This window comes from Streptomyces sp. NPDC093149 (assembly GCF_044754145.1).
Classification (GTDB): Bacteria; Actinomycetota; Actinomycetes; order Streptomycetales; family Streptomycetaceae; genus Streptomyces.
This window is the reverse complement of sequence record NZ_JBIVON010000002.1, coordinates 461,374-518,813: the sequence shown is the minus strand read 5'-3', so window position 1 is coordinate 518,813 and position 57,440 is coordinate 461,374. Positions and strand designations below refer to the sequence as shown.

At 71.0% G+C, this 57,440-nt stretch carries 49 protein-coding genes (2 of these 49 only partly in view); 30 read left to right on the top strand and 19 right to left on the bottom strand.

What is annotated here, in order from left to right; genetic code table 11:
• The 8 genes in view from ACIQCZ_RS08845 to ACIQCZ_RS08810 are tightly spaced (at most 14 nt apart) and all read left to right on the top strand, a layout consistent with a single transcriptional unit that may run on beyond the window.
• On the top strand, positions 1-1,182 hold the 3' portion of the coding sequence (locus tag ACIQCZ_RS08845) for an ABC transporter substrate-binding protein (protein WP_402280828.1). Its footprint begins 246 nt before the window's first position; only the last 1,182 of its 1,428 coding nucleotides appear in the window; its start codon lies beyond the left edge, outside the window; it ends in the stop codon at positions 1,180-1,182.
• Positions 1,183-1,185: 3 nt separating this feature from the next.
• Positions 1,186-2,157: a carbohydrate ABC transporter permease gene (locus ACIQCZ_RS08840; RefSeq protein WP_402280826.1), complete on the top strand. Its 972-nt coding sequence runs from the start codon at positions 1,186-1,188 to the stop codon at positions 2,155-2,157.
• Entirely contained in the window at positions 2,154-3,068 is a 915-nt protein-coding gene (locus tag ACIQCZ_RS08835) for a carbohydrate ABC transporter permease (RefSeq protein ID WP_402280824.1), read from the top strand. The genes ACIQCZ_RS08840 and ACIQCZ_RS08835 overlap by 4 nt, the downstream gene beginning before the upstream one ends.
• Positions 3,065-4,201: an ABC transporter ATP-binding protein gene (locus tag ACIQCZ_RS08830; protein ID WP_402280822.1), complete on the top strand. Its 1,137-nt coding sequence runs from the start codon at positions 3,065-3,067 to the stop codon at positions 4,199-4,201. Before ACIQCZ_RS08835 ends, ACIQCZ_RS08830 begins: the two co-directional genes overlap by 4 nt.
• Positions 4,198-5,016, top strand: coding sequence for a DeoR/GlpR family DNA-binding transcription regulator (locus ACIQCZ_RS08825; protein ID WP_402280820.1), 819 nt, complete (start codon positions 4,198-4,200; stop codon positions 5,014-5,016). Before ACIQCZ_RS08830 ends, ACIQCZ_RS08825 begins: the two co-directional genes overlap by 4 nt.
• Entirely contained in the window at positions 5,013-6,089 is a 1,077-nt protein-coding gene (locus ACIQCZ_RS08820; RefSeq protein WP_402280818.1) for an ABC transporter ATP-binding protein, read from the top strand. Before ACIQCZ_RS08825 ends, ACIQCZ_RS08820 begins: the two co-directional genes overlap by 4 nt.
• Positions 6,086-7,147, top strand: a complete 1,062-nt coding sequence (locus ACIQCZ_RS08815) for an NAD(P)-dependent oxidoreductase (RefSeq protein WP_402280817.1) — start codon at positions 6,086-6,088, stop codon at positions 7,145-7,147. Before ACIQCZ_RS08820 ends, ACIQCZ_RS08815 begins: the two co-directional genes overlap by 4 nt.
• A gap of 14 nt (positions 7,148-7,161) precedes the next feature.
• Complete coding sequence (locus ACIQCZ_RS08810; RefSeq protein WP_402280815.1) at positions 7,162-8,565, top strand: FGGY family carbohydrate kinase; 1,404 nt, start codon at positions 7,162-7,164, stop codon at positions 8,563-8,565.
• A 32-nt stretch (positions 8,566-8,597) separates the two neighbouring features.
• Here the strand turns inward: ACIQCZ_RS08810 and ACIQCZ_RS08805 are convergent, their stop codons facing one another.
• Both ACIQCZ_RS08805 and ACIQCZ_RS08800 read right to left on the bottom strand, forming a co-directional pair.
• A complete protein-coding gene (locus tag ACIQCZ_RS08805; RefSeq protein ID WP_402280814.1) occupies positions 8,598-9,302 on the bottom strand; it encodes an anti-sigma factor family protein in 705 nt (234 codons plus the stop codon).
• The gene (locus ACIQCZ_RS08800; RefSeq protein WP_402280813.1) at positions 9,295-9,876 is read right to left on the bottom strand and encodes an RNA polymerase sigma factor; all 582 of its coding nucleotides are present in this window, start codon (positions 9,874-9,876) and stop codon (positions 9,295-9,297) included. Before ACIQCZ_RS08800 ends, ACIQCZ_RS08805 begins: the two co-directional genes overlap by 8 nt.
• 290 nt (positions 9,877-10,166) lie before the next feature.
• Between ACIQCZ_RS08800 and ACIQCZ_RS08795 the strand changes: the two genes are divergently transcribed.
• From ACIQCZ_RS08795 to ACIQCZ_RS08785, 3 genes are all read left to right on the top strand, one after another.
• Positions 10,167-10,295 carry a hypothetical protein gene (locus ACIQCZ_RS08795; protein WP_402280812.1) on the top strand — a complete coding sequence of 43 codons (129 nt, stop codon included), beginning with the start codon at positions 10,167-10,169 and terminating at the stop codon, positions 10,293-10,295.
• 12 nt (positions 10,296-10,307) lie between these two features.
• A complete protein-coding gene (locus ACIQCZ_RS08790) occupies positions 10,308-12,170 on the top strand; it encodes an ABC transporter ATP-binding protein (protein ID WP_402280811.1) in 1,863 nt (620 codons plus the stop codon).
• Positions 12,171-12,420: 250 nt separating this feature from the next.
• Complete coding sequence (locus ACIQCZ_RS08785) at positions 12,421-13,062, top strand: superoxide dismutase (RefSeq protein ID WP_376277401.1); 642 nt, start codon at positions 12,421-12,423, stop codon at positions 13,060-13,062.
• A gap of 128 nt (positions 13,063-13,190) precedes the next feature.
• Here the strand turns inward: ACIQCZ_RS08785 and ACIQCZ_RS08780 are convergent, their stop codons facing one another.
• The gene (locus ACIQCZ_RS08780) at positions 13,191-14,066 is read right to left on the bottom strand and encodes an alpha/beta fold hydrolase (RefSeq protein ID WP_402280810.1); all 876 of its coding nucleotides are present in this window, start codon (positions 14,064-14,066) and stop codon (positions 13,191-13,193) included.
• Positions 14,067-14,148: 82 nt separating this feature from the next.
• Positions 14,149-15,360, bottom strand: a complete 1,212-nt coding sequence (gene fabV / locus ACIQCZ_RS08775; protein ID WP_402280809.1) for an enoyl-[acyl-carrier-protein] reductase FabV — start codon at positions 15,358-15,360, stop codon at positions 14,149-14,151.
• A gap of 437 nt (positions 15,361-15,797) precedes the next feature.
• Here fabV and ACIQCZ_RS08770 point away from each other — a divergent pair, with 437 nt between their 5' ends.
• A complete protein-coding gene (locus ACIQCZ_RS08770; RefSeq protein ID WP_402280808.1) occupies positions 15,798-16,715 on the top strand; it encodes a hypothetical protein in 918 nt (305 codons plus the stop codon).
• A 99-nt stretch (positions 16,716-16,814) separates the two neighbouring features.
• Here the strand turns inward: ACIQCZ_RS08770 and ACIQCZ_RS08765 are convergent, their stop codons facing one another.
• Positions 16,815-17,489, bottom strand: coding sequence for an O-methyltransferase (locus ACIQCZ_RS08765; protein WP_402280806.1), 675 nt, complete (start codon positions 17,487-17,489; stop codon positions 16,815-16,817).
• A 69-nt stretch (positions 17,490-17,558) separates the two neighbouring features.
• On the opposite strand from ACIQCZ_RS08765, the gene ACIQCZ_RS08760 reads away from it, so the two are divergent.
• Entirely contained in the window at positions 17,559-18,218 is a 660-nt protein-coding gene (locus tag ACIQCZ_RS08760) for a CatB-related O-acetyltransferase (protein WP_402281261.1), read from the top strand.
• Positions 18,215-19,054 carry an MOSC domain-containing protein gene (locus tag ACIQCZ_RS08755; RefSeq protein ID WP_402280805.1) on the top strand — a complete coding sequence of 280 codons (840 nt, stop codon included), beginning with the start codon at positions 18,215-18,217 and terminating at the stop codon, positions 19,052-19,054. The genes ACIQCZ_RS08760 and ACIQCZ_RS08755 overlap by 4 nt, the downstream gene beginning before the upstream one ends.
• 77 nt (positions 19,055-19,131) lie before the next feature.
• On the opposite strand, the gene ACIQCZ_RS08750 is transcribed toward ACIQCZ_RS08755, so the two are convergent.
• The 5 genes from ACIQCZ_RS08750 to ACIQCZ_RS08730 form a co-directional block, all read right to left on the bottom strand.
• Positions 19,132-19,509, bottom strand: coding sequence for an ASCH domain-containing protein (locus tag ACIQCZ_RS08750; RefSeq protein WP_402280803.1), 378 nt, complete (start codon positions 19,507-19,509; stop codon positions 19,132-19,134).
• A gap of 466 nt (positions 19,510-19,975) precedes the next feature.
• The gene (locus ACIQCZ_RS08745) at positions 19,976-20,167 is read right to left on the bottom strand and encodes a DUF397 domain-containing protein (RefSeq protein WP_402281260.1); all 192 of its coding nucleotides are present in this window, start codon (positions 20,165-20,167) and stop codon (positions 19,976-19,978) included.
• Between the two features lie 14 nt (positions 20,168-20,181).
• Positions 20,182-21,006, bottom strand: coding sequence for a helix-turn-helix domain-containing protein (locus tag ACIQCZ_RS08740; RefSeq protein ID WP_402280802.1), 825 nt, complete (start codon positions 21,004-21,006; stop codon positions 20,182-20,184).
• A 59-nt stretch (positions 21,007-21,065) separates the two neighbouring features.
• Complete coding sequence (locus ACIQCZ_RS08735; protein ID WP_402280801.1) at positions 21,066-21,992, bottom strand: hypothetical protein; 927 nt, start codon at positions 21,990-21,992, stop codon at positions 21,066-21,068.
• A 143-nt stretch (positions 21,993-22,135) separates the two neighbouring features.
• Entirely contained in the window at positions 22,136-23,113 is a 978-nt protein-coding gene (locus tag ACIQCZ_RS08730) for an ArsR/SmtB family transcription factor (RefSeq protein WP_402280799.1), read from the bottom strand.
• 61 nt (positions 23,114-23,174) lie between these two features.
• Here ACIQCZ_RS08730 and ACIQCZ_RS08725 point away from each other — a divergent pair, with 61 nt between their 5' ends.
• Both ACIQCZ_RS08725 and ACIQCZ_RS08720 read left to right on the top strand, forming a co-directional pair.
• Positions 23,175-24,383, top strand: a complete 1,209-nt coding sequence (locus ACIQCZ_RS08725; RefSeq protein WP_402280797.1) for an MFS transporter — start codon at positions 23,175-23,177, stop codon at positions 24,381-24,383.
• A gap of 294 nt (positions 24,384-24,677) precedes the next feature.
• The gene (locus ACIQCZ_RS08720; RefSeq protein WP_402280795.1) at positions 24,678-25,211 is read left to right on the top strand and encodes a DUF4240 domain-containing protein; all 534 of its coding nucleotides are present in this window, start codon (positions 24,678-24,680) and stop codon (positions 25,209-25,211) included.
• Between the two features lie 58 nt (positions 25,212-25,269).
• On the opposite strand, the gene ACIQCZ_RS08715 is transcribed toward ACIQCZ_RS08720, so the two are convergent.
• Positions 25,270-25,917 carry a DsbA family protein gene (locus tag ACIQCZ_RS08715; RefSeq protein ID WP_402280794.1) on the bottom strand — a complete coding sequence of 216 codons (648 nt, stop codon included), beginning with the start codon at positions 25,915-25,917 and terminating at the stop codon, positions 25,270-25,272.
• 131 nt (positions 25,918-26,048) lie between these two features.
• Between ACIQCZ_RS08715 and pepN (ACIQCZ_RS08710) the strand changes: the two genes are divergently transcribed.
• The 4 genes from pepN (ACIQCZ_RS08710) to ACIQCZ_RS08695 all read left to right on the top strand — a co-directional run bounded on the left by pepN (ACIQCZ_RS08710) (position 26,049) and on the right by ACIQCZ_RS08695 (position 34,727).
• Positions 26,049-28,664, top strand: coding sequence for an aminopeptidase N (gene pepN / locus ACIQCZ_RS08710; RefSeq protein ID WP_402280792.1), 2,616 nt, complete (start codon positions 26,049-26,051; stop codon positions 28,662-28,664).
• 262 nt (positions 28,665-28,926) lie between these two features.
• The gene (locus ACIQCZ_RS08705; protein WP_402280791.1) at positions 28,927-29,997 is read left to right on the top strand and encodes a hypothetical protein; all 1,071 of its coding nucleotides are present in this window, start codon (positions 28,927-28,929) and stop codon (positions 29,995-29,997) included.
• Positions 29,998-30,176: 179 nt separating this feature from the next.
• The gene (locus tag ACIQCZ_RS08700) at positions 30,177-33,488 is read left to right on the top strand and encodes a S8 family serine peptidase (RefSeq protein WP_402280790.1); all 3,312 of its coding nucleotides are present in this window, start codon (positions 30,177-30,179) and stop codon (positions 33,486-33,488) included.
• Positions 33,489-33,698: 210 nt separating this feature from the next.
• A complete protein-coding gene (locus tag ACIQCZ_RS08695) occupies positions 33,699-34,727 on the top strand; it encodes an aspartate-semialdehyde dehydrogenase (RefSeq protein WP_376290409.1) in 1,029 nt (342 codons plus the stop codon).
• Positions 34,728-34,803: 76 nt separating this feature from the next.
• Here the strand turns inward: ACIQCZ_RS08695 and ACIQCZ_RS08690 are convergent, their stop codons facing one another.
• Together ACIQCZ_RS08690 and ACIQCZ_RS08685 are read right to left on the bottom strand one after the other, a co-directional pair.
• Positions 34,804-35,151, bottom strand: coding sequence for a type II toxin-antitoxin system PemK/MazF family toxin (locus ACIQCZ_RS08690; protein ID WP_402280789.1), 348 nt, complete (start codon positions 35,149-35,151; stop codon positions 34,804-34,806).
• The gene (locus ACIQCZ_RS08685) at positions 35,138-35,368 is read right to left on the bottom strand and encodes a type II toxin-antitoxin system ParD family antitoxin (protein ID WP_402280788.1); all 231 of its coding nucleotides are present in this window, start codon (positions 35,366-35,368) and stop codon (positions 35,138-35,140) included. The genes ACIQCZ_RS08690 and ACIQCZ_RS08685 overlap by 14 nt, the downstream gene beginning before the upstream one ends.
• 99 nt (positions 35,369-35,467) lie before the next feature.
• On the opposite strand from ACIQCZ_RS08685, the gene pepN (ACIQCZ_RS08680) reads away from it, so the two are divergent.
• Positions 35,468-38,041, top strand: a complete 2,574-nt coding sequence (gene pepN / locus ACIQCZ_RS08680) for an aminopeptidase N (protein WP_402280786.1) — start codon at positions 35,468-35,470, stop codon at positions 38,039-38,041.
• A gap of 274 nt (positions 38,042-38,315) precedes the next feature.
• On the opposite strand, the gene alc is transcribed toward pepN (ACIQCZ_RS08680), so the two are convergent.
• The 5 genes from alc to ACIQCZ_RS08655 form a co-directional block, all read right to left on the bottom strand.
• On the bottom strand, positions 38,316-39,455 hold the full coding sequence (gene alc, locus ACIQCZ_RS08675) for an allantoicase (protein WP_402280784.1): 1,140 nt from the start codon (positions 39,453-39,455) through the stop codon (positions 38,316-38,318).
• 55 nt (positions 39,456-39,510) lie between these two features.
• Complete coding sequence (locus ACIQCZ_RS08670; RefSeq protein WP_402280783.1) at positions 39,511-40,434, bottom strand: LysR family transcriptional regulator; 924 nt, start codon at positions 40,432-40,434, stop codon at positions 39,511-39,513.
• 173 nt (positions 40,435-40,607) lie between these two features.
• The gene (locus tag ACIQCZ_RS08665) at positions 40,608-40,838 is read right to left on the bottom strand and encodes a hypothetical protein (RefSeq protein WP_351078307.1); all 231 of its coding nucleotides are present in this window, start codon (positions 40,836-40,838) and stop codon (positions 40,608-40,610) included.
• Positions 40,839-40,983: 145 nt separating this feature from the next.
• The gene (gene malQ, locus ACIQCZ_RS08660; RefSeq protein WP_402280782.1) at positions 40,984-43,233 is read right to left on the bottom strand and encodes a 4-alpha-glucanotransferase; all 2,250 of its coding nucleotides are present in this window, start codon (positions 43,231-43,233) and stop codon (positions 40,984-40,986) included.
• Entirely contained in the window at positions 43,234-43,506 is a 273-nt protein-coding gene (locus ACIQCZ_RS08655) for a hypothetical protein (protein ID WP_402280780.1), read from the bottom strand.
• A 311-nt stretch (positions 43,507-43,817) separates the two neighbouring features.
• On the opposite strand from ACIQCZ_RS08655, the gene ACIQCZ_RS08650 reads away from it, so the two are divergent.
• On the top strand, positions 43,818-46,841 hold the full coding sequence (locus ACIQCZ_RS08650) for a beta-N-acetylglucosaminidase domain-containing protein (RefSeq protein WP_402280778.1): 3,024 nt from the start codon (positions 43,818-43,820) through the stop codon (positions 46,839-46,841).
• Between the two features lie 202 nt (positions 46,842-47,043).
• Here ACIQCZ_RS08650 and ACIQCZ_RS08645 read toward each other — a convergent pair whose 3' ends face one another.
• The gene (locus ACIQCZ_RS08645) at positions 47,044-47,580 is read right to left on the bottom strand and encodes an HNH endonuclease (protein ID WP_402280777.1); all 537 of its coding nucleotides are present in this window, start codon (positions 47,578-47,580) and stop codon (positions 47,044-47,046) included.
• 364 nt (positions 47,581-47,944) lie between these two features.
• Between ACIQCZ_RS08645 and ACIQCZ_RS08640 the strand changes: the two genes are divergently transcribed.
• The 8 genes from ACIQCZ_RS08640 to ACIQCZ_RS08605 all read left to right on the top strand — a co-directional run.
• Positions 47,945-49,009, top strand: a complete 1,065-nt coding sequence (locus tag ACIQCZ_RS08640) for a mechanosensitive ion channel family protein (RefSeq protein WP_402280776.1) — start codon at positions 47,945-47,947, stop codon at positions 49,007-49,009.
• Positions 49,010-49,293: 284 nt separating this feature from the next.
• Positions 49,294-50,517, top strand: coding sequence for an ROK family protein (locus tag ACIQCZ_RS08635; RefSeq protein WP_402280774.1), 1,224 nt, complete (start codon positions 49,294-49,296; stop codon positions 50,515-50,517).
• A 66-nt stretch (positions 50,518-50,583) separates the two neighbouring features.
• Complete coding sequence (locus ACIQCZ_RS08630) at positions 50,584-51,921, top strand: ABC transporter substrate-binding protein (RefSeq protein ID WP_402280772.1); 1,338 nt, start codon at positions 50,584-50,586, stop codon at positions 51,919-51,921.
• Positions 51,922-52,000: 79 nt separating this feature from the next.
• Complete coding sequence (locus ACIQCZ_RS08625; protein WP_402281258.1) at positions 52,001-52,882, top strand: carbohydrate ABC transporter permease; 882 nt, start codon at positions 52,001-52,003, stop codon at positions 52,880-52,882.
• A 1-nt stretch (position 52,883) separates the two neighbouring features.
• Positions 52,884-53,786: a carbohydrate ABC transporter permease gene (locus tag ACIQCZ_RS08620; RefSeq protein ID WP_402280770.1), complete on the top strand. Its 903-nt coding sequence runs from the start codon at positions 52,884-52,886 to the stop codon at positions 53,784-53,786.
• Between the two features lie 3 nt (positions 53,787-53,789).
• Entirely contained in the window at positions 53,790-55,079 is a 1,290-nt protein-coding gene (locus ACIQCZ_RS08615) for a 6-phospho-beta-glucosidase (protein ID WP_402280768.1), read from the top strand.
• Entirely contained in the window at positions 55,070-56,044 is a 975-nt protein-coding gene (locus tag ACIQCZ_RS08610; RefSeq protein WP_402280767.1) for an N-acetylglucosamine kinase, read from the top strand. The genes ACIQCZ_RS08615 and ACIQCZ_RS08610 overlap by 10 nt, the downstream gene beginning before the upstream one ends.
• Before the next feature lie 370 nt (positions 56,045-56,414).
• Positions 56,415-57,440: the 5' portion of a hypothetical protein gene (locus ACIQCZ_RS08605; RefSeq protein WP_402280766.1), read on the top strand. 369 nt of this gene lie beyond the right edge of the window; 1,026 of the gene's 1,395 nt are visible here — the first part of the coding sequence; the start codon lies at positions 56,415-56,417; its stop codon lies off the right edge, out of view.

Here is a 57,440-nt window from a genome sequence, read left to right as displayed (position 1 = left end):
ACCGAGAAGACCGGCATCAAGGTCGAGTACGACGTCTTCCCCGAGGACAACTACTTCGACAAGCTCACCGTCGACCTCTCCAGCGGGCGCGCCTCCTACGACGTCTTCATGCTCGGCGCGTACATGGTGTGGCAGTACGGCCCGCCGGGCTGGCTGGAGGATCTCGGCCCCTGGATGCGCAACTCCTCGGCGACGGGGGCCGAATGGGACCAGGCGGACTTCTTCCCCAACCTGCTCCGGGCGGACCAGTGGTCGCTGAAGGCGGGCGCTCCGCTCGGGCAGGGCGGGCAGTACGCGCTGCCGTGGGGCTGGGAGACCAATGTCGTCGCGTACAACACCGAGGTGTTCCAGAAGCTGGGCCTGAAGCCGGCCGAGACCTTCGACGAACTGCGCGAGGTGGCCGGGGCCATCACCCGCAGGGCGCCCGGGGCGGGCTTCGACGGGATGTACGGGGTCGCGGTGCGCGGCTCGCGCAGCTGGGCGACGATCCACCCGGGCTTCATGACGATGTACGCCCGCAACGGGCTGAAGGACTTCACCGTCGAGGGCGACGGGGTGAAGCCCGCGATGAACACCCCGGAGGCGATCGCGTTCACCCGGGACTGGGCGGAGATGGTCAAGAAGGGCGGGCCGCCGTCCTGGACCTCGTACACCTGGTACCAGTGCTCCAGCGACCTCGGTGCCGAGAAAGCGGGGATGCTCTTCGACGCGGACACCGCCGCCTACTTCCAGGCGGTGAAGGGGGCCTCCCCCGCCTCCGGGAAGATCGCCTTCCACCCCGGCCCCAAGGGCCCCGGCGGCTCGCTCGCCACGAACATGTGGATCTGGTCGCTCGGCATGAACGCCAGGAGCCGCAACAAGTCCGCGGCCTGGCTGTTCCTCCAGTGGGCGACCGGCAAGGAGCATCTGCGCAAGGGTGCGATCGAGCACAACCACATCGACCCGGTACGCAGGTCGGTCAGTCAGGACCCCGCGTACAAGGAGAAGATGCGGGCCGTCCCCGGCTTCATCGAGACGTTCGAGACGGTCGTCGACCAGACGAAGATCCAGTTCACTCCGCAGGAGCAGTTCTTCGACGCGACGACCAGCTGGGCCGCCGCGCTCCAGGAGATCTACGGCGGGAAGAACGCCTCGTCCGTGCTGAACTCACTGGCCGGCGATCTGGCGTCGAAGGCCGGCTGACCGATGTCCGGACGCGTGGCGCCCGTGCCGGAGACCGGTCACGGGGCGGCCTTCGGCACGGGGGCCGGTAAGCGGGCACAGCGGGCGGTTCCGGCGTGGCGCCGCTCGCTGCGGCCGTATCTGCTGATCGTGCCCGCGCTGCTGCTGACCGGCGGCATCCTCTATCCGTTCGGACTCGGCCTCTACTACACGGTGTTCGACTTCGCGGCGAGCAAACCGCGGCCGGACCTGGTCGGTATCGAGAACTACCGGCGGATCCTCACCCAGCCCTCGTTCTGGGACTCGGCGCGGGTGACGACGCTGTACGCGGTCGGCGCGGCGGCCGTCGAGACCGCGCTCGGGGTGGCCGTGGCCCTGCTGCTGCACCGGTCGAGCCTCGTCGGACGGGTCCTGGAGAAGCTCCTGATCCTGCCCCTGATGATCGCGCCGGTGATCGCCGCGATCATGTGGAAGCTGATGCTCCAGCCGTCGGTCGGCGTCGTCAACCATCTGCTCGAACCGTTCGGCCTCGGCGGTGTGCAGTGGACGGACACGCCGACGGGCGCGCTGCTGTCGTCGATCGCCGTGGACGTGTGGGTCTACACCCCGTTCGTCGCGATCCTCGCGCTGGCCGGACTGCGCTCGCTGCCCGCCTCGCCGTTCGAGGCGGCGGCGGTCGACGGGGCGGGCTGGTGGTTCACCTTCCGGCGCCTCACCCTGCCGATGCTGTGGCCGTACGTCCTGGTCGCCGTGATCTTCCGGTTCATGGACTCGCTGAAGGTCTTCGACATCATCTACGCGCTGACCGAGGGCGGCCCCGGCGACTCCACGATGGTCCTTCAGATCCGGGCCTATCTGGAGGCGATCCGCTTCCAGCGCTACTCGTTCGGGATCAGCTACATGATCGTGCTCTGGGCCGTGGTGTACCTGGTCACGATGGTGCTGGTGCGCTATCTGGGCCGGATCCAGAACCGGGCGGCGGAGGTGCCGCGATGAGGCACGGACGTACGGGGGACGGACGCGAAGGGGCCGCGCCGAGGCGCGGACGTACGAGCCACGGACGCAAGGGGGCCGCGACGAGGCGCAGGGTGCTCTCCGTCGCCGCCGACCTGGCGCTGATCCTCTACTTCGTCTTCGCGCTGTTCCCGGTCGCCTGGATGGTGATCCTGTCGCTGAAGCCGACGAACGAGCTGTTCAGTACGTACTTCTCGTTCACCCCGACCTTCGACTCCTACCGCACCGTGCTCGGCGCCGGGGGCGACCAGGGCGTGCCGTTCGTGCGGTTCTTCGTGAACAGCCTGGTCGTGTCGCTGGGCGCGGTCGCGCTCTCGCTGCTGATCGGGCTGCCCGCCGCGTACGCCGCCGCGCGGTGGCGGTTCCGCGGCTCGGAGAACCTGATGTTCACCCTGCTCTCGTTCCGCTTCGCCCCCGAACTCACCGTCATCATCCCGCTGTTCGTGCTCTACCAGAAGCTCGGGCTCTTCGACACGTATGTCGGCATGGTGTGGGTGCTGCAACTGGTGACCCTCCCGCTGATCGTCTGGATCATGCGGTCGTACTTCTCGGATCTCTCCCCCGAGCTGGAGCAGGCGGCGCTGCTGGACGGCTACACCCGCAAGCAGGCGTTCTTCAAGGTCGCGCTGCCGCTGGTGAGACCCGGCATCGCGGCCGTCTCGCTGCTGGCGTTCATCTTCGCGTGGAACAACTTCGTCTTCCCGCTGATCCTCACCTCGTCGGACGCCCAGACGGTGACGGTCGGCGCGCTGTCCTTCCTCGGCGGCGACCGGCCCAAGTACAACCTGACGGCCGCGGCGGCCCTGGTCTCGGTGGTCCCGCCGCTGCTGCTGGCGCTCACCATCCAGCGGTATCTGGTGCGCGGGCTGTCGTTCGGGGCGGTGAAGTCGTGACCGGCCCGGCGGCGATCACGCTGCGCGGGATCAGCAAGCGGTACGGGAGGAACAGCGCGCTCGACGGTCTGGACCTGGAGGTGGCCGAGGGCGAGTTCTTCTGCCTGCTCGGCCCGTCCGGCGCCGGGAAGACGACCACGCTCAAGACGATCGCCGGCCTGGAGGAGCCACAGGCCGGGACGGTCGAGCTGGGCGGGACGGACATGGCGGGCGTGGAGCCGTACGACCGGGGCGTGGCCATGTGTTTCGAGTCGTACGCCCTGTACCCGCACCGCACCGCGTACGACAATCTCGCCTCCCCGCTCCGCTCGCCGCGCCACCGCCTCCCCGCGCACGAGGCGCGCGAGCGGATCGGGGAGGTCGCCGAACTCCTCGGGATCGGCGCCCTGTTGGACCGTCCGGTGGGCAGGCTCTCCAACGGTCAGCGGCAGCGGGTGGCGCTCGGCCGGGTACTGGTCCGGCCGGCCCGCGCGTTCCTGCTCGACGAGCCGCTGTCGCATCTCGACGCGAAGCTGCGGCAGGCGATGCGCGCGGAGCTGAAGGCGATCGGCTCGGTCCGGAGCACGACCACGCTGTACGTCACCCACGACTCGGTGGAGGCGCTGGCGCTCGGGGACCGGATCGGGGTGATCAGCGACGGCCGCATGGTGCAGACCGGCACCCGCGAAGAGCTGTGGCACCGACCGTACGACACCTTCGTCGCCAAGTCCTTCGGCAGACCCCGGATCAATCTGCTGCCGGGCACGGTGACGGCCGAGGGGCGCTTCCGGTCGCCGGACGGGGCGTACGAGCTGCCGCTGAGGGTGCCCGCACCGCCCGGAACCGTGGTCCAACTGGGCGTACGGCCACGGGACATCCGGCTCCTGGGGCCCGGCGAGGGCCCGGGTGCGGTACCGGCCGGCACGTGCGAGGGCCTGGAGCTGACCGGAGTCGTCCACGTGACCGAGCTGCTGGGCCGCGCCACCGAGGTCACCGTCCGGATCGGCGGCCTGCGGCTGTCCCTCGTCGTCCCGCGCGCCGACGCGGCGGGCCTGAGCCCCGACCGTCCGGTCCGGCTCTCCGTACCGCCTGAGAGTCTGCTGCTGTTCGAGGCCGACCGGCCGGCACGTCCAGGACGAAGGATCAGCACGTGAGCAACGTTCCGCAGCGGGGCCCCGCCCCGCGCCAGGCATCCATAGCCGAGTACGTCCTCGCACAGGGCGAGGTGAGCGCCGCCGAGCTGGCGGAACGCTTCGACGTCAGCCTGATGACCATCCACCGGGATCTGGACGAGCTGGAACGGCAGGGCATCGTCCGCAAGTTCCGCGGCGGTGTCACCGCCCAGCCGTCCGGGGTCTTCGAGTCGAACGTCTCCTACCGGCTGAAGACGATGCGCGCCGAGAAGGCCGCCGTCGCCGAGCGGGCCCTGCGGCTCATAGAACCCGGCATGGCGGTGATGCTCGACGATTCGACGTCCACCCTGGAGATAGCGCGCAGGCTGCGCTCCATCACCCCGCTGACCGTCGTCACCAACTTCCTGGAGGCGATCAACCTGCTGTCGCAGGAGCGCGGCATCCATCTGATGGGGCTCGGCGGCGACTTCGATCCGCTGCACTCGTCCTTCCTCGGCGTCTCGTGCGTGGAGGCGGTGCAGTCGCTCCAGGTCGACATCTGCTTCACCTCCACCTCCGCGGTGTCCGGCGGTTACGCCTACCACCAGGAGCAGCACATCGTCTCCGTGAAGCGGGCGATGCTCGACTCGGCGAGCCGCAATGTGCTGCTGCTCGACCACTCCAAACTGGGCCGGGTCGCCCTGCACCGGCTCGCCCCGCTCTCCCGGTTCGATCTGCTGCTGGTCGACGACGGGGCGTCCGAACGGGACCTGCGCGAACTCGACGAGCACAAGGTGCCCTACGAGGTCTGCGGCACCGGCCGCGAGTCCGGAACGGGAGGCGGCGATGACGGATGACTGAACTGGTCCTGCGCGCACTGCGCAAGACCTACACCGGACGTGGCCGGGCCGCCGTCGAAGCGGTCCGCTCCCTCGACATCGCACTGCGCTCCGGCGAACTGCTGGGGCTGCTCGGCCCGTCCGGCTGCGGCAAGTCCACCACCCTGCGGATGATCGCCGGACTGGAGCCGGTCACCGGCGGCGACATCCTCATCGGCGGCTCGTCGGTGGTGGGGCTCCCCGCCCGGCGCCGCAACATCGGGGTGGCGTTCGAGAACTACGCCCTGTACCCGCCGCTGACGGTCGCGGAGAACCTCGGCTTCGGACTGGCCGCCCGGCGCCGGTACGGACGGGCCGAGATCCGCCGCCGGGTCGCCGACATGGCCGCACGCATCGGGATCACGGAACTGCTGGACGCCCGCCCCGCCGGGCTCTCCAGCGGCCAGAAGCAGCGGGTCGCCCTCGCCCGCGCCCTGATCCGTACCCCGGACGTGCTGCTGCTCGACGAGCCGCTGTCCCATCTGGACGCCGCCCAGCGCGACACCACCCGACGGGAGTTGAAGCGCATCCAGCGGGACAGCGGCCACACCACCATCCTCGTCACGCACGATCAGGAGGAGGCGCTGTCGCTCGCCGACCGGATCGCGGTGATGCGGGACGGCGAGATCCAGCAGCTCGGCACCCCCGAGGAGATCTACGACGCGCCGGTGAATCTGTTCGTCGCCGACTTCGTCGGGGAACCGGCGATCAATCTGCTGCCGGGGACGGCCGACGGGGCGGGCGGGGTGCGGCTCTCGGACTCCGTGCGCATCCCCGTACCGCACCGCCCTACGGCGGGACGCGCGGTGGTGCTCGGCATCCGCCCGGAGGACCTGCGCCTGGACGACACCGGTGCACGGGCCCGGGTCGCCGCCCATGAACCCCTGCTGGAATCCGGCATCGCCACGCTCTCGCTCGACGGGGTGGCGAAGCCCCTGGTCGCCGTGACCGGTCCGGAGGTACGGCTCGACCGGGACGACACCGTACGCATCACCGCCGATCCCCGGCACATCCATGTCTTCGACGCCCAGACAGGAGACGCTCTGCGATGAACCGCCCCTCGACGGTCCGCCCCGCAACGGTCCGCCCCACGACGAGAATTCTGGTCGCCGGTGACCATTTCGTCCGCAACTCCCTGATCGCCGAGGCCCTGCGGCACGCCCTCGGCCCTCTCGGTACGGAGCCCCGCCTCACCGAACTCACTCTTCCCTGGCCCCTGGAGCCCTTCGGCAAGGTAGCCGAGGTCGACGAGGCCAGCGACGCCGAGGACGCGCTGATCGCCGCGCTGGACGGGGTGGAGGTGTGCGTGACGCAGATGGGCCCGTTCACCGAGCGGGTGCTGGCCGCCGCACCGGATCTGCGGCTGGTCGTGGTCTGCCGGGGCGGCCCGGTCAACGTGAACGCGGCCGCGGCACGGGCCCGGGGGGTGCGGGTCTGCTTCGCGCCCGGCCGCAACGCGGCGGCGACCGCGGAGTTCACCGTGGGTCTGATCCTCTGCGCCCTGCGCCGCATCCCCGAGGCCCACCGCTCCCTCGCCGTCGACGGCCGCTGGGACGCCTCCCACTACACGTACGAGAACTGCGGGCTGGAGCTGGAGGACACCCCCGTCGGCCTGATCGGCTACGGGGCGGTGGGCAGCCGGGTCGCCCGGGTGCTCTCCGCGTTCGGCGCCGAGGTCGAGGTGTACGACCCGTATGTGCGCGGCGACGTCCACGGCATGCGCGCGCCTTCGCTGGAGGCGCTCCTGAACCGCTCCCGTGTCCTCACCCTGCACGCCAGGCTCACCCCGGAGACCCGGCACCTCGTCGGCGCCCGCGAGCTGGCCCTGCTGCCGCACGGCGCGGTTCTGGTCAACGCGGCCCGGGGCGGGCTGCTGGACACGGAGGCGCTGTGCGACGCCCTGGACTCGGGCCGGTTGCGGGCCGCGGCGCTGGACACGTACGAGCAGGAACCGCCCCCGGCCGGATCGCGGCTCTTTCGCACCCCGCATCTGCTGATGACCCCGCACGTGGCGGGCGCCAGCCGGGCCGTCGCTCAGAAGGCGGCCCGGATCGCCGCGGCCGAGGTGGCGCGCTATGTGCGGGACGAACCTCTCGCCCACGCGCTGTGAGGAGGGCCGGACCCATGACGAGATACATCGGCATCGACGTCGGCACATCCGTGGTGAAGGCCGCGGCCTTCGACCCGTACGGCCGCACACTGGCCGTCGAGTCCCGCCCCGTGGGACTCACGATCCACGACGGTTCCGTGGAACAGGACATGGACGAGGTGTACGGGGCGGTCCGCGAGGTCCTGGCCGCGCTGGGCTCCGACGGGGTCGCGTTCGCCGGTCTCACCGGGCAGGGCGACGGGGTCTGGCTGGTCGACGCGGCGGGCCGGCCGGTCCGTACGGCGATCTCCTGGATGGACGGCCGCGCCCATGAACTGGTCGACGCCTGGCAGGCGTCCGGTGTCTTCGGGGCGGTCTACCGGCGCACCGGCAGCGCGATGTTCCCGGGCTGTCCGGGCCCGGTGCTGGCCTGGCTCGACCGTCACGACCCGGCCTCGCTCGACGCGGCGACGACCGCGCTGTACTGCAAGGACATGGTGTTCCAGCGGCTGACCGGGGTGCGGGCCACGGACGTGTCCGACGCGTCGATGCCGTTCCTGGACCCGATGACCCGTACGTACTCGTCCGACGTCGTGGCCGCGCTCGGCCTCGACCACCGGGCCTCGCTCCTCGCCCCGGTCAGCGACCCGGTCGCCACCGCCGAACTCCCCTCCGGGGTAAGGATCTCCAACGGCCCGTACGATCTGCCGGCCTGTGCCCTCGGCGCGGGCGTCACCCGTCCCGGTGACGGTCTGCTGATCGTCGGCACCTGCCTGGCCGCCCTGGTGGCCACCGAGCGGCTCGATCTGGACGGCGAGCCCGCCGGTCTGCACATCTCCACCGACCGGCCCGGCCACTGGCTGCGCGCCATGCCCGCGATGGTCGGCACCGCCGCCCTCGACTGGGTCCTGAGCACCACCGGTGTGCGTCACACGGAGGTCGACTCCCTGCTCGCCGCCACCCCGCCCGGCGCGAACGGTGTCCGCGTACTCCCCTACTTCGCCCCGTCCGGCGAGCGCGCCCCGTTCGTCGAGCCACGCCTGCGCGCCGAACTCACCGGTGTGTCCCTGGAAACCACCCCGGCGGATCTGATCCGCGCGGTCTGCGAGGGCATCGGCTTCGCCGCCCGCCACTGCCTGGAGGCCGCGGGCCTCACCGGCTCCCTCGCCCTGTGCGGCGGCGGCACCCGCTCCCCCGCCTGGATGCGCCTGTTCGCGGATGTGCTGGGCCGGCCGGTCCGGATCGTGGAGGGCGAGGTCGGCGCGCGGGGCGCGGTGCTCGCGGCGGCGCGGCGCTTCGGGGCGCAGCTGGACATGGCCGCCTGGACGGCCCCGACGACGGTGGTCGAACCGGACCCGGCGCGGGCGTCGTTCTACGCGAAGGCGTACGGGGACCACCTGACCCGGCTCGCCGAGGCCCGTGCGCGGGCCCGCGCGTGACGACGTGTTCCCGGTGTCCGCGGGCACGGACGTCAGCTGTGGGGCTGGCCGAAGGTGGCGCTCGCGAGCACGGAGCCGTCCGGGTTGAGCAGGCGGACGCCGGTGACCGGCGATGTGCCGGCCGGGTAGGGCCCTGCCCAGGAGCCGTAGCCCTTGTGATTGAGGGTGAAGGAACCGACCCGGACGGTGGAGCCGTCGGCCCGTTGCAACTGGCAGCGGACGGTGCCGGAGTGCCCGTCGGCGTCCACCGCCGTGTACAGCCAGGGCGAGGTCCCGGTGTAGAGGTAGACCTGCCCGAACGACTCGCCCGCGTTGGCGAGTTCGGCGGTGAGCAGCTGAGGTTGTACCGGGGAGACGATGGGCGCGACCGGGGCCGGACGGCCGACGGACGCACCGAGCACCCAGCCGCCTCCGCCGAGGGCCAGACCCGCTGCCGCCGCCGCCGCGGCGAGGGCGAACCGCCGCCACTGCACGCGTCGGCGCGGGGGCCGCCCGGAGGCGAGTCCGAGCCGGTCGATCACCCTGTCCTCGAAGCCGACCGGTGGTTCGCTGCCCGGAACGAGGTCCAGCAGTGCGTCCGACGTGGCCGCGAGCTCGTGGAGGTGTTCGCGGCAGGCAGGACAGTGCTCCAGGTGTTCCATCGCCCCGGCCCTCTCCTCGGCGGGCAGCACGCCGAGCGCCAGTTCCGCGCCGATCTCCCGGAGCCGCTCACAGGTGAACCCGCCGTTGTCAGTCATGGTCCACCTGCCTGGTCGCGAGGGATGCCCGGACCTTGCCCATGGCCGCCCTTATCCGGGTCTTGGCGGTACCGAGCGGTATCTCCTCGAAGTCGGCGATCTGTTGAGCCGTCATCCCGTAGATACCGGCCATCACCAGGGCTCGTGCCTGTTCCCGTGGCAGTGAGCCGACCGCGCGGCGCAGTTCCTCCGCGGTCTCGGCGGAGAGCGCGTGCCGCTCCGGGGTGTCGGTGATGGTCTCCATCATGTTCTCCATGTCCGCGGGATCGACCGGGGTGGCCTTGCGCGAGCGGACGGCGTCGATCGCGAGGTTGTGCGCGATGGCCGCCAGCCAGGTGGGCACCGATCCCCGGCGCGGGTCGTAGACTTGAGCGTGTCGGCAGGCCCGCTCGAAGGTCTGCTGTGCGATGTCCTCGGCGAGCTGGACGTCGCCGACCACGGCGACGGCCACGCCGAAGACACGACGCTGGAACCGCCGGACGAAGGCCACGGCGATCTCGGGGTCGCCGGTCATGAGCCCGGCCAGCAGCGCTTCGTCGGGCACCCGCTCCAGGGGGATGCCAATCCTGCGCATACTCCTTACGTAACACGGGCCCGCGCGGATTGCCTGCCCCGGGCGGCCCCGGTGCGGTGGAAGGACTGGCCCGGAGCCCCGGCACACCCGCGCGGCGAGGACGACCGGAGGACCCGGGTCGGAAAAGTTTCCCGAAAGGGCAATCCCACGAGCGCTCCGGGGCGTATTCCGTGTGGAAGCCTCTTCAGGAGGAAAGCTCATGGCGATCTTCAGTCATCTCATCCCCGCAGAACGCCGTCACGGCATGAGGGACACGTCGCGGCGCTTCGACGACCACGGAAGGGACCGTCGTGGCCACGGTCGTGACGACCACGACCACGGTGACCATGGTGACCGTGGCCACCGCGATCACCGCTGGTGATCGCACGGAACGGCTGAGCGGGCCCGGGCTCTTGGCCCGCTCGGTCGGCAATCCTTGAGGAACGCGTCCTATGAGGCGTGTCTCGCTTCATGTGCTGCTGCGGCTGCTGTCGGTGGCCGATGGCCCCGACGCAGTCGTCGCCACCGCGCCGCCCGTGGCACCGCGTGAGGCTTTCCGGCGGTTCTGGCCCTATACCCGCGGCGGCCGGCGCCTGCTCGTTCCGGTACTCGTCCTCAGCATGGTCGGCCCCGTCGTCGACGGGGCCGAGATCTGGCTCTTCAAGATCGTGGTGGACGACGTCCTCGTGCCGCGCGATCTGCGTCCCTTCCTCTGGATCGCCCTGGCATACGCAGGGCTCATCATCTGCTCCGGCATCCTGGGATTCGCCGACGATGTGACGTCCACCTGGGTGGGCGAGCGTTTTCTGCTGGCCCTTCGGTCGGAGGTGTTCCGGCACGTACAGGGCCTCTCGCTCGGATTCTTCGAACGGCGGCGGCTGGGGGACGTGCTGTCGCGTATCACCGGCGATGTCGACGCGGTGGAGACGTTCCTCCTCTCGGGAGTGTCGGACGGCCTCTACTACGTGGTCCGGCTGGGCGTCTTCCTCGGTCTGCTGTTCTACCTGCGGTGGGATCTGACCCTCCTCGCCCTCGTCGTCGTGCCGCTCTTCTGGTGGGCGGCACGGCACTTCTCCCGGCTGATCAAGGCAACGTCGCGGGAGCGGCGGCGGCGCAGCGGTTCGCTCAGCGCGATCGCCGAGGAGTCGCTCGGCAACATCGCGCTGGTGCAGGCGTACAACCGGCAGGAGTCGGAGGCGCGCCGGTTCGAACGCGAGAGTGCGGGCAAGTTCCGCGCGGCGATGGCCTCGGCGCGCATCCGCGCCGTCTACGGCCCGATCGTCGAGATCATCGAGCTGGCCGGCGGGCTGGTCGTCATGGGCCTGGGCACGTGGAAGCTGGCCGAGGGTCAGCTCACGCTGGGCGGGCTGCTGGTCTTCCTCGCGCTGCTGGGCAATCTCTACGGTCCGATCCGGGACCTGTCCCACCTCACCAGCACGTTCTACGCGGCGTCCGCCTCCGCCGAGCGGATCATCGAATTGCTCGACCAGCGCCCCCAGGTCGTCGAAGCCGCCGACGCCCGCCGGACGGGGCGCGCCCGGGGCGACATCGAGTTCCGCGGCGTCTGCTTCCGCTATCCGGGTTCACCCCGATGGGCGCTCTGCGACGTGTCGTTCCACGTGACGCCCGGCACCACGCTGGCACTGGTCGGCGCGAGCGGTGCCGGTAAGTCCACGATCGGAAAGCTGCAACTGCGCTTCTACGACCCGGACCAGGGGGCGATCCTGCTCGACGGCACCGACCTGCGGGACCTCCGGCTGTCCGAGCTGCGCGAGAACGTGGCGGTGGTCCTCCAGGAGACACTGGTCTTCCACGGCACCGTACGGGAGAACATCGCCTACGGCCGCCCGGACGCGACAGAGGCGGACATCGTCGCGGCGGCCCGCGCCGCCGACGCCCACGACTTCGTCCAGCTGCTGCCCGAGGGCTACGACACCCTGGTGGGCCAGCGTGGCCGAACCCTGTCCGGCGGGCAGGCCCAGCGCCTCGCGATCGCCCGCGCGATGATCAGGGACGCACCCGTACTGCTCCTGGACGAGCCGACCACCGGCCTGGACGCCCGGTCGGGCCACCGGATCATGGAACCGCTGCGCCGGCTCATGGCCGGGCGGACCACCGTCGTCATCTCCCACAACCTGCTCACCGTCCGCGACGCCACCTCCACCGTGGTCCTGGACCGCGGCCGGGTCGTCGAGCACGGAACGCACGAGGAACTGCTCCAGCGCGGCGGGGCCTACGCCCGGCTCCACCGGCTGAACGAAGTGACCGGCGCCGCTCTCGCCGGCTCCCCGCCCGCGCGAAAGGTTCTGTCATGAACCGCGTCCCCGCACGAGCGGCCCCGCCCCTCGCGCCCGGAACGGAACCCGCGCCGGGGTACGCCACGATCCCCGAACCCACCGCCCTCGACGCGGCTCTGCCGCGGCAGCGGCGCCACGTCGGTCCTCACCGACCGGTCGGACGAGTCCTAGGGCGAAGGGCTGATCACTTTCGACCCCTCCTGCTGTTAGCCTGCTCCTGCATATAGGTTGCAATAACAACAGGAAAGCAGCTGGAGGGTTCGACCACATGGCCACGTACACGCTCCCGGAACTCCCGTACGACTACGCGGCGCTCGAACCGGTCATCAATCCGCAGATCATCGAGCTCCACCACGACAAGCACCACGCCGCCTATGTGAAGGGCGCGAACGACACCCTGGAGCAGCTGGCGGAGGCGCGCGACAAGGAGGCCTGGGGGGCGATCAACGGACTCCAGAAGAACCTGGCGTTCCACCTCTCCGGCCACATCCTGCACTCGATCTACTGGCACAACATGACCGGCGACGGCGGCGGCGAGCCGCTCGCGGCGGACGGTGTCGGCGATCTTGCGGACGCGATCACGGAGTCGTTCGGCTCGTTCGCCGGTTTCAAGTCCCAGCTGACGAAGGCCGCAGCCACCACGCAGGGCTCCGGCTGGGGCGTCCTCGCCTACGAGCCGGTGAGCGGCAAGCTGATCGTCGAGCAGGTCTACGACCACCAGGGCAACGTCGGCCAGGGCTCCACCCCGATCCTGGTCTTCGACGCCTGGGAGCACGCCTTCTACCTCCAGTACAAGAACCAGAAGGTCGACTTCATCGACGCCATGTGGGCGGTCGTCAACTGGCAGGACGTGGCGAAGCGTTACGCGGCCGCCAAGGAGCGCGCCGACGTGCTGCTGCTCGCCCCCTGACCGGGAGGCGCGGGAACGTCCTGCCTCGTGATCGTCTTCTCAACCTTCACCGGGCAGGCGGATGAAGGGGGGACCCCCGCCTGGACGTGACAGGTGGGGGTCCTTCTGTCACGTTGCGCGGCGGGGGGTCAGGAGGCGGGGGCGTGCTTCAGCAGCGTGCTCAGCACCTGCTCGGCATGCGTCCAGAGCACCGCGCCGCCCGCGTCCGGCACCATGTGCCGGACCGCACCCGGGATGCGCGCGGCCAGGCCGGCGCCCTGGTCGGGCGAGTGGCTGGTGTCCTCCTCCCCGTACCAGAGGTCGACCGGTACGGCGATGTCCGACAGTTCGATGTCCCAGCGGCCCATGGCCAGAACCGTGTCCCGGGCATAGCCTGCGGCGGCCCCCTGCGCGAACGCCTCGTCGAGCGCGCGCCGGTAGGCGGCCGCGAACGCGGGCTGCTGATAGACGGCGAGGTCGCACTCCGGACTGCCGGACATGACCATGTCCCACATCGCCTGCGCGGTGAATCCGGCGAAGACCTTCTCGGCGGCGGCCGGGTCGGAAACCGCCAGGTCGACCAGGCCCCGCAGGTCGCCCACAAGCGCGTCGGCGAACCGCGGCGCGGCGACCTCGTCCGCGCCGGAGACCACGGCGAGCGCACCGACCACCCCGGCAGCGGCGCACGCGAGGGCGAAGGGCGCCCCCTGCGAGTTGCCGACCATCAGGGGCCGGTCCAGGCCGCGCAGGGCGGCGAACGCGCGGATGTCGTCGGCGAAGTCCCCGAAGGTGCGGCCGGGCAGCGGCGAGGAGGCGCCCAGCCCCGGACGGTCGAGCGAGATCAGCCGCACGCCGAGGCCGGCCGCCACATCGTGACCGAACCCCAGATGCCTGCTGGTGGCCGCCCCCGGCGACAGCAGCACCGGCACGCCGTCCACCGGCCCCCACTCGGCCCAGCCCAGCTGCCGCCCTCCCGGCAGCTGTTCGGTACCGCTACGAACCGGGTCGATCATGTGCAAAGTCATACCTCTGATCATGACCGGCTCCACAAACCATGTCGAAGGGGTTTTTGCCGAAGGACTCGCACCGAATCCGGAACGGAACGCTTCAGGGGGCGGTGGTATCCGGCCAGGCGATGTCGGTCTCGACCGGCGCGGCATAGTCGATGCCGGGCACGGCGAACCCGTACAGGCGCTGCACCTCGGCGTGGAACCAGTCGAGGTCGGCGAGTTCGGTGATGTTCTCGGTGGCGGCGGCGTTCCACCGCTCGGTGACGGCCGCCTGGACAGCAGGGTCGAGTTCCCAGGTGTCCAGGCGCACGCGCCCTTCGTCGTCGAGGTCGAGCGGGCGGACACCGGTGAGCTGGTCCCACAGGTCGGTGAGCTGCCCGATCGGCGGGACCATGGCGTCGCCGAGGACGCCGCGGAGCAGCCCGACGTAGAGGGCGATGCCGGGGATCGCGGTCGAGGACTGGGTGACGGCGGCCGCGTTGACCGAGGTGACCGCGCGCCCGTCGACCAGCTTCGCGAGCCGCTCGTCGAGAATGCGGGCGGTCTGTTCGAGGTGGGACTTGGCGGCGCCGATGGTGCCCTGCCGGTAGATCGCGGCGGTCAGGGGGGAGCCGATGTAGGAGAGGGCGGCGGTGCTGAATCCCTCGGCGAGCAGCCCGCGGTCGGCGAGATGGTCGATCCACCGTTCCCAGTCCGTTCCGCCCATGACGGCGACGGTCTGCTCGATGTCGTCACCGTCGGCGGGCTGCGTCTCGACCTCCCGCACCTCGCCGGCGCCCCGGTCGTCGAAGACGAGGGTCTTGGTGCTGTACGCCTCGCCGACGGGCTTGAGGACGGACGCGTAGGTGGTCCCGGTGTCGGGGTCGGTGCGGCGCGGGGCGGCCACCGAGTAGATCAGGTGGTCCAGACGGCCGCCGAAACGCTCCTCCAGCACCTGGGCGACCCGGTGCTTCATCTCGTCGGAGAACGCGTCCCCGTTGAGGAACACCATGTCGTGACCGTGCCGCCGGGCGAGCTCGGCGGTCGCGGCCGTGCGGTACCAACCGGCCGTACCGGTGCGACGTCCGGGGGCCTTCTCGAAGCAGACCCCGATCCCACGGATGCCGGCACGGGCGAGGCCGGCGATCGTCGCGGCCAGCCCGTACCCGGCGGAGGAGCCGATGACCAGTGCCACGGGTGCCCGGTCCGGCACCCGGGAGGGCGCGGGGACGGCCTGCCACATGTCCTTCACCAGGCGCTCGCAGCCGGCCGGGTGGGAGTCGAGGAAGAGGAAGCCGCGGTTCTTGGGGGCGATGACGTGTTCGCTCATGGGCCTGGGACCTTCGGGTCGTCACGAATGGAGGCGGCGGCGCGGAGGCCCGCACCGCACCCTGCAAGTCTGCGACCGCACGAACACGGACGGTCGCCTCATCAGGCACAGTAATGCTCAGCCGCTCTTGGAGGCTTTCCACCACATCGGGCGGCGCGGGACCGCCGACGCCTGGTTGCCGCGCGAGGCGCGTTCCGGGCCGCGCACCTTCCTGACCCGGACGCCGAGGCGTAACGGCCCGGTGCACGACAGCGAGCGGGCTCCCGGCGCATTGCGGCTTCGCCTCCGGCGCTGTCGTCGGTCGACGACGCTCCGCGTCGCCTCCCTCCTCCGCCTCGGATCCGAAGCCGCACGGCACCGCTCCCTGATCCGCTCTCCATCGTGCACCAGGCCGTAAACCCGTCGACCGGCCCGCTGTTCGCTCCTACGCTCTGCGCATGTACGAGGAGGAAACCGACGCCCGCACACTCTTCCGCGCCCTGGTCGACCACGAAGGACCCGATGCCTTCGGCCGGGTGGTCGTACCGTGGCTGGCGAGGGCCGGACGGAGATACCGCGACGCGATCGCGCATGCCTGTGCCGACGGCGCCTGGCGCACCGGCGCGGGGGTGCCCGAGCGGCCGGATCTGTATCTCCGCCATGAGCTCTACGCCCTCAGCCGCGTCAGCGACGCCCTGCTCCACCACTTCCAGCCCGCACCGGACCCGGACGGCACACGACCGTGGGCCGCCGCGCTCAGTACGTACGACGGTTGGCCGACGGTCTCCCGCAACGAGTACCTGGAGTTGTTCACCGCCCTGGGCATGAGCCCGTTCGGCGGCACCTGCTTCGACCCGTTCCGGCACGAGATCACCGAGGTGGTACAGAGCAACGATCCGGACGAGCCGATCCGGATCACGGAAGTGGTGTGGCCGGGGCTGATGCTCGGACAGCTGCTCTTCAGCCGGGCCGGGGTCCGGGTCCGGGCCGGGGCGCACCACGCCCGGCGCGGCGTCGCCGACTGCTCCCCGCTGTACTGGACGTACCTGCGCCGGTACCGCCCGACCGTCGACCTGTCCTGCGGCTGGGGAAGCAATTCGCAGTGGGGGACCGATCTCCGCCTCGACTACCGGACACCGACGTCCACGCGTCTCAATGTGGCCGGGTACACGGATATCGACGACCCGGCGCACCTCTGCGAAGAGGAACAGCTGCTGACTCCGGCCGAACGCCGCGAACTCCTGCGCCACCGCTGCCTCCTGAGAGCCCCCGACGCCGCCGACGAGCTGGGCGACCCGTCCCGATGGGGCGGGGACCTCTTCCCCTACACATGGCGGCTGCCCGGTCCGGAGGAGGACACCGGGCGGGCGGGGTGAGGGGGCTCCTTGCCGGGACGCGGTGGACGAGGACCCCTGTGTCACGTCGCGCGGGTCGGAGCATCCCCCGTCCCCGGCCGGCGCCCCACTCGCTCCGCCCTACCGGCCGTCGGTGACCAGGGCCATCATCAAGCCGTCGTACCCCTTGCTGCCGACCGTCTGCAGGGCGGTCGCGCTCAACCTCGGTTCGGCCGCGACGAGTTCGGTGAAGCGGCGCACGCCCTGCACCTTCGGGTCGTCGCTGCCGCCGTCGACCACCTCGCCGTCGCGCACGACGTTGTCGGCGATGATCAGGCTGCCGGGCCGGGTCAGCTTCAGCGACCAGGCCAGGTAGTCGGGGTTGCTCGGCTTGTCGGCGTCGATGAACACGACGTCGAACGGCCCGTACCCCGCTTCCGCGAGTTCCGGCAGCGTGGCGAGGGCCCGCCCGACCCTGATCTCGACGACGTCCGAGAGACCGGCCCGCTCGATGTTGGCCCGCGCGACCTCGGCGCACCCCGGATCGAATTCGAGCGTCACGAGCCTGCCCCCCTCGGGCAGCGCGCGGGCCAGCCAGATCGTGCTGTAGCCGCCCAGGGTGCCGATCTCCAGCACGGTGCGCGCCCCTTGGAGCCTGGCCAGCAGATGCAGCAGCTTGCCCTGGTTGGCGGCGACCTGGATGGCCGGGAGTCCGGCCTCGTCACTGGCCTCGACGGCCGCGTCCAGGGCTTCGTCCGACCCCACCAGCAGGCCGTTGAAGTAGTCGTCGACCTCGGCCCATCGCGCCCGCGTCATGACATGTTCCCCTCTCGAATGCTTGTGAGTTCCCAAAGGGAACTTACCTCATGCCAGGTGAATGCAATGATGGGCGCCATGAGCGCTCCCCCTGCCGACCCCACCGTCCTTCACCCGATGCCGGGCCAGCCCCGGGTCGTGCAACTGAAGCCCCTCGTCAGGTCCGAGCTGATCGAGGTCGGTGACTACTCGTACTACGACGACCCCGACGACGCGACCGCGTTCGAGACCCGCAACGTGCTCTACCACTACGGTCCGGAGAAGCTCGTCATCGGGAAGTTCTGCGCGCTGGGAACGGGGGTGCGGTTCATCATGAACGGCGCCAACCACCGGATGGACGGCCCGTCCACGTTCCCCTTCCCCACCATGGGCGGCTCCTGGACCGAGCACTTCGACCTGCTCACCGGACTGCCGGGCCGGGGCGACACGGTCGTCGGCAACGACGTCTGGTTCGGCTACGGCTCCATGGTGATGCCGGGCGTACGGATCGGGCACGGCGCCATCATCGGCGCCGGCTCGGTCGTCACCGGTGACGTACCCGACTACGGCATCGTCGGCGGCAATCCGGCCAAACTGATCCGCACCCGGTACGACGACGAGACCATCGCCCGGCTCCTGGCCGTCGCCTGGTGGGACTGGCCCGTCGACCACCTCACCCAGCACATCCGCACCATCATGTCCGGCAGCGTCGACGACCTCGAAGCGGCTGCCCCGAAGGGGACATCATGACGATCACGGTTCGAGAACTGACCTACTACCCGGTCAAGGGCTGCGCCGGAACCGTGGTCGCATCCGCGCAGGTCCTCGGGACCGGCCTCGAACACGACCGGACGTTCATGGTGGTCGACGCCGCGGACGGCGCGTTCCGCAGCCAGCGCACGCATGCCTCGATGGCCGCGATCAGGGTCGAAGTCCTGGAAGCCGGAGCGGCGTTGGACCTGTCCGCCGAGGGCGTCGAACCGCTCCGTCTGAAGGTCGACCGGGACGGCCCGCGCCGCGAGGTCAGCATGTTCGACCGCCCGCTCGGCGCGGCAGCCGACCAGGGGGACGAGGTCGCGGAATGGTTCTCCGAGGCACTCGGAGCCAAGTCCCGCCTGGTACGGGTGGCCCCCGGCTTCGACCGGGACGGCTGGGGCGACACCCCGGGCAAGGTGAACTTCGCCGACGCACACGCGGTGCTGGTCGCCTCGACGGCCTCCCTGGACGACCTCAACGCCCGCATCGCCGCCCGGGGCGACGCCGAACCGGTGCCGATGGACCGCTTCCGCCCCAACATCGTCCTGACCGGCAACGACGAACCGCACTTCGAGGACCGGGTGCGCAGGATGACCCTCGGTTCCGTGGAACTCGCCTATTCCGTACGGGCGATGCGGTGCAACGTCCCGCTCGTCGACCAGCGCACGGGCCGCCGCGCGGGCCCGGAACCGGTCCGGACCCTTGCGACGTACCGGCGCGAGCCGGAGTACAAGAACAAGGTGAGCTTCGGCGCGAAGAACGCGGTGGTCTGCGAGGGCGTGGTGACCGTCGGGGACACGGTCGAGGTCGCGGAGTGGCTCAGCCGGTAAAGGCCCCGGCCTTCACCCCGTCGATGAACGCGGCCCACCGAACGTGCCGCCCAGGGGCCCCGCACGGCCGATCGTGATCAGCTGCCTTTCACGACACGGAAGGCCAGACAGACGACAGCGGTGTGATCACCGACCGGAGTGCCCGCGCGGCCCCAGAAGCGGCGGTGCACATCGCGCCAGGCCTCAAGGGACGCGTCGCCCTCGCCCTCGGCCCTGGCGTGTTCCCAGGTGACCTCACCGAAAGGCTTCACTTCCACGCCGGTGAACTCCAGAGTGGCGACACACCGGCCCTCGTTGTCCAGAAGAGCCTGCCGCTCACCGACGTACTCCAGGCCCTCGGCCTCTTCGGCGTACTCGCCGAGCAGACAGGTCGTGGCGGTCTTGGCACCCGTCAGGACAAGGCAGTTGAGCTCGTCCCGCATGTCACCGGGGAAGCCCAGTTCCAGCGCACGCATACCGTTGACTCGCGGCCACATCGTCCCGTCACCCCACTCGGCGCAGCCCGTCGGTCCACGGGCGGCATGCGCCTGATCATATGCGTAGCTCATCGGCGCTCGGGCCCGCGAGGAGGAGCAGTCGTGAAATGCATCGGCACCGACGACGGCGATCGGCGAGCCGACGGCTGAACTCGCTTTCCGGCTGAGGACGTCGACCGCACGCTGCCGTGATCCCACCGCCCCGTGGACCGAAGCCGAGTGCTCGGGGGAGGCCGCCATCCATGAACATGAAGTCGGGCAGATGGTCAACGTCCCGGGTCCTGCTGCTCGACGAGCGCGAACGGCTCCTGCTGCTGTGCGGCCGCGGCACGCGCCCCGGCCGCCCGGTGGTGGTTCACCGTCGACGGTGGCGCCGAGGACGGCGAGGACCGGGTGCGGGAGGGCGTGGTGACCGTCGGAGACACGGTCGAGGTCGCGGAGTGGCTCAGCCGGTGAAGGTCCCGGCCTTCACCCCGTCGATCAACGCGGCCCACCCCGCGGGGGCGTAGAACTGAAGCCCGCCGTCCCGGTTCTTGCTGTCCCGGACGGCGCGGCCCCCGTCGGCGGTGTGGGCGACCTCGATGCAGCCCTGCTGCCCTCCCTGCGAGGCACTGGACTTCTTGAACTCGGTGACGATCTACTGGTTCCTCATTACTGCTCTTTCTCGCTCTCAGGGATGCTTGCAATGTGCTCGCGCAAGAAAGTGAGCGACTGCGCGGGCGTCAGCGCCGCCGATCTGAGGGCTTCGAAGATCTGCGCGTGCGTGGCCATCTCTTCAAGGTCCTCGATGATGACGGTGCTCGTCGTGCTGCCGAAAGCAACCGCTTCCGGAGCGGGTTCGGGGCCGAAGTTGAACATGACGAAGTGCGATGCCATGTGCGCGGCCTCCCACTCCGTGGCCGGGAGCACCTGAACACTGATGCTCTGGCGCTGGGCCACGTTCAAGATGTGCAGGAGTTGGTCTCGGTGCGCTTTCACGGAGGGCATCGGCGCCGTGAGCGCAGGCTCCCATATGACTGCCGCAAACCGGGCGCCATGCTCCTCGATGACCTTCCTGCGCACCTGCCGAATGGTCACCATTTCGTCGATCGCCTCAGGCGTACGAACCTTCAGACCTGCACCGAGCAACGCCCTGAGGTAGTCGTCCGTCTGCAAAAGCCCGGGCAGGAACAACGGTTGCCAGGTACGGATGTACGTCGCGTCGGATTCGAGCGCAAGGAAGTCGGCATACTCCGGCTTTGTGGCCCATTCATAGTTGAGCCACCAGCCACGTTTGCTGGAAGCCCGCGCCAACTGTTCCAGTTGCTCGTACACGGTGCGGTCTTCCACCCCGTACAGCTCCAGAAGCAGGCGAACATCGCCGGGACGTGCCGAGACCTGGCCGGCCTCGACGCGGCTGATCTTCGCCTTCGACCCCACGATGTGATCGGCAGCGTGCTGCTGATCGAGCTTCGCCGCTTCCCGGTATCTCCGCACGCGCGGGCGCCTCCGTGACTGGTCCGCGCGCGCCGTGCGGGCCCTCCCCGGGGGCACGGTCACCACGATTCCCTGTCCGTGTCCTTGCCGAGGGAATCCCCGATGGTGGCCATGACGGACCAGATGATCGCCTTCCGGCACGGACTCAGGTCCTTCGCCTCGATGTACAGGGTGTTGTCCCCGCCGACGCGGTAGTTCTCCCGGCGGCCGTCCACCTTGAGCTTGAGTCCTTCCATACGGCGCCGCAGATGGGGAACGGTGACGCCGACCTGGTGGTCGTCCACGGTCACCCGGGTGACCTCGTCCCACGGGATCTCGTCCGCGGCACCCTTGACGTACAGGTACGTGTTGCCGATCTCGATGGGGCCGTACCGGACCACGCCGCCCTCGGTGGCCAGTTGGCGCACGTCGTGCTGTGCGCGCGCCGCGGCGACCCGGTCGACGATCCCCCCGAACATCGGTGTCAGGCTGCCCGGGGAGCGCAGGAAGGTACGCAGGAGTCCGGCACCGATGTCGGTCAGGAAGTAGTTGCCGGACAGATCACGGGCGCCCTGACCGGTCGCCGTCCACAGGCGAGCGACGATGCGATCCGAGATCGGCCGTATGGCGCTCGACCCGAGATGGGTGACATGACGGGTCAGGACCACGTCGTGGAAGTCCTCCCAGCGGTGCGCCCACCACACCTTGCGCCGGCCCCGGTGGACGATCCCGTCCTCGTGCAGGATCAGCCAGGAGGCGAGGGAGCGGGGCAGCTCGAAAGCCCCCCAGACGAACAGCAGGGCGCAGATGACGTCGAATGCGAGGTGCCCGACGCTCGGCATGGAGTCGGGTATGCCGCCGAACAGCAGGAACGCCGCGACCGGGACGACGAGCAGGGCGAGCTTGCCCATCGTCGGGCGTTCCCGGTAGGTCGCGAGGACCGGCCCCAGTTCGGCCGGATCGGCCTTCCGGCGCCGTTCGTCGCCCCCTCGGCCCTGATCCGCCATCGTGAAACCCTCTCTGATGATCCGTCAGACGAATGTGCCGCGCCGGGAGTTGGCAGGCCATTCCCCGTTCGTCACCGCATGACTCCGATGCTCTGCCCGCAGCCTATGCCCGCCCGGGGCCGGCCGGAGCGCCCGCTCCCCCCTCAGCCGTCCCGCTGGGCACCCACCAGTGCGTCGCCCACGTCCGTACGGAAGTACAGCACCGACCGCCCCGATCTGCGGCGGTCGGCCAGGCCGGAGTCCAGCAGGACCCTGAGGTGGCGGCCCACCGACCCCAGCCCCTGGCCGGTCAGGGCCACCAGTTGGGTGGTGCTCTTCGGGGAGGCGAGGAGGACCAGGACCGCCGCCCGCGCAGGACCGAGCAGGCGGCCCAGGCCGTCCGGCACCCGTTCCCGGCCCGCGTCGGCCAGGGTGCCCGAGCACGGGTAGACGACCGCGTACCGCAGGGCGTCGTCGTCCCAGGAGACCCAGCCACCGCGCTGGGTGACCGGGACGAACAACAGCCGCACACCCGCCAGTTGCTTCGGCGGGTAGTCGTGCGCGTTGATCTGGAGCCGGCTCCCGCCGAGCCACCGCATTCCCGGACGCAGGCCGCTGAGGGCGGCGGCCCAGCCGCCCTGGCCCAGCTGCCCGGTGCGCGCGACGACGTCCGCCTCGATGATCCGGCGGCGGCGCGGCCAGTCCGGCAGGACGGTGTGCCGCCAGACCCAGTGCAGTACGTCGGCGGCGCGCTGCGCCAGGTCGTCGCGGTCCAGGAGTTGTGGGAGCGGACGGCCGGCGAGCGACACGGCCAGGTCGGCGCGGGCGCGCTCGGGCGTGGTGGCCCGGACCGGGACCAGCTCCTCCTCCAGGGACGGCGTGCCCTCGCCCGTCGGCGTGGGGGTGATGAAGTCCGCGTTCCAGCTGCCGCCGAGTGCCGCCGGTACCAGGAGGGCGGCAACCGGGTCGGCGGCCTGGCGTGCCCGGTAGGCGGACAGATGGACGTCGAGCCAGGCCCGCTCGCCGGGGTGCTCGGCCCGCCCCCTTTCCAGGGCGTTCAGAGCGGCAATGGTCTCGGCGAGCGGCGAGACGACGAACCGGCTCCCCGCGAGTGTGTCCGTGCTGATCTGCCACAGGCCCATGACGTTTCGCCTCCCCGCGAAACAATAACGACGTGCGGGAAGGTCCTCCGAGACTCCCCGCATGCGTACCTACCGGGAACTCTTCCGAGCGCCGCAGTTCCGGCCGCTCTTCGCGACCAGTGCCGTGCAGGTCGCCGCGTCGACGATGAGCGGGCTGGCCCTCGGCACCCTCGTCTACGCCGCGACCGACTCGCCGCTGCTCGCCGCGCTTTCCATGTTCGGCTCCTCGCTCGCCCAGGTGATCGGGGCGACGGTGCTGATGTCGGCGGCCGACCGGCTGCCGCCGCGGGCCGCGATGTCCGGCATGGCGCTCGCCTTCGGGCTGGCCACCGCCGTGCTCGCCGTCCCCGGGCTCCCGTTGCCGGTGGTCTTCGCGATCATCCTGGCCGAGGGTGTGATCGCCGCCGTGGGCGGCGGGGTTCGGTACGGCCTGCTCAACGAGGTGCTGCCCAAGGACGGTTATCTGCTGGGGCGTTCGGTGCTGAACATGTGCTCCGGCCTGATGCAGATCGGCGGGTTCGCGGTCGGCGGAGTCCTGGTGGCGACGCTGTCCGCGCGCGGCACACTGCTGGCCGCCGCCGCCCTGTATCTGACCGGTGCGGCCGTCGCCCGGTTCGGGCTGGCGCACCGGCCGCCGCGCGCCACCGGGCGGCCGTCGGTCGCCGAGACCTGGCGGACCAACGCCGTGCTGTGGTCCTCCGGTCCGCGCCGCCGGGTCTACCTCGCACTCTGGGTTCCGAACGGGCTGATCGTGGGCTGCGAGTCCCTGTTCGTCCCGTACTCCCCGGAGCACGCGGGGCTCCTCTTCGCGTTCGGCGCACTGGGAATGCTCGTCGGGGACACGGTGGCGGGCCGGTTCATCGCCCGGCACCGGCGGGGGCGACTGGCGACCCCGCTGCAACTGCTCCTGGCCGCCCCGTATCTGCTCTTCGCCGTGCACCCGGCGCTGCCGGTGGCGTTCGCTCTGACCACGCTCGCCTCGGTCGGGTTCGCGGCGAGTCTGCTGTTCCAGGAGCGGCTGATGGCCCTGACCCCGGACGAGTTCACCGGCCAGGCCCTCGGACTGCATTCCTCCGGCATGCTCACCGTCCAGGGCGTCGCGGCCGCACTCGCGGGCGCCGTCGCCCAATGGACCTCGCCGGGGACGGCGATGACCCTGATGGCGGCGGCCTCCCTCGCCGTGTCCCTGGCGCTCGTCGCGGCGGGGCGGCGGGCCGCGGTGCCCGCCGACGGAGGCATCGGCCCCCGGCAAGGGGTCGGTGCGGCCTGACCTCGTACAGCCGCATTCAGCGCCTCGGTCTCCGCCTGCCGGGCCGGCCCTTCGGTCGGCTCCGTGACCGGGGGCAGCCTCCAGGAGAAGTCGGGGCCCGCACCAGTGTGCCGAGGCTCGATGAGTTGCGCAGGCCGTGACGGGAACGCCCCGGCTCCTCCGGGGTCCCTGCTTCTTCGACGCCCCGGCTCCTCCGGAGCCCCTGCTTCTTCGGTGGCCCGCATCCACTCCCGCCCGGTTCCACGCGACCGAGCGTCCGCCCGACTGTCAGACCTCTCCGTCATGCTGCACCCCATGGACACCACGGACTTCTGGAATCTGATCGACGCCGCCCGCGCCCGGGTCACCGACCCGGCGGACGCCGAGGCCGTCGCCGAGCGGGCCTGTGAACTGCTCGCCGCCCGGCCCGTGGAGGAGATCGTCGCCGCGCAGCAGTTGTTCTGGGACCTGATGGCCACTTCCTACCGGGCTCCGCTCTGGGCGGCGGCGTACACGATCAACGGCGGCTGTTCCGACGACGGCTTCGACTACTTCCGGGGCTGGCTGATAGCGCAGGGGCGTGACGTGTTCGAGCGGGTCGTCGCCGATCCGGACACGTTGGCCGAGCTGCCGGTGATCAGGGCTGCGGCGGCGGAGAGGGAGGAGATGGAGTGCGAGTCGATGCTCGCGGTGGCCTGGAGGGCGCACCGGGCAGCGACCGGCGAGAACCTGCCCGGTGGCTCGTTCTCGATCAAATACCCTGCGCTGGACCCGGAGTGGGGCTTCGACTTCGACGACGCGGAGCGGGTGGCGCCGCGGCTGCCGAAGCTGGCCGCGCTGTACGCGTGAGAGACGGTGCCGCGCGATGTCCGGACGGCGGCCGGACCCCGCGCGGCGCCGTGGGCGATCAGTCGAAGACCGGGCCCTGCGTACGGGTCCGCTTGATCTCGTAGAAGCCGGGGATCGACGCCACCAGCAGCGTGCCGTCCCACAGCTTCGCCGCCTCCTCGCCCTTGGGGGCCGGGGTGACGACCGGGCCGAAGAAGGCGATCTGCTCGCCGTCCGCGCCCGGTACGGCGATGACCGGGGTGCCGACGTCCTGGCCCACCTTGTCGATGCCCTCCTTGTGGGAGGCGCGCAGCTCGGCGTCGTAAGCGTCGGAGTCCGCGTACTCCACCAGCTCGGCGGGCAGGCCGACGTCCCCGAGCGCGGCCACGATCGCCTCGCGGGTCGGACCCTCGCCCTGGTTGTGGAAGCGGGTGCCGAGCGCCGTGTAAAGGGGACCGACGACGTCGTCGCCGTGCTTCTGCTGGGCGGCGACGACGACGCGGACGGGGGCCCACGCCTTCTCCAGGAGTTCGCGGTACTCCTCGGGCAGCTCGTCGAGCCTGTCCTCGTTGAGTACGGCGAGGCTCATCACATGCCAGCGGACCTCGACGTCGCGGACCTTCTCCACCTCCAGCATCCAGCGGGAGGTCATCCAGGCCCAGGGGCAGAGCGGGTCGAACCAGAAATCGGCAGGGATCTTGCCGGTCGCCGTGCTGTTGTCAGACATGTCTCTCCTCATGAGGGCGTTCGCACCTGTGCGCGAGAACGCCTCCGGGCGCACCGGCCATTCCCGAATGCCGGGCCGAGTGGCGACATGGGAGGATCAAACCATTCGAACGTGACACAAAGGAGTGTGCCGTGCCCGGTGAGAACCTGTCCCGCGACGAGGCCCGCGTGCGGGCCGAGCTGCTGAGCGTCGACGGCTACGAGGTCGCTCTCGATCTGCGTTCCGCCGTCGGTGGGCCCGACGGGGACGGCGACGGGACCTCCTCGGGCCCGCGGACCTTCCGCTCGGTGACCACGATCCGGTTCCGCGCGGCGCGGGCGGGGGCGTCGACCTTCGCGGATCTGGTGGCGCCGAGCGTGAACGCGGTGACGCTGAACGGGCGGCCGCTCGACCCGGCCGTCGTCTTCGACGGGACGCGGGTGGCACTGGAGGATCTGCCGGAGGGCGAGAACGTTCTCGTGGTCGACGCGCAGTGCGCGTACAGCCGGACCGGTGAAGGCATGCACCGGTTCGTCGACCCGGAGGACGGCGAGGTCTACCTCTACACGCAGTACGAGCCGGCCGACTCGCGGCGGGTCTTCGCGAACTTCGAGCAGCCCGACCTGAAGGCTCCGTTCCGCTTCGAGGTGACGGCGCCCGAGGGCTGGACGGTCTGGAGCAACGGGGCCGAGGAGTCGCGCGACGGCGAGGTGCGGCGGTTCGCCGAGACGAAGCCGATCTCGACGTACATCACGGCGATCGTGGCCGGTCCGTACCACTACGTCACCGACTCCTACAGCCGTACGTTCGACGACGGCACGAAGCTGGAGATCCCGCTCGGCGCGCTGTGCCGCAAGGGGCTCGCCCGGCACTTCGACGCGGACGACGTCTTCCTCGTCACCAAGCAGGGCCTGGACTTCTTCCACGACAACTTCGACTACCCGTACCCGTTCGGGAAGTACGACCAGGCGTTCGTGCCCGAGTACAACCTCGGCGCGATGGAGAACCCGGGCTGTGTCACGTTCCGCGAGGAGTACATCTTCCGCGGCAAGGTGACGCAGGCGTCGTACGAGAGCCGCGCCAACGTCATCCTGCACGAGATGGCGCACATGTGGTTCGGCGACCTCGTCACCATGCAGTGGTGGGACGACCTGTGGTTGAAGGAGTCGTTCGCCGACTTCATGGGCGTCTTCGCCATGGTCGAGTCGACCCGGTTCAAGGACGGCTGGATCACCTTCGCCAACAACCGCAAGTCCTGGGCGTACCGCGCCGACCAGCTGCCGTCCACGCACCCGATCACGGCCGACATCCGTGACCTGGAGGACGCCAAGCTCAACTTCGACGGCATCACCTACGCCAAGGGCGCCTCGGTGCTGAAGCAGCTGGTGGCGTACGTGGGGCGGGACGCGTTCCTGGAGGGCGCCCGGCGCTACTTCAAGAAGCACGCCTACGGCAACACGCAGCTGGGCGATCTGCTCTCCGTCCTGGCGGAGACGTCCGGGCGGGACATGACCGCGTGGTCGCGGTCGTGGCTGCAGACCGCGGGCGTCAACTCGCTGACGCCGGTGGCGACGTACGACTCGGCGGACCGGATCACGGAGCTGGCGGTCCTCCAGGAGGCGGCCGACTCCCATCCGGAGCTTCGGCCGCACCGGGTCGCGGTCGGGCTGTACCGGCGCGCCGCCGATGGCGACCTGGTGCGGTACGCGCGCGCCGAGGTCGACGTGGCGGGGCCGCGCACGGTGGTCACGGAGCTGGCCGGTGCCGAGCGGCCGGAGCTGATCCTGGTCAACGACGACGACCTCACCTACTGCAAGGTCCGCTTCGACGAGGTGTCGCTGGCCACGCTGCGGGCGCACCTCGGTGACATGACCGACCCGCTGGCGCGGGCGCTGTGCTGGTCCGCGCTGTGGAACCTGACCCGGGACGGGCTGATGCCGGCCCGCGACTTCGTCTCCCTCGTGCTGGCCTTCTCCGGCAGGGAGTCCGACATCGGTGTGCTGCAGATGCTGCACACCTGGACCCGGACCGCGCTCACGCACTACGCGGCGCCGGGGTGGCGCGAGGAGGGCGGCCGGGCGCTGGCCGAGGCCGCGTTGCGCGAGCTGCGGATCGCCGAGCCCGGCAGCGAGCACCAGCTGGCGTGGGCGCGGTTCTTCGCGTCGGTGGCCGACTCGGACACGGACTTCCAACTGCTGTCCGGGCTGCTCGACGGCTCGGCACGGATCGACGGCCTCGACATCGACCAGGAGCTGCGCTGGGCGTTCCTGTCGCCGCTGGCCGCGCACGGCGTGGCCGACGAGTCGGCGATCGACGCCGAACTGGCCCGCGACGACACGGCGTCCGGGAAGCGGCACCAGGTCCGGTGCCTGGCCTCGCGGCCGTCGGCGGCGGTCAAGGCGCAGGCGTGGGCGGGCGTCGTGGAGTCGGACGCGCTGTCCAACGCGCTGGTGGAGGCGACGATCACGGGCTTCGCGCAGTCGTCGCAGCGGGAGCTGCTCGCGCCGTACACGGACAAGTACTTCGCCGCGATCGAGCGGGTGTGGGCCGAGCGGTCGATCCAGATCGGCGTGATCGTGGTCAGGGGTCTCTTCCCGGACCTCCAGGACGATCCGGCGACGCTCGCGGCGACGGACGCGTGGCTGACCGCGCACGAGGACGCGGCGCCGGCGCTGCGGAGGCTGGTGCTGGAGGCCCGGGACGATCTGGCCCGGGCCCTGCGGGCGCAGGAGTGCGACACGGCGGCGGCCGCGGAGAGCGCGGTCTGACGGATGTTCGCCGGCCGGGCACTCCCCGGCCTCCTCCCCGCCCCGGACGGGCTCGGTCCTCACGCCGTCCGGGGCGGGGCCGCGCGGGGCGCCCGGCCGGGCCCGCCGCTCCGGCGCTCCGTCGGGCGGAACGGCGGGCAATCCCTGAGGGACAAGCTTTTCGGTTGTCGAACATGCGCACTTTAGGTCGACGTTGTCCTGAATTGTCGACGGGCGTGTAACAGGGGTTAGCGGTGGGGTCGTGTGCGGGATACCCCGGAGCATGACCCAGAACTCCCCGCTCTCCCCCTGTCACCTCCCCGTCGCCGGTGACGCCCGTCAACGTGTGCTGTCCGCCTCGCAGTTGAGGGCGCACGGCGTGTCCGCGGCGGAGGCCGCCGCACAGTGCCGGACCGGTGGGCCGTGGCAGCAGCCACTGCCCGGTGTGTATGTCCTGCACCCGGGGCCGCCCACCGCCGAGGAACGACTGCGTTCCGCCCTGCTGTACGCCGGTCGGCCATCGGCGTCGGGCCGCCGGGACCTGCCCGCGCAGTCGGGGCCGGGCACGGAGTCCGGGTACGGCGAGGCCATGATCACCGGGCTTGCCGCGCTCGCCCTGCACGGGTTCGCACTCACGCCACCGCCCGCCCCGTCGGCCCGGATCGATGTACTGGTGCCGCGCACCCGGCGACTGCGCTCGGTGCGGTACGTCCATCTCGTACGGGCCGCCGAGCCGCCCCTGCCCGAGCAGGTGGAGGGCCTGCCCGTGGCGCCGGTGGAGCGGGCGCTCGTGGACGCGGTGGCGGGGCTGGGCGACGTCCCGGGCGTACGCCGTCTGCTCACCGAGGCGGTCCGCGGCGGGCATTGCGAGCCGGCCGCCGTCGTGCGCGAGCTGAGCCGGGCCGGGCTGCTGGCCCTCCCCCAGGTGGTGAACGCCGTCGACTCGCTGCTCGCCGAGGGCCGAGCGCTGGCGGAGAGCCGGCTGTACGAAATGGTGCGGTCGCACGGCCTGTCGGAGCCACTGTGGAACGTGGATCTGCGACTGCCCGGCGGCCCGCATCTCGGCGGGGTGGACGCCTACTGGCCCGAGCAGGCGGTCGCCGTGGTGCTCGACACCAGGGCACCCCGGCACAGCAGGCTCGACGACGACCTGCGCCAGGAGGAGCACGACGCGCAGTGGTCCTCGTACGTCGCGGAGCGGGAGCACCTGGAGCGGCTCGGCGTCACGGTCGTCCACCTCTCACCGACGAAGCTGCGGGACGCACGGGAGGAGCAGGCGGTCGTGGTGCGTACGGCGCTGATGGCGGCGGCCACCCGCGAGCCGGCCGCGTATGTGATGATCCTGCCCCGCTGAACTCGGGCCTCAGGGACCACTTATCTCCCGTTTCGTTCCTGATGGCGCATCAGCCGCACTGGCGGAAGCCCGCCATGTCCACATCTCGCCCCCTACAACTCTCCACAAACCCCTGTCATTTACGAAAGGGTGAGCGGTCATCCGGTACCGAATTCCGGACTCTCTCTTTCACTTCAGGGATGCTGATGACCACCGAGTCCCCCAGTTCCATACCCGGGGCGAGACGCGCGGCCCGAGTCGCGGCTGCCGCCGGCCTGGTGGCCGCGCTGGCCGCCACCGGCGCCGCCCCGGTCTTCGCCGCCGACGACCCCGCCCCCGCGCCCGTCAAGTCCGCCGCCAAGGACACCACGGCCGACAAGCTCGGCACGGCCGACGCCGATCTCCTGGCCAAGGCGAAGGCCAAGGGCGAGAAGAACATCACCATGATGGTCGCCACCACTCCCGGTGCGACCGCGCAGGTCACCAAGCAACTGGACGCCGTCGAGGGGTCCGTGCTGGGACGCACGTACGACAAGCTCGGCTATGTACGGGCCACCGTGCCCACCGCGTCCGCCGAGGCGACCATCAAGGCGGCCTCCAAGCTGTCGTCCGTCCACGGCATCGATCTCAAGCAGGAGATCAAGCTGGACGACCCGACGCCCGCGGCCGACCGCGCGGCCGGGACCGCGGCGAAGGCGAAGTCCACCGGCTCCTACCCGGCGCCGGGCAGGAAGACCCCGGCGAAGAACCCGTACAACCCGTCCTTCGAGACGGGTGCGGTCGACTTCGTCGAGCAGCACCCGAAGGCCGACGGGCGCGGGGTGACCATCGGCATCCTCGACTCGGGTGTCGACCTCGGCCACCCGGCGCTGCAGAAGACCACCACGGGCGAGCGCAAGATCGTCGACTGGGTGACCGCCACCGACCCGGTCAGCGACGGCGACGGCACCTGGCTGCGGATGACGGACGCCGTGTCCGGCCCGACGTTCACCTACCAGGGCCGCACCTACAAGGCGCCCGAGGGCTCGTACCGGATCAAGCTGTTCGCCGAGGCCGCCACCAAGGGCGGTGACATGGCGGGCGACCTGAACCGCGACGGTGACACCACCGACGTCTGGGCCGTGCTCTACGACCCGGTCACCGGCACCGTGCGCGTCGACCTGGACAACGACGGCGACTTCACCAACGAAACCGCCATGAAGCCGTACAAGGAGAAGCACCAGGTCTCCTACTTCGGCAAGGACGACCCGCGGACGGATGTCGTCGAGCGCATCCCGTTCACCGTGGAGACGCGCAAGAACGTCGTCTACAACGCGGCCGGCGACAAGTCCGACTACGTGAACATCGGCGTCATCGAGAGCGAGCACGGCACCCACGTCGCGGGCATCACCTCCGCGAACGGCCTGTTCGGCGGCAAGATGAACGGTGCCGCGCCGGGTGCGAAGATCGTCTCCTCGCGTGCCTGCACCTGGTCCGGCGGCTGCACCAACATCGCGCTCACCGAGGGCATGATCGACCTCGTCGTGAACCGCGGTGTCGATGTCGTCAACATGTCGATCGGTGGCCTGCCGCCGCTCAACGACGGCAACAACGCCCGCGCCGAGCTCTACAAGCGGCTCATCGACATCTACGGCGTCCAGCTGGTCATCTCGGCCGGCAACGACGGCCCGGGTGTCAACACGATCGGTGACCCCGGCCTCGCCGACCACGTCATCTCCGTCGGCGCGTCGATCTCCAAGGAGACGTGGGCCGCCAACTACGGCTCGAACGTCACCAAGAAGTACGACATGATGCCCTTCTCCTCGCGCGGTCCGCGTGAGGACGGCGGCTTCGCGCCGATCCTGACGGCCCCGGGCGCGGCCATCAACACCACCCAGACCTGGCTGCCCGGCGGCCCGGTCAAGGAGGCGGGCTACGACCTGCCGGCCGGCTACTCCATGCTGCAGGGCACCTCGATGGCCTCGCCGCAGGCCGCCGGTGCGACCGCGCTGCTGCTGTCCGCCGCGAAGCAGAAGCACATCGAGCTGCCCCCGGCCGATCTGCGCACCGCGCTGACCAGCACCGCCACCCACATCAAGGACGTGCCCGCGCACGCCCAGGGCTCCGGTCTGATCAACATCGTCGGCGCCTGGAAGCAGATCGAGAAGCAGGGCGCCCCGGCGCACGAGTACTCGGTGAAGGCCCCGGTCGACACCGCGATCGACTTCGCGCTCAAGACCCCCGGCTTCGGCACCGGTCTGTACGACCGCGAGGGCGGTCTGAAGGTCGGCCAGAAGAAGTCGTACGACGTCACGATCACCCGCACCACGGGACCGGACAAGGCCGTCAAGCACCAGCTGTCGTGGAAGAACAACGACGGCACCTTCAAGCTGGCCGGTCCGGGCACGGTCTCCCTGCCACTGGGCAAGCCGGTCACCGTCAAGGTCGAGGCGAAGCCGGGCAGCGCGGGCGTGCACAGCGCGATCCTGAAGGTGGACGACAGCAAGACCGTCGGCGTGGACCAGCAGATCCTGACCACGGTGATCGTCTCCAAGGAGCTCGTGAAGCCCGCCTACGCGTTCAAGGCGTCGGGCTCGGTGCAGCGCAACAGCAGCACGTCGTACTTCCTGACCGTTCCGGAGGGCGCCAAGACCCTTGAGGTCTCCCTCGGCGCACTGCGCTCGGGCAGCCAGACCCGCTTCATCTCGATCCACCCGTACGGGGTGCAGATGGAGAACAGCTCCACGATCTTCTGCTACCCGAACTACGAGAACCCGACCAACACCTGCCGCCCCGACGTGCGCTCCTACAAGGACCCGCAGCCGGGCGTCTGGGAGATCGAGGTCGAGGCACGGCGTACGTCGCCGCTGCTGGACAACCCGTACAAGCTGGACGTCTCGCTGCTCGGCGCGACCTTCGACCCGGCGGTGCAGACCATCGCCGAGGCGAAGATCGGCACGCCCGCCCCGGTGAGCTGGAAGGCCACCAACAACGCGGGCGACCTGGAGGGCACCCTCAAGGGCGGCTCGCTGGGCTCGGCCAAGGTCGCCAAGCCGTCGATCAAGACGGGCGACGAGCAGGAGTTCGAGGTCACCATCGGTGAGGGCGTCGAGAAGCTGGACGTCGCCATCGGCGGCACGTCGGACGCCAACGCGGACCTGGACCTGTACGTCTTCCGGGGCAACACCCAGGTCGGCAAGTCCACCACGGCCGGCTCCGAGGAGTCGGTCAGCCTGGTGAAGCCGGCCGCCGGTACGTACACCGTCGTGATCGACGGCTACGACGTCCCGGCCGGGACCACCACGTACGACTACCGCGACGTGTACTACGCACCGTCGCTCGGCACGATCAAGGTCGACGAGTCGAAGGCCGTGAACCTGGCCAACGGCGCCTCCGCCCAGATCGGTGCCGAGGTCTCGGTCGCCGGTGCGGCCCCCGAGGGCCGGCAGTTCTTCGGCGAGGTCCACCTGGTGAACAGCCACGGGACCGCGGCGGGCACCGGCAGCGTCGTGATCGAGAAGGTCACGCCGTAGCGGAACCCGTGATCGCCGCGGTGACCGCGGTCACCGTGTGATCCGTACGACAGTGGGGCGGGTGCTCAGCGGAGCGCCCGCCCCACTGCTCTGCCCGCCCGGCCGGGCGGGAGGTGTCCGCAGCGCGGACAATGGATTGGACAAGGAAGCCGTGGACATACGCATCATGGAGCGGCAACCGTGCCAGTTCGTACGTTCGAAGGAGTCCCTGTGAAGGTCGGAATCGTCGGCGCCACCGGTCAGGTCGGCACAGTCATGCGCAGGATCCTGGCCGAGCGGAAGTTCCCGGCCGACGAACTGCGGCTGTTCGCCTCCGCGCGCTCCGCGGGCTCCACGATCGAGTGGCAGGGCCGGGAGATCACCGTCGAGGACGCCTCGACGGCCGATTACACCGGGCTGGACATCGTGCTCTTCTCGGCCGGTGGCGCGACCTCGAAGGCGCTCGCCGAGAAGGTCGCCTCGCAGGGCGCCGTCGTGATCGACAACTCCTCCGCCTGGCGCAAGGACCCCGAGGTCCCGCTGGTCGTCTCCGAGGTCAACGCGCACGCCATCGCGAACCGGCCCAAGGGCATCATCGCCAACCCGAACTGCACCACGATGGCCGCCATGCCCGTGCTGCGCCCGCTGCACGACGAGGCCGGTCTCCAGGCCCTGACCGTCGCCACCTACCAGGCGGTGTCCGGCTCCGGTCTGGCCGGTGTCGCCGAGCTGCACGGCCAGGCGTCCAAGGTCGTCGCCGAAGCCGACAGGCTCACCCATGACGGCGAGGCCGTCGACTTCCCCGAGCCGGACGTCTACAAGCGTCCGATCGCCTTCAACGTGCTGCCGCTGGCCGGCTCGATCGTCGACGACGGCTCCTTCGAGACGGACGAGGAGCAGAAGCTCCGCAACGAGTCCCGCAAGATCCTGGAGATCCCGGAGCTCAAGGTGTCCGGCACCTGCGTCCGGGTGCCCGTCTTCTCCGGCCACTCGCTCCAGGTCAATGCCCGTTTCGCCCGTCCCGTCAGTGTCGAGCGCGCCTATGAGCTGCTGAAGGACGCCCCGGGCGTCGAGATCTCCGAGATCCCCACCCCGCTCCAGGCGGCCGGCAAGGACGCCTCGTTCGTCGGCCGGATCCGGGTCGACGAGACCGTGGAGAACGGCCTGGCGCTCTTCGTCTCCAACGACAACCTGCGCAAGGGCGCGGCGCTGAACGCGGTGCAGATCGCGGAGCTGGTGGCGGCCGAGCTGAACGGCTGACGCCCGAAGGACATACGAAAGGGCGGCCTCCGGTGTGCGGTGGCCGCCCTTTCGTATGCGCTCGGGCCCGTCGGGGTCAGAGTGCGAGATGCCGGCGCAGGGCGGCGTCGATCTCGGCCATGCGCCGACGGGGGACAGCGCCCAGGTATCGGAGGAACCGCTCCTGAGCCATCGCGCGCACCTGCTCGCACTGCGCCTTGGAGTCCTTCGGCAGGCCGCACTCCGCTGCGGGGAGCAGCACCTGGAAGGGGTAGACCCGAGAGGTGTTCGACGTCAGTGGCACCACGGTGACCACACCGCGCTCGGTCCGGGAGACGACAGCGTTGGCCCCGTCGTTCGAGACGATCACCGACGGACGGGCGTGGTCGGCCTCGTTGCGCCGCACCGGCTCGTACTCGACCAGATAGATGTCACCGCGCCGCATCGGTCAGCCCGTCACCCGAGAACCTGTCCCAGAACGCGGCGTCCTCGCTCGCGTCCCATTCCGCGAACGCCGCTTCGTAGTCGGCCTCCAGGTTCGAGGCACGCAGCAGCTCGATCGCGGCGTGTATCACCGCGGACCGGGAATCCGCTTCGGTCTTCGCGGCGTACTCATCGACGAAGGCGACATCCTCCTGCGGCAGGCTCACACTGATCTTCATACTGAAGATGCTACTGCGGTGGCACACTCGCGACCACTCCACCGAGGTGCCCGACGTGGAAGGATGACCGGAAACGTCACATACCAAGGAGATGACCGCGTGCCTGGCACCAATCTGACCCGCGAAGAGGCACAGGAGCGGGCGCGCCTGCTGACCGTGGACGCGTACGAGATCGATCTCGACCTCTCCGGAGCGCAGGAGGGCGGCACCTACCGGTCCGTCACCACCGTGCGCTTCGCATCCGCCGAAGCCGGTGCGGAGACCTTCATCGACCTGGTCGCCCCTGCCGTGCACGAGGTCGAGCTGAACGGCAGGGCGCTGGATGTCGCGGCCGTCTTCCGCGATTCGCGCATCACCCTCCCGCACCTGGCCGCGGGCTCCAACGAGCTGAAGGTCGTCGCCGACTGCTCGTACACCAACACGGGTGAGGGCCTGCACCGCTTCGTCGATCCGGTCGACCAGCAGGCGTACCTCTACACCCAGTTCGAGGTGCCGGACGCGCGCCGCGTGTTCGCGAGCTTCGAGCAGCCCGACCTGAAGGCGACGTTCCAGTTCACGGTGAAGGCGCCGCGGGGCTGGACGGTCATCTCGAACTCCCCGACGCCCGAGCCGCAGGACGACGTCTGGACCTTCGAGCCGACGCCGCGCATCTCGACGTACATCACGGCGCTGATCGTCGGCCCGTACCACTCGGTGCACAGCAGCTACGAGAAGGACGGCCAGTCCGTTCCGCTCGGCATCTACTGCCGCCCGTCGCTGGCCGAGTACCTCGACGCGGACGAGATCTTCGACGTCACGCGGCAGGGCTTCGACTGGTTCCAGGAGAAGTTCGACTACGACTACCCGTTCGCCAAGTACGACCAGCTGTTCGTCCCGGAGTTCAACGCCGGCGCGATGGAGAACGCGGGCGCGGTCACCATCCGCGACCAGTACGTGTTCCGTTCGAAGGTGACGGACGCGGCGTACGAGCGGCGTGCGGAGACCATCCTGCACGAGCTGGCGCACATGTGGTTCGGCGACCTCGTCACCATGGAGTGGTGGAACGACCTGTGGCTGAACGAGTCGTTCGCCACGTACACCTCGGTCGCCTGCCAGGCGTACGCGCAGGGCTCGAAGTGGCCGAACGCGTGGACGACGTTCGCCAACACCGAGAAGACCTGGGCCTACCGCCAGGACCAGCTGCCCTCCACGCACCCGATCATGGCCGACATCCGTGACCTGGACGACGTGCTGGTCAACTTCGACGGGATCACCTACGCCAAGGGCGCCTCGGTCCTGAAGCAGCTGGTGGCGTATGTCGGCATGGACGAGTTCTTCAAGGGCGTCCAGGCGTACTTCAAGGCGCACGCGTTCGGCAACACCCGGCTGTCCGATCTGCTGGGCGCGCTGGAGGAGACCTCCGGCCGCGACCTGAAGACCTGGTCGAAGGCGTGGCTGGAGACGGCGGGCATCAACATCCTGCGCCCGGAGGTCGAGACGGACGAGAACGGCCACGTCACGTCCTTCACCGTCCTCCAGGAGGCACCGGCCCTCCCCGCCGGCGCGAAGGGCGAGCCGACGCTGCGGCCCCACCGCATCGCGATCGGCTGCTACGACCTCGACGCGAACGGCAAGCTGGTCCGTACGAACCGCATCGAGCTGGACGTCGACGGCGCGCGCACGACCGTGCCGTTCCCGGCCGGCACCGCCCGCCCCGCCGTGATCCTGCTCAACGACGACGACCTCTCGTACGCGAAGGTCCGCCTCGACGAGGAGTCGCTGCGTGTCGTCACCGAGCACCTCGGCGACTTCACCGAGTCCCTGCCGCGCGCCCTGTGCTGGGCCTCCGCCTGGGACATGACCCGCGACGGCGAACTGGCGACCCGCGAGTACCTCGCCCTGGTGCTCTCCGGCATCGGCAAGGAGTCGGACATCGGCGTCGTCCAGTCGCTGCATCGCCAGGTGAAGCTGGCGCTGGACCTGTACGCGGCGCCGGAGTGGCGGGAGGCCGGGCTGACGCAGTGGACCGAGGCCACGCTCGCGCACCTGCGCGCGGCGGAGCCGGGCAGCGACCACCAGCTGGCCTGGGCCCGCGCCTTCGCGGCGACGGCCCGCACCCCGCAGCAGACGGACCTGCTGCAGTCGTTGCTCGACGGCAAGGAGACGGTCGAGGGCCTGGCCGTCGACACGGAGCTGCGCTGGGCGTTCGTGGAGCGGCTCGCCGCGGCCGGTCTGCTCGAAGAGGACGAGATCGCCGCCGAGTACGAGCGCGACAGGACGGCGGCGGGCGAGCGCCACGCGGCGACCGCGCGAGCGGCACGTCCCACGGAGGAGGCGAAGGCGGAGGCGTGGGCCTCGGTCGTCGAGTCCGACAAGCTGCCGAACTCCCTCCAGGAGGCGGTCATCGCCGGCTTCGTCCAGACCGACCAGCGCGAGCTGCTGGCCCCGTACACGGAGAAGTTCTTCGCGGCGGTCAAGGGCGTCTGGGAGTCGCGCAGCCACGAGATGGCGCAGCAGATCGCCGTGGGCCTGTACCCGGCCCTCCAGGTCTCGCAGGCCACCCTGGACGCCACGGACGCCTGGCTGTCCTCGGCTGAACCGACCGCGGCCCTGCGCCGCCTGATGTCCGAGTCGCGCGCGGGCGTGGAGCGCGCCCTGAAGGCCCAGGCGGCGGACGCGGCGGCGGCCTCGTAGGCCGGGGCCCCGGACTGCGGGGGCGGGTACGGTGCGCGGCCTGCGGGGCCGGGCACCGTACCCGCCCCTTTTCCGTCCCTTCTTCGTCCGTCGCCGCGTGGGCACGTATGGAAACCGCCCGTCGGGCGGGCGCCGATGCGCAACCGTCCGACGGGCGGGGGCAGAAGGGGATGCGGGGAGGAGACGGGCGCCGGGGCGGGGAGGTCCCGGAGGAACGGGTGGGGGCCTGTCCGGCCCCGATCCGCCGCAGGGGCCCTACGGCCTGGTGCAGGCCTTACGCACCCGACTCCTCGTAGCGCCGGGTCAGCTCGGCGGCGCCGGTCTCCGTCAGGCTTCCGTGCAGGCGCATCCGGGCGACTCCGCCGTCCGGGAAGGCGTCGAGACGGACGTGGGTGACGATCGCCTGGGCGCGCAGGGGGAAGCGGTGGAGGGTGTCGGGCTGGAGCCTGGTGCGGGGGATGATCTCGAACCACTCGCCGGTCTCGCCGTTGCGGCCCTGGAGGGCGATCCAGCCGGCCGCGTTGCCCTTGAGGTAGGCCGTGTCGATCTCGACCGCGCGGACCGCGCCCTGGGCGGGGAGGCGGAATCGGACCCAGTCGTTCGTGTCGCGGACCCGGCGGCGGCGGTTCTCCCAGCCGTCGTCCATCTTGCGGGAGGTGCCGGGCAGGATGATCTGGGTCGGCGAGGAGTAGAAGCGGTCGGAGGCGTCCTCGTAACTGCCGCCGTTCAGGACCGAGATCAGGTCGAACGTGCCGAGGGTGGCGAGCCAGGACGGGTCGGGGAGGACCTCGCCGTGGACGCGGAGGCGGGCGATGCCGCCGTCGGGGTGCTGGCAGAGGCGGACGTGGGTGAAGCGGCGCCCGCCGGTGATCTCGAAGCCGTTGGCGGCGTGGCCGCGTACCGGGGTCGGCGGGACGATCTCCTCCCACTTCACGTCGTCCGCGAGGAGTTCGGCGGGGCTCGGCGAACCTTCGACGGCCGTGGCCTGGATCGAGACGCGCTGCGGGTAGTTGCCGCGGAAGTGGGCGGTGTCGACGACGATGCCGCGGATGATGCCGGGGGCGCCTAGGCGGATCAGGGCCCAGTCGTGCTCCTCGGGGGCCGGGAACGGGTGGGCCGCGTCCGCCCCGCGTCGGCGGCGGGTCTCCCAGCCGTCCATGATCTTGCCCTTGTGACCGAAGTGCTCGGGGTCGAAGACCGCGCGCTCCCGGACGAGGAGGTTCTCGCGCTCGGCGAAGAACTCGTCGTTGGCGGCGATCACGCCCGCGCCGAGCCGACGGTCGGCGAGGTCGACGAGTTCGGTGAAGGGGAGGTCGGTGGCGCGGTAGTCGGCGTACGGGTCACCACCGCCGTACGGGGCCGCGTCGTTGGCGTGGGGGTTCTCCTGCTGGTTCTCGTTCTCGTCGAAGGTCATGGGTCCACTGTCGCGACGAACGACCCATTAGGTCCATCGAAAGTTTTTGCATTATTTATTCAGCCGAGCTTAACGATTTGGCCGTTCCGGTGAGCGCCGCCAGAACTCGAGCCACCGCCGGCCCCTGCTCGGCCCCCTGTCGTACGGCCGCCACCACATGGCGTCGCGGCTGATCGGCTTCGAGGGCGCGCATCACCACACCACCCCGGCTGTGCCGTTCCGCCGACGCCATGCGCGGGATCAGGGCGACCCCCATGCCCGCCTCGACCATGGCCAGGATCGCCGTCCAGCCGGAGGCGCTGTGCGCCTGCTCGGGCACGAATCCGGCGGCCTCGCAGGCGGCCGTCGTGATCTGCGACCAGGGTCCGGAGCCGCCGTAGATCCAGGGGTCGCCGGACAGGTCCGCCAGTCTGAGGGCGGGGGCCGCGGCAAGGTGGTGATCCGCGGGCAGCGCCACGTCCAGCGGATCCGCCAGCAGGGGCAGCACGGCGAACCGGGGATCGCGGGCCGTCGGGGCGTGCGCGGCCAGGGACAGCGCGAGATCCACCTCACCGGCGACCAGGAGTTCGTACGCCTGCGCGGCCTCCGCCTCCCGCACCCGTACGTCCGGTCCCGGGCGTTCCTCGGCGCGCAGCCGCTGGATCGCGGGCACGACGAGGGCGGGCACCGCCGTGGAGAACGCCCCGATCCGCACCTCTCCGGCCTCGCCGCGCAGATAACCGGTCAGTTCGGCGTCGGCGCGCTCCAGCTGGGCGAAGACGGCTTCGGCGTGGCGCAGCACGAGATGCGCGGCGTCGGTGAGACGGACCCGCCGGCCCTGCGCCTCCAGCAGCGGTACGCCGAGCTGTCCCGACAGGTTGGACAGCTGCTGCGAGACCGCGGACGGGGTCATCAGCAGGGCCTCGGCGGTCGCGGTGACCGTGCCCCGGTCACGCAGGGTGCGGAGGATACGGAGCTTCTTGACGTCCCACTCGATCATGGCCGCAACCTACCCGGGCCCCGGGACGGGGCATCCGGGCCCGGACACGCCTGTGCGCCGCACGGTACGGGGTACCTGCGGCGCACACGGGACGGGCCCCGGTGCCGGGGGCGTGCCGCAGAGTGTGGCGCGCGCCCGGCCGGGATCTCCGGCTTCTCCCTGAGGGACTGCCCTCAGGCCTGCTTCTTGGACTTGTCGAAGATCATGACCAGGCCCGCGATGACCACGAACAGGGCGATCGGGGCCACGACGTACAGACCGATGGTCTCCATCGCGCTCAGGCCCGGACCGGGGTCGTCACCGGCGTCGCGGGTGAGCGCGAGCGCGGGGGACGACATGAGCAGCATCATCAGCGTCGTTCCGGCCGCGACGGCGCCGGCGCGCATAGCGTTCTTCTTGTCCACAGTCCAAACGTAGCGAACGCCGGGAACGGGCGCGCGCCCGGGGTGCTGTACGAGGTCATGGGCGGGGTTCCGGCCGGGACTCCGGGGGTGCTGTACGAGGTCACGGGCGGGGTTCCGGCCGGGACTCCGGGGGTGCTGTACGAGGTCACGGGCGGGGTTCCGGCCGGGACTCCGGGGGTGCCACGCGGGGCGCGAGGGCCTCCATGAGCCGGTGGAGACGGGGTGCGACGGCCAGCTCCTCCAGGGCGACGGGGTGGCCTTCCGCGTCGGCCACGGGCAGACGCCAGTTGGGGTACTGGTCCCAGGTTCCGGGGAGATTCTGCGGGCGGCGGTCGCCGAGCGCGTCGGGCAGCCAGACTCCCACCATGCGGGCGGGGGTGCGCAGCAGGAAGCGGTGCACGGCGCGGACGGCCCCCTCCTCGTCGCCCTCCCCCTCCGGAAGCAGACCGAGCCGGGCGAGATACCCCAGCCACTCTGCGGTGTCGGTCGCGTCGGCCGTCACTTCCTCCGCGAGGCCGCCGGCGAGCAGGCCGAGGCGGTGGCGCAGTCGCACGTGGTCGCCGGTCAGCCGGGCGGCGGTGGACGGCAGATCGTGCGTGGTGACGGTGGCCAGGCAGCCCTCGCGCCACTCCTCGGGAGGCAGGGGGCGCCCGGAGCCCGCCCAGTCGCGTTCGAACCAGAGCACGGAGGTGCCGAGCACGCCGCGCCGCGCCAGCGCCTCGCGCACCCCCGGTTCGACGGTGCCGAGGTCCTCCCCCATGACGACCGCGCCGGCCCGGTGCGCCTCCAGGACGAGGACGGCGAGCATCGCCTCGGCGTCGTGACCGACGTAGGTTCCCTCGGTGGGCGGACGCCCCTCGGGCACCCACCAGAGCCGGAACAGGCCCATGACGTGGTCGATGCGCAGGGCTCCCGCGTGGGCGAGGAGTCCGCGCAGCAGCCCGCGGAACGGGGCGTAGCCGGACGCGGCGAGGGCGTCGGGGCGCCAGGGCGGCAGGCCCCAGTCCTGACCGTGGGCGTTGAAGGCGTCCGGGGGTGCGCCGACGGACATGCCGTGCGCGAGGGCGTCCTGCTGGGCCCAGGCGTCGGCGCCGCCGGGGTGCACTCCGACGGCGAGGTCGTGGACGATGCCGACGGCCATTCCGGCGTCCAGGGCGGCGCGCTGGGCGGCGGCCAGCTGACTGTCGGTCAGCCAGGCGAGCCGACAGTGGAAGTCGACCCGGTCCATCAGCTCGCGGCGGGCGCGGGCGGTCGCCCGGGAGCGGGGATCGCGGAGCGCGGCCGGCCAGCTGTGCCAGTCGGAGCCGTGCACCTCCGCGAGGGCGCACCACAGGGCGTGGTCCTCCAGGGCCTGTCCCTGCTCGGCCAGGAAGTCGCAGTACGCGGCACGGCGGCCCGGTGTGAGGGGCACGTCCACCACGCGTTCGAGGGCCTGGCGCTTGAGTTCCCAGACGGCGTCCCGGTCGATCAGGGCGCCCTTGTTCAGGACGGTGTCGCCGAGGGTCGCCGCGTCCTGCCGCAGATCGTCGAGCGCGCCCCGGTCCGGCACGTGCCCGTACTCGGGGACGGACTCGACGTGCAGATGGACGGGGTCGGGGAAGCGCCGCGACGACGGGCGGTACGGGGACGGGTCGGTGGGGTCGCCGAGCACGGCGGCGTGGAGCGGGTTGACCTGGACGAATCCGGTACCGAGGGTCCGCCCGGACCAGGCGGCGAGATCCGCGAGGTCCCCGAGGTCTCCCATGCCCCAGGAGCGTGCGGAGAGCAGGGAGTAGAGCTGGACGAGGAAGCCGTGGGTGCGGGCGGGCGGCTGCGGCACCCGGGCCGGGGCGACGACGAGCGTGCAGCTCGCCTCCCGGCCGTCCGGTACGCATACGCTCAACCGGTGCACCCCGAGCGGTGGTTCGGCCCACCAGGCGGGGGTCGGGGACACACCCGCACCCGACCCGGCACCCGCGCCGGTGCCGGAATCCGCGCCCGGCCCGGCGCCCGCGTCCGCGGCCGTGTTCCCGTCCGTGCCCGCGCCCGCGTCGACGGCGGCCCGTCCCGAAACGGCCGGTTCCGGCCGGCCGGACCGGACACTCATCCGCGGCGGCGGGGGCGATCCGGCGTCCTCCGGTCCGATGTCCAGCACGGTGCCGGGCGGCAGGGCGGTCAGGGCCCGGGGCAGCGGCTCCCCGGCCCACACCACCAGCGTCGGCGGGAGCAGCCGGGCCGCGGCCGAGGACTCGGCGGCGGCGAGTGATTCCCGTACGGCTTCGGGCGTGGCGGCGTCCACCCCGAGCGCGGCGAGCACGGCGACGACCGTGTCGTCGGCAACGGCCACCGTGACATCGGCGGACGGGGAGTAGGAAGTGGCGACGCCGTGCAGCGCGGCGAGCCGGGACAGGCCCATTCAGACTCCTGGGGACTCCATGCCCCACGCGTTGCCGGACGAGGCCGGTTCGCTGGTCAGCGGGGCGTTGACGGCGAGAGGAGGTTCGCTGGTCAGCGGCGTGGCTTCGGCGAGCGGCGGCTCGCTGGTGAGGGGTATCGCGTCGGCGAGCGGCGGCTCGCTCGTCAGCGGGCCGGGGCCGGTCGCGGGGCCCGGGAAGGCGGCGGGCAGCGGGGCGGGACCGGACGCCTGTTTGGAGAGGGCGGAGAGCAGGAGCTGCGCGGCAGCGGGCATGGCGGCCTCCTGGCCGTGGCGGAACAGGACACAGCGCGCCTACCCAGCGGGTTCGACCGCAGACGTAGGCGTTACCACAACGAGTTCAACGTGCCCTGGGTCACATTCCGTTCCCCGGCGGCCGGTTCTCCGTAAGTTGTCCGCTCTTTTCGGCCATTCGGCGTCATCCTTGGCGTCACCGCCGGCTCCCGGCCATCCCTCACCCCACCTGCCGCATCGGGCATTTGCGGCACAACAACCCCCTGCATTGACACCCTCGCGCGCGGGTGGTGGGCTCGGAGCCCGTGCGAGGGAAGCGAGGGAGAAGAGCTATGCGGCTCAGGCGCGGAAAGCAGGCAACGGCCGTCGCGGTCGCCGTACTCGGCGGTCTGCTCTCCACGGGCACTCCGGCCGCCGTCGCGGCCCCGTCGGCGCCCGGCTCCCCCACCGTCACCACGCCCGACCGTGCCGACGACGGCGCCGTGCCCCCGGTGTGGCCCCGCCCCCGGTCCGTCAAGGCGTCCGGGCCGTCCGTGCCGCTCGCCGGCGAGGTCACGCTCGTGGCCGACGCGCACGCCGATCCGTTCGCCGTGGACGCGTTGCGGCAGGTCCTGCGGGACGCGGGCGTACGGACCGTCCACGAGGCGTTGCCGGGCCGCGGCCCCGTCATCCGGCTCGACGGCGACGGCGCCCGGGACGCCCTGCGCACGCTGCGCGCTCCCGAGCGCGCGGATCTGCCCTCCGGCGGCTACCGCCTCGCGGTCGGCCGGTTCGCGGGCCGGGACACCGTCGCCGTGGAGGGCGTCGGCGAGGACGGCCTCTTCCACGGTGTGCAGACGCTGCGTCAGCTGATCCGGGACGGAGGCGTCGCCGGGGTCACCGTCAAGGACTGGCCCGGCACCGCCGTCCGCGGGATGACCGAGGGCTTCTACGGGCAGCCGTGGACCCGGGCGCAGCGGCTGGCGCAGATCGGCTTCATGGGGCGTACGAAGCAGAACAGGTATCTGTACGCGGCGGGCGACGACCCGTACCGGCAGGCCCGCTGGCGCGACCCGTACCCCGCCGACCGGCGCGCCGACTTCCGGGCGCTGGCCGAGCGGGCCCGCGCCGAACATGTGACGCTCGGCTGGGCCGTCGCCCCCGGACAGGCCATGTGCATGTCGTCCGACGCCGACGTGAAGGCGCTGACGCGAAAGCTCGACGCGATGTGGGCACTGGGGGTGCGCGCCTTCCAGCTGCAGTTCCAGGACGTCAGCTACAGCGAGTGGCACTGCGACGGCGACGCCGACGCCTTCGGCAGCGGCCCCGAGGCGGCGGCCCGCGCGCAGGCACGGGTGGCGAGCGAGGTGGCGCGGCATCTCGCGGACCGTCATCCGGGGGCGGAGCCGCTGTCGGTGATGCCGACGGAGTTCTACCAGGACGGCGCGACCGACTACCGCACGGCGCTGGCCGAGGAACTGGACGACCGGGTCCAGATCGCCTGGACCGGTGTCGGGGTCGTGCCGCGGACCATCACCGGCGAGGAACTGGCCGGTGCCCGTGCCGCGTTCCGGCATCCGCTGGTCACGATGGACAACTACCCGGTCAACGACTACGCGCAGGACCGCATCTTCCTCGGCCCGTACACCGGCCGCGACCCGGCGGTGGCGGCGGGCTCCGCGGCGCTGCTCGCCAATGCGATGGAGCAGTCGTCCGCATCCCGCATTCCGCTGTTCACCGCCGCCGACTTCGCCTGGAACCCTCAGGGCTACCGGCCGCGGGAATCCTGGCAGGCGGCGATCGACGATCTGGCGGGCGGCGACGCCCGCACCGGGGACGCGCTGCGCGCGCTGGCCGGGAACAGCGCGGCGTCCGTCCTGGGCGGCGACGAGTCGGCGTATCTGCGGCCGCTGCTGGCCGCGTTCTGGAAGTCCCGTGCGACGACCGACGCCACGGCGCGGGCCGCTGCGGCGCGCGCGCTGCGCGAGGCCTTCACCGTGATGCGGGAGACCCCGCAGCGGCTGAAGGCGGTGGGCGACGGCCGCCTCGACGACGAGGTGCGGCCGTGGACGGAGCAGTTGTCCCGGTACGGTCGGGCGGGCGAACTGGCCGTCGATCTGCTGGAGGCCCAGTCGCGCGGTGACGGTGCCGCGGCCTGGCGGGCTTCGCTGGCGCTGGAGCCGGTGCGCGGGGCCACGAAGGCGAGCGGTGCGACAGTCGGCGCGGGCGTGCTGGGCCCGTTCCTGGACCGGGTGCGCAAGGAGGCGGACGCCTGGACGGGCGCGGACCGCGGCGTCGGTACGGTGACCGAGGCCCCGGGCAGCCATACGGTCCGGCTGAACCGCTCGCGCCCGGTGGAGACCGTGACGGCGATGACCGTGCCCGGCGGCTCGGTGGCCGGTGCGACGCTGGAGGCCCATGTGCCCGGCGAGGGCTGGCGCCGCCTCGGCGACCTGTCGGCGACCGGCTGGACCCAGACGCCGGCCAGGGGGCTGCGGGCCGACGCGATCCGGATCAGCTGGCCCGTGGGCGGCCCGTCCGTGCCGTCGGTGGTCACGGGCCCGAGGTCGCCGTTCGTCCCGGGCGGCCGGACGGGAACCGGCACTCCCGGGAACGCCTCGCCCCGGACCCCGCAGGTGCGCGCGCTCGTGCCCTGGTTCGGCGACGAGCCCGCCGCCCGGCTCGACCTGGCGCGCAACGAGACGGACGCCGAGATCGGTGGCGCACCGCAGCGGGTCGAGGCGCGGCTGGCCGCCCGGCGCCCCGCCGAGGTGCGCGGCGCGCTCACCGCGCGGGCGCCCGAGGGCATCGAGGTGAGCATGCCGAAGCAGACGAGGGTGCCGCGCGGCTCCCGCACCGACGTTCCCGTCGAGATCACGGTCCCCGCGGACACCCCGGCCGGTGAGTACGAGGTGCCGTTCAGCTTCGGTGAAGAGCGCAGCACGCTCACCGTCCGGGCGTACCCGCGCACGGCGGGCCCCGACCTGGTGCGCACCGCCACCGCGTCCTCGTCCGGCGACGAGACCCCGGACTTCCCGGCGTCGGCCGCCTCCGACGGTGATCCGGCGACCCGCTGGTCCTCACCGGCCGAGGACGGCGCCTGGTGGCAGGCGGAACTGCCGCGGCCGGCCCGGCTCGGCCGGGTGGTGCTGCACTGGCAGGACGCGTACGCCTCCCGCTACCGCGTCCAGGTCTCCGCGGACGGCCGCCACTGGCGCACGGCGGCGACCGTGCGGGACGGACGGGGCGGGCGCGAGTCGGTCCGGATGGACGCGAAGGACACCCGCTACCTCAGGATCCAGGGCGACGGCAGGGCCACCGAGTTCGGCTACTCCCTCTGGTCGGTCCAGGCGTACGCCGTCGCCCCGACGGAGTAACGCCCCGGCGCACGACGCAGCGCGGACCGGCACACGACGCAGCGCGGACCGGCGAGCGGCCTCACGCGGCGTCCGGGACGGGGCCGCAGGGCGTGGAAGGCCTGCTCGCTGTCGCGCACCGGGACGGACCGCCGCGGCGGCGCGCCTCCGTCGTCCCCGAAGGCTTCGGTACGGCCCCGGGGACGACAGAGGCCCGGATCCCTCAGGCTGATATGCCGTCGATCCGGGCCATGGCGTCGTCCGCGCCGAAGGGTTGCAAGTACGGCAACCAGCGCGGGTCGCGATGTCCCGTCCCGATGATGCGCCAGGCGAGGCCCGTCGGCGGGGCGGGCTGCTGGTGCAGCCGCCAGCCGAGCTCCGGCAGGTGCCGGTCCGCCTTGACGTGATTGCAGCGGCGGCAGGCCGCCACCACGTTGTCCCAGGCGTGCTGTCCGCCGCGACTGCGCGGAATGACGTGGTCGACACTGGTCGCGGTGGCGCCGCAGTACATGCAGCGCCCCCCGTCCCGGGCGAACAGCGCCCTGCGGGTCAGTGGGACGGGCCCCCGGTAGGGGACCCGTACGAACCGCTTCAGGCGGACGACGCTGGGGGCCGGAACGACCCGGGTGGCACTGTGCATGAAGGCGCCCGACTCCTCAAGACAGATGGCCTTGTTTTCGAGCACGAGGACGAGCGCGCGGCGGAGCGGTACGACGCCGAGCGGCTCGTACGACGCGTTGAGAACCAGGACATGCGGCACGATGGATGCCTCCTTGTACGCCGGCGGCGCGTGGCTCGCGCCGGGACGATCCGATCTCAGTTTCTCCTCACGCCTGGTCGAAGCGCCACCACGTGCGGGTAACGGGCCGGGAGGATTTTTCCGCGCCCGCCGGGGCGAACACCGTCCCTGCCCGGCGGAGCAGGCGCTTCGGGGCCCCGGCCGGGACGGCCCCGCCCGGTGTGCGATCGGCCACACGCCACCCGTACGGGCCCCGCCCCCATACCTCTTCCCCGCTCCCGTTTCACCCTTCCTGGACGTGTGTGCCCCCTGCTCACGGCAATGGAGCACTCCCGATGCCCCGTTAGTGTGGTTGGTCCGCCGTCGCCCACCTGGAGGTTCCACCGTGTCCCTGTCCGCCCTGTTGGCCGCAACTCCGTCACCCGGGGCCGGGACCTCGTTGGACGAGGCCGCCGAGCAGGCCGGCAACGCCGCGGGCTGGGTGGAGGAGAACTGGTCCACCTGGCTGAGCACCGGTCTGCGCATCGTGCTCATCGCCGCGGTCGCGGTCGTGTTGCGCATCGCGATCCGCCGTGCTCTCACCAAGCTCATCGACCGGATGAACCGCAGCGCCCAGGCGGTGGAGGGCACCGCGCTGGGCGGGTTGCTGGTCAATGCGGAACGTCGTCGTCAGCGCTCCGAGGCGATCGGTTCGGTACTCCGCTCCGTCGCGTCGTTCCTGATCCTCGGCACGGCCGCCCTGATGATCCTCGGCGCTTTCCAGATCAATCTGGCCCCGCTGCTCGCCTCCGCCGGTGTGGCCGGTGTGGCGCTCGGTTTCGGTGCCCGCAATCTGGTCACCGACTTCCTCTCCGGTGTCTTCATGATCCTGGAGGACCAGTACGGCGTCGGCGACACGGTCGACGCGGGCGTCGCCGCCGGCGAGGTCATCGAGGTGGGTCTGCGGGTCACCAAGCTGCGCGGCGACAACGGCGAGATCTGGTACGTCCGCAACGGCGAGGTGAAGCGGATCGGCAACCTCAGCCAGGGCTGGTCGACGGCGGGCGTCGATGTGACGGTGCGCCCCACGGAGGACCTCGACAAGGTCCGTACGGTCATCGACGAGGCCGCCGCGGCGATGGCCAAGGAGGACCCGTGGAACGAGCGGCTGTGGGGCCCGGTGGAGATCCTGGGCCTGGACTCCGTGCTCCTGGACTCGATGACGGTCCGGCTGACCGCGAAGACGATGCCGGGCAAGGCGCTGAGCGTGGAGCGCGAGTTGCGCTGGCGGATCAAGCGTGCCTTCGACGAGGCGGGCATCCGGATGGTCGGCGGCGTCCCGGCCCCGGCGGACGAGCCTTCGGCGGCCGATCCGACGGCCGCGATGGCGGCCCCGTCCGCGTACGCCTCGGCGACCTCCCCGCAGTCCCTGGCCACGACTCCGATCCCCCCGGCGAACCTCTCGAAGTAGGACCGGCCGGGCCGTGCGCGTTCGGCCGGACGAGTGAGGGGCGCCCCGCGCCGTCTGCGGGGCGCCCCTCACCCATATGTCCGTGAGCGAGGCGGCGTGACCGCAACTCGGTTCCTCCTTAACCTGGTTGGTAAGGCACCGGCAAGAACCCCCGCATTCGGCACGCACCCCAGGTAACGCTTTGGTAGCCACCGGAGCGCTGCCCATTGACGGCCCGGTGACGTGCGCATACCGTCCTCTCACCGAATAGGAAACTTTCCTAACAGAGGGCAGGTGCAGTGCTCATGGCCGGAACCACACCGGGTACCCCTCGCGTTCTGCGAGCCATGAACGACCGGGCCGCCCTCGATCTGCTGCTGGAGCACGGACCCCTGTCCCGGACCAGGATCGGCAAGCTGACAGGGCTCTCCAAGCCCACCGCGTCGCAGCTGCTGGCGCGGCTGGAGGCGGCCGGCCTGGTCGTCGCGACCGGGACCGTGGCGGGGCGGCCGGGGCCCAATGCCCAGCTGTACGCGGTGAACGCGCGGGCCGCCCATGTCGCGGGGCTGGATGTCAGCGCCCACCGGATCCTGGCCGCCGTCGCCGATGTGACCGGAGAGACGGTCGGGGAGTTCGAGCTGCGCACCCCGGGGCGGCGCGCCGACTCCGTGGTGCGGCAGGTGGCGGACGCGCTGGACGGGGCGGTCAAGGACGCCGGGCTCACCCGCTCCGATGTGCACCGTGTCGTCATCGGCACTCCGGGTGCCTTCGACCCCGGTACCGGGCGGCTGCGCTACGCCTCGCACCTGCCCGGCTGGCACTCCCCCGCGCTGCTGGACGAACTGGCGGCCTTCCTGCCGATGCCGGTCGAGTACGAGAACGACGTGAACCTGGTCGCGGTGGCCGAACAACGGCGCGGCGCGGCGCGCGGGCACGACGACTTCGTCCTGCTGTGGAACGAGGAGGGGCTCGGTGCCGCCCTCGTCATCAACGGGCGGCTGCACCGCGGCTTCACCGGTGGCGCCGGCGAGGTCGGCTTCCTCCCGGTGCCGGGGGCCCCGCTGGTCCGCCAGGTCACCAAGGTGAACGCGGGCGGGTTCCAGGAGCTGGCGGGCGCCCAGGTGCTGTCCCGGCTGGCCAGGGAGCTCGGCATCGACGACGAGCTGAGCCGGGCCTCGGGCACGCATCACGAGGTCGCGGCCCGGCTCGTCACCCGGGCCGCCGAGGCCGCGGAATCGGGCGAGAACGGCCCGTACCCCCGGCTGCTGGATCAGTTCGCCACCGGACTCGCGACCGGCCTCGCCTCCATGATCGCCGTGCTGGACCCGGAACTCGTCGTGCTGTCCGGTGAGTTGCTCGCCGCCGGCGGGGAACAGCTGCGCGGGCGGGTCGAGTCGGAACTCGTCGAGCTGGCCGCCTCCCGGCCCCGGCTGATCACCGGTGAGGTGACGCACCGCCCCGTACTGCGCGGCGCGCTGGAGAGCGCGCTCGCCACCACCCGTGACGAAGTCTTCGACACGTCGCGCTGACCCCCGCTCCACCGCTTCCTTCCCCCTCGCCCTGCTCCTTCCCCACCTTCATCGGGAGACACTGCCATGTCCGGAAACCGCCGGAAGTCGGCCGTCGCGCTCGCCGCGACCGCCGCGCTGTCGCTGTTCGCCTCCGCCTGTACGGGCCAGAGCAACTCCGGTGCCAATGATGACGCGTCCAAGGAGACGACCATCAATTTCTGGCACGGCTGGAGTGCCCCGAACGAGGTCGCGGGAATCAAGGCCACGGTCGACGCCTTCACGAAGGCGCACCCCAATATCCATGTGAAGATCGTCGGAAACATGACCGACGACAAGATCAACCAGGCACTGCGGGCGGGCGGTTCGAACGCCCCGGACGTCGTCTCGTCGTTCACCACGAACAATGTCGGCAAGTTCTGCTCGTCGAAGGCGTTCGTCGATCTGAACCCCTTCCTGAAGAAGGACGGGATCGACCCGGACAAGACCTTCCCGAAGGCGATGAACGAGTACACGCAGTTCGACGGGGTGCGCTGCACCGTGCCGTTGCTCGGTGACGCGTACGGCCTCTACTACAACAAGGACGCGTTCGAGGCCGCCGGCATCAGCGGTCCGCCGAAGACCTGGTCGGAGTTCGCCAGGGACGCCAAGAAGCTGACGAAGACCAAGGGCGACTCGTACGAGCAGCTCGGCTTCATGCCGAACTACCACGGCTACGAGTCGACGACCGAGCACTATCTCGGCAGCTGGGACCCGAAGTACTTCGACGCGGACGGCAAGTCGAACATCGCCGAGGACCCGGCGTTCGCCACCATGCTCGCCGCCCAGAAGAAGCTGGTCGACGACCTGGGCGGCTACGAGAGGCTGGAGAACTACCGCACGGCGTTCGGTGACGAGTGGGGCGCCAAGCACCCGTTCCACACCGGCCAGGTGGCCATGCAACTGGACGGCGAGTGGCGGCTCGGGATGGCCGAGGAGACCAAGCCGAAGTTCGAGATCGGGGTCGCCCCGATGCCCGTCGCCGACGACCAGGCCGACACCTACGGCAAGGGCTATCTGACCGGCACCATCGCCGGCATCGCCGCCACCTCGCAGAAGCAGAACGCGGCGTGGGAGCTGGTGAAGTTCATGACGACCGACACCGACGCGGTGGTCGGCTTCGCCAACGCCATTCACAATGTGCCGTCCACGCTGGAGGCGCTGAAGTCGCCGAAGCTGAAGTACGACCCGCGGTTCAAGACGTTCCTGGACATCGCCGCGAACCCGAACAGCACCACCACCCCGCCCTCGGTGAACGGCGGCGCGTACCTGGTGTCCCTGCAGAACCTCGGATTCGACATCGAAAAGGGCAAGCAGACGGACATCGAGGCGGGTCTGGAGAAGACCGCCAAGGAAATCGACGCGGCCATCGCACAGGCGAAGTAGAACAACGATGAGCACACGTGCGGGCACGTACACGCTGCGTTCGAAGCGCCGCCGGTCGGCGCTGCGGACGGCGGCCTTCATGTCGCCGTGGCTGATCGGGTTCGGCGTCTTCTTCGCCTACCCCCTGATCTCCACGCTCTATTTCTCCTTCACCAGCTACGACGGTTTCGCGGCCCCTGAATTCAGTGGGCTGAAGAACTGGTCGTTCGTCTTCGACGACTATCCGCTGTTCTGGCCCGCGCTGCGCAACACGCTCTGGCTGGTGGTGGTCATGGTGACCTGCCGGGTGGTGTTCGGTCTCGGTGTCGGGCTGCTGATCACCAGGATCAAGACGGGTACCGGGGTCTTCCGCACCCTGTTCTACCTGCCGTATCTCGCCCCGCCGGTCGCGGCGACCCTCGGCTTCGTCTTCCTGCTCAACCCGGGAACGGGGCCGGTCAATTCGATCCTCGGCGATCTGGGGCTGCCCACGCCGGGCTGGTTCACCGACGCCACCTGGTCCAAGCCGGCGCTGACCGCGCTCGCGGTGTGGGGCGTGGGGGACCTGATGGTGATCTTCATGGCCGCGCTGCTGGACGTACCGAAGGAGCAGTACGAGGCGGCGGAGCTGGACGGGGCGTCCTCGTTCCAGCGGTTCCGCTTCGTCACCCTGCCGAACATCTCGCCGATCGTGATGTTCGCCGTGGTCACCGGGATCATCCAGACGATGCAGTACTACACCCAGCCACTCGTGGCGGGGAAGGTCGCCTCGGGTGTGATGGGCGGATCCGGGCAGCAGTTCGAGCCGGGCTATCCCGACAAGTCGACACTGACGCTACCGCAGCTCGTCTACAACCTCGGCTTCCAGCGCTTCGACTACGGCTCCGCCTGCGTGGTCGCGCTCGTTCTCTTCGTCCTCGCGATGGCGTTCACCGCACTGCTGATGCGGCGCCGCAGCGGGCTGATCCAGGCAGGTGAGTGACGTGGCGCAGGCTCTCGACACCCTGAAGGCGGCCGACCCGGCGGCCGAACCGGCCACCCCGGCCGAACGCACGGCACGCCGCAAGGCGCTGCTGAACTGGATCGCCGTGCACGCGCTCGGCGTCGCCGCCGCACTCTTCTTCGTGCTGCCGTTCGTCTTCCTGCTGCTCACCTCGCTGATGAGCGACCAGCAGGCGCTGACCCGCGATCTGTGGCCGCACCCCTTCGAGTGGAGCAACTACAAGAAGGTGTTCGACACTCCGGGCTTTCTGACCTGGTGGAAGAACACCCTGCTGTACGCGGGGCTCGGCACGGTACTCACCGTCGTGTCGTCGCTGCCCGTGGCGTACGCGCTCGCCAAGTTCCGCTTCCGGGGCCGGCATCTGTCGCTGATGCTCGTCATCTCGATGATGATGCTGCCGCCGCAGGTCGTCGTCATCCCGATGTATCTGTTCTGGGCGAAGCAGCTGGACCTGTCCGGCACGCTCTGGCCGCTGATCATCCCGATGGCCTTCGGCGACGCGTTCTCCATCTTCCTGCTGCGGCAGTTCCTGCTGACCATCCCGAACGAGTACCTCGACGCGGCGAAGGTCGACGGCTGCGGTGAGTTCCGCACGCTGATGAAGGTCGTCGTGCCGATGGCCAGGCCGGGCATCGCCGCTGTCGCCCTCTTCCAGTTCTTCTACGCCTGGAACGACTACTTCGGCCCGCAGATCTACGCCTCCGAGAACCCGGCCGCCTGGACGCTCAGTTACGGCCTGGAATCCTTCAAGGGCGCACACCACACCGACTGGAACCTGACCATGGCCGCGACCGTACTGGTCATGGCCCCCGTGATCCTCGTCTTCTTCTTCGCCCAGAAGGCTTTCGTCGAGGGCGTCACACTGACCGGAGTAAAGGGCTGACCTATGAAGCTCGCAGTAGTTGGTGGCGGGTCCACCTACACACCTGAACTGATCGACGGCTTCGCCCGGCTGCGGGACACGCTGCCGATCGAGGAGCTCGTGCTCGTCGATCCGGCGGCCGGCCGCCTCGAACTCGTCGGCGGCCTCGCCCGGCGGATCTTCGCCAAGCAGGGCCACCCGGGGCGGATCGTCACCACCTCGGACCTCGACGCGGGCGTCGCCGACGCCGACGCCGTACTGCTCCAGCTGCGCGTCGGCGGCCAGGCCGCCCGCAACCAGGACGAGACCTGGCCGCTGGAGTGCGGCTGCGTCGGCCAGGAGACCACCGGGGCCGGCGGTCTCGCCAAGGCGCTGCGCACCGTCCCGGTCGTCCTGGACATCGCCGAGCGGGTCCGCCGCACCAATCCGAACGCCTGGATCATCGACTTCACCAACCCGGTCGGCATCGTCACCCGGGCGCTGCTCCAGGCCGGGCACAAGGCCGTCGGCCTGTGCAACGTGGCGATCGGCTTCCAGCGGAAGTTCGCCCGGCTCCTCGACGTCACGCCCGCCGATGTGCATCTCGACCATGTCGGGCTCAACCACCTGACCTGGGAACTCGGTGTCCGCCTCGGCGGCCCGGACGGCGAGAACGTCCTGCCGAGGCTGCTCGCCGAGCACGGCGACACCATCGCGGGCGATCTGCGCATGCCGCGCGCGATCGTCGACCGGCTCGGCGTCGTCCCCTCGTACTACCTGCGCTACTTCTACGCGCACGACGAGGTCGTACGGGAACTCGGCACCAAGCCGTCCCGGGCGGCCGAGGTGGCCGCGATGGAGAAGGAACTCCTCGCCATGTACGGCGACCCGGCGCTGGACGAGAAGCCCGCGCTGCTCGCCAAGCGCGGCGGCGCCTTCTACTCGGAGGCGGCCGTCGACCTGGCGTCCTCACTGCTCGGCTCGGGCGGCAGCCCGGTGCAGGTGGTCAACACGTACAACAGGGGGACGCTGCCGTTCCTGCCGGACGACGCGGTGATCGAGGTGCAGGCGAGGGTCGACGGGACGGGCGCCACCCCGCTCGCCGTGCCGGAGCTGGACCCGCTGTACGCCGGCCTGATCGCCAACGTGACGGCGTACGAGGACCTCGCCCTGGAGGCAGCGCTTCTCGGAGGGAGGGCCACCGGGCGGGCGGACGGGAGAGACGCAGTGTTCAAGGCGCTGCTCGCCCACCCGTTGATCGGCCAGTTCGAGTACGCCGAGGCGCTCACCGACAAGCTGATCGCGCACAACCGGGAGCACCTGGCGTGGGCGTGAACGCTTCGGTCCTCGCGATCGATGCGGGGAACAGCAAGACCGATGTGGCCCTGATCGGTGCGGACGGAACGATTCTGTCGACGGGACGCGGCGGTGCCTTCCAGCCGCCGGCCGTCGGGATCGAGGCGGCCGTCGACGTTCTCGGCGCGGCCGTCGGACAGGCGCTGGAGCTGTCCGGCGTGCCGGCCGGTGCCGTCACGCATGTGTCGGCCTGTCTCGCCAACGCCGACCTCCCGGTGGAGGAGGAGCAGTTGGCCCGGGCGCTGGGTGCGCGTGGCTGGGGAGCCACGGTCGAGGTGCGCAACGACACCTTCGCGATCCTGCGCGCGGGGGTGGACGAGCCCCGGGGGGTGGCCGTGGTCTGCGGCGCGGGGATCAACTGTGTCGGCATGGTGCCGGACGGGCGGACCGCGCGCTTCCCGGCCATCGGCCGGATATCCGGTGACTGGGGCGGCGGTGCGGGGCTGGCCGAGGAGGCGATGTGGTTCGCCGCGCGGGCCGAGGACGGCCGCGGTGAGCCGACCGAGCTGGCCCGGACGCTGCCCGGACACTTCGGTCTCGGCTCGATGTACGCGCTGATCGAGGCGCTGCATCTGGGGCACGTCGAGTTCGAACGGCGGCACGAGCTGGCTCCGGTGCTCTTCGCGACCGCGGCGGCCGGTGACCCGGTGGCGGGCGCGCTGGTGGAACGGCTGGCGCAGGAGGTCGTCGCGATGGCGTCGGTCGCGCTGGGCAGGCTCGGTCTGCTGGACGAGGAGGCGCCGGTGGTGCTGGGCGGCGGGGTGCTGGCGGCCCGTCACCCGCAGCTGGACGGCCGGATCGCCGAACTCCTCGCGGTACGTGCCCCGAAGGCGGTGATCCGGGTGGTGACGGAGCCACCGGTGCTCGGGGCCGCGCTGCTCGGCCTGGACCACACCGGGGCGGGCGCCTCGGTGCACGAGAGGCTGCGTGCGCAGTACGGCTGATCCGGTCCGCCTCCTCCCAAGGGGCGTGTCTCCTCCCAAGGGGCGTGTCTCCTCCCAAGGGGCGTGTCTCCTCCCAAGGGGCGTCCGCGGCATTTCGCGCCGCGGACGCCCCTTGTGCAAGGGAACCGATCAGTTGTCCCGGACGTGTTCATGAGTGGGGAGTTCGGTCCGCTCAGGGGATTGATCCGCCGATCGGCTTGATCGGCGGCGCATGCCTTGATCGAATGCGAAGGAACGCGTCCGTGGATCGATGCAGGATCAAGGCGTTCCTGGTGTGGATGTCGGTCCCCGCGGCCATACTTCAGGCCGGGTACCAGTCCCCCGATCGGCCGGGGGCCGGGCCACCGTCCGTGACCGAGGGGGAGGTCGAGTGACACACCCGCCGAATGTACGCACGGCGCCGGACCACGCGCGGGCGCAGCCGCCCGTGCCCGCGACCGCACCCGTTCCGCCTCGGCGCGGCGCCTGGTCCGTGACGTCCGAACGGCTCAGGGCCGCGGCGACGACCGAACCGGGCAGGCTCCGGATCATCGGGGCCGTACTGGCCCTGCTCGTCGTCGCGTTCGGGGGCGTGACGGCGTTCGAGATCGCCGACCGGGCGGCCGCCGCCGACGACGTGGTGAACCGCAGCCAGCCGCTGAGCGCCGACGCGGCGGCCATCTACCGTTCGCTCGCCGACGCCGACACCGCGGCGGCCGGCGGCTTCCTCGCCGGGGCGCAGGAGCCGCGCGCGGTCCACGACCAGTACGACAGGGACATCAAGGAGGCCTCCCGGCTGTTGGTGAAGGCCGCGGCCAACACGGACGCCTCGACGAAGTCCGGTCACGAGATCACCACGCTCAACGAGGAACTCCCCCGGTACACGGGGCTGATCGAGCGGGCCCGCGCGAACAACCGGCAGGGCCTGCCCCTGGGCGGTGCCTATCTGCGGTACGCGAACCAGCGGATGACCAACATCCTGCTGCCGGCCGCCGAGCGGCTGTACACGGCGGAGACCGACCGGCTGGGCCAGGACAGCGACGCGGCCAGGGTCTGGCCGTTCTTCTCGCTCGGGCTCGGTGTCGTGACCCTGGCCGGACTGCTCTGGGCGCAGCGGCGCAACTACCGCAGGACGAACCGGGTCTTCAATCACGGGCTGCTCGTCGCGACCGCCGCGTCCACCGTGGTGCTGCTGTGGCTCGCGGTGGGGCACACCGTGGCGCGGTCCGAACTGCGCAGCGCCGATGTGCACGGACAGCAGTCGCTCGACGTTCTCAACCATGCGCGGATCGACTCGCTGAAGGCACGCGCCAATGAGAACCTCACTCTCGTCGCCCGTGGCGCGGTGCTCACCCCGGACGGCAGGAACGACAAGTACGAGACCGACTACAACACGGGCATCAAGGCCCTCGGCGAA

Bases quoted from the DNA above. Each gene is read 5' to 3' on its own strand.
- ACIQCZ_RS08840 (WP_402280826.1), top strand. From the start codon at position 1,186: ATGTCCGGACGCGTGGCGCCCGTGCCGGAGACCGGTCACGGGGCGGCC.
- ACIQCZ_RS08835 (WP_402280824.1), top strand. From the start codon at position 2,154: ATGAGGCACGGACGTACGGGGGACGGACGCGAAGGGGCCGCGCCGAGG.
- ACIQCZ_RS08820 (WP_402280818.1), top strand. From the start codon at position 5,013: ATGACTGAACTGGTCCTGCGCGCACTGCGCAAGACCTACACCGGACGT.
- ACIQCZ_RS08815 (WP_402280817.1), top strand. From the start codon at position 6,086: ATGAACCGCCCCTCGACGGTCCGCCCCGCAACGGTCCGCCCCACGACG.
- ACIQCZ_RS08810 (WP_402280815.1), top strand. From the start codon at position 7,162: ATGACGAGATACATCGGCATCGACGTCGGCACATCCGTGGTGAAGGCC.
- ACIQCZ_RS08805 (WP_402280814.1), bottom strand. From the start codon at position 9,302: ATGACTGACAACGGCGGGTTCACCTGTGAGCGGCTCCGGGAGATCGGC.
- ACIQCZ_RS08800 (WP_402280813.1), bottom strand. From the start codon at position 9,876: ATGCGCAGGATTGGCATCCCCCTGGAGCGGGTGCCCGACGAAGCGCTG.
- ACIQCZ_RS08790 (WP_402280811.1), top strand. From the start codon at position 10,308: ATGAGGCGTGTCTCGCTTCATGTGCTGCTGCGGCTGCTGTCGGTGGCC.
- ACIQCZ_RS08785 (WP_376277401.1), top strand. From the start codon at position 12,421: ATGGCCACGTACACGCTCCCGGAACTCCCGTACGACTACGCGGCGCTC.
- ACIQCZ_RS08780 (WP_402280810.1), bottom strand. From the start codon at position 14,066: ATGACTTTGCACATGATCGACCCGGTTCGTAGCGGTACCGAACAGCTG.
- fabV (WP_402280809.1), bottom strand. From the start codon at position 15,360: ATGAGCGAACACGTCATCGCCCCCAAGAACCGCGGCTTCCTCTTCCTC.
- ACIQCZ_RS08770 (WP_402280808.1), top strand. From the start codon at position 15,798: ATGTACGAGGAGGAAACCGACGCCCGCACACTCTTCCGCGCCCTGGTC.
- ACIQCZ_RS08765 (WP_402280806.1), bottom strand. From the start codon at position 17,489: ATGACGCGGGCGCGATGGGCCGAGGTCGACGACTACTTCAACGGCCTG.
- ACIQCZ_RS08760 (WP_402281261.1), top strand. From the start codon at position 17,559: ATGGGCGCCATGAGCGCTCCCCCTGCCGACCCCACCGTCCTTCACCCG.
- ACIQCZ_RS08755 (WP_402280805.1), top strand. From the start codon at position 18,215: ATGACGATCACGGTTCGAGAACTGACCTACTACCCGGTCAAGGGCTGC.
- ACIQCZ_RS08750 (WP_402280803.1), bottom strand. From the start codon at position 19,509: ATGCGTGCGCTGGAACTGGGCTTCCCCGGTGACATGCGGGACGAGCTC.
- ACIQCZ_RS08735 (WP_402280801.1), bottom strand. From the start codon at position 21,992: ATGGCGGATCAGGGCCGAGGGGGCGACGAACGGCGCCGGAAGGCCGAT.
- ACIQCZ_RS08730 (WP_402280799.1), bottom strand. From the start codon at position 23,113: ATGGGCCTGTGGCAGATCAGCACGGACACACTCGCGGGGAGCCGGTTC.
- ACIQCZ_RS08725 (WP_402280797.1), top strand. From the start codon at position 23,175: ATGCGTACCTACCGGGAACTCTTCCGAGCGCCGCAGTTCCGGCCGCTC.
- ACIQCZ_RS08720 (WP_402280795.1), top strand. From the start codon at position 24,678: ATGGACACCACGGACTTCTGGAATCTGATCGACGCCGCCCGCGCCCGG.
- ACIQCZ_RS08715 (WP_402280794.1), bottom strand. From the start codon at position 25,917: ATGTCTGACAACAGCACGGCGACCGGCAAGATCCCTGCCGATTTCTGG.
- ACIQCZ_RS08705 (WP_402280791.1), top strand. From the start codon at position 28,927: ATGACCCAGAACTCCCCGCTCTCCCCCTGTCACCTCCCCGTCGCCGGT.
- ACIQCZ_RS08700 (WP_402280790.1), top strand. From the start codon at position 30,177: ATGCTGATGACCACCGAGTCCCCCAGTTCCATACCCGGGGCGAGACGC.
- ACIQCZ_RS08690 (WP_402280789.1), bottom strand. From the start codon at position 35,151: ATGCGGCGCGGTGACATCTATCTGGTCGAGTACGAGCCGGTGCGGCGC.
- ACIQCZ_RS08685 (WP_402280788.1), bottom strand. From the start codon at position 35,368: ATGAAGATCAGTGTGAGCCTGCCGCAGGAGGATGTCGCCTTCGTCGAT.
- alc (WP_402280784.1), bottom strand. From the start codon at position 39,455: ATGACCTTCGACGAGAACGAGAACCAGCAGGAGAACCCCCACGCCAAC.
- ACIQCZ_RS08670 (WP_402280783.1), bottom strand. From the start codon at position 40,434: ATGATCGAGTGGGACGTCAAGAAGCTCCGTATCCTCCGCACCCTGCGT.
- malQ (WP_402280782.1), bottom strand. From the start codon at position 43,233: ATGGGCCTGTCCCGGCTCGCCGCGCTGCACGGCGTCGCCACTTCCTAC.
- ACIQCZ_RS08655 (WP_402280780.1), bottom strand. From the start codon at position 43,506: ATGCCCGCTGCCGCGCAGCTCCTGCTCTCCGCCCTCTCCAAACAGGCG.
- ACIQCZ_RS08650 (WP_402280778.1), top strand. From the start codon at position 43,818: ATGCGGCTCAGGCGCGGAAAGCAGGCAACGGCCGTCGCGGTCGCCGTA.
- ACIQCZ_RS08635 (WP_402280774.1), top strand. From the start codon at position 49,294: ATGGCCGGAACCACACCGGGTACCCCTCGCGTTCTGCGAGCCATGAAC.
- ACIQCZ_RS08630 (WP_402280772.1), top strand. From the start codon at position 50,584: ATGTCCGGAAACCGCCGGAAGTCGGCCGTCGCGCTCGCCGCGACCGCC.
- ACIQCZ_RS08625 (WP_402281258.1), top strand. From the start codon at position 52,001: ATGTCGCCGTGGCTGATCGGGTTCGGCGTCTTCTTCGCCTACCCCCTG.
- ACIQCZ_RS08615 (WP_402280768.1), top strand. From the start codon at position 53,790: ATGAAGCTCGCAGTAGTTGGTGGCGGGTCCACCTACACACCTGAACTG.